This is a genomic window from Rhodococcus sp. ARC_M5 (genome assembly GCF_022810405.1).
Taxonomy (GTDB): Bacteria; Actinomycetota; Actinomycetes; order Mycobacteriales; family Mycobacteriaceae; genus Rhodococcoides; species Rhodococcoides navarretei.
Genome location: NZ_JALGQE010000004.1, coordinates 229088 through 286366 on the forward strand (window position 1 = coordinate 229088; position 57279 = coordinate 286366).

General features: G+C 64.7%; 58 protein-coding genes and 1 tRNA gene (2 of these 59 only partly in view). 33 read left to right on the forward strand and 26 right to left on the reverse strand.

The genetic code is table 11. The features are described from left to right. On the forward strand, window positions 1-806 hold the 3' portion of the coding sequence (locus MTX34_RS08590; RefSeq protein ID WP_243609102.1) for a 2-hydroxycarboxylate transporter family protein. It extends 541 nt beyond the left edge of the window; only the last 806 of its 1347 coding nucleotides appear in the window; the start codon falls outside the window, past its left edge; it ends in the stop codon at window positions 804-806. A gap of 102 nt (window positions 807-908) precedes the next feature. Here MTX34_RS08590 and MTX34_RS08595 read toward each other — a convergent pair whose 3' ends face one another. Next, window positions 909-1316 (reverse strand): hypothetical protein, encoded by a 408-nt coding sequence (locus MTX34_RS08595; RefSeq protein WP_243609103.1) that lies wholly within the window; start codon window positions 1314-1316, stop codon window positions 909-911. Between the two features lie 192 nt (window positions 1317-1508). On the opposite strand from MTX34_RS08595, the gene MTX34_RS08600 reads away from it, so the two are divergent. From MTX34_RS08600 to MTX34_RS08620, 5 genes are all read left to right on the forward strand, one after another. Next, window positions 1509-2480 carry a bile acid:sodium symporter family protein gene (locus tag MTX34_RS08600; RefSeq protein ID WP_243609104.1) on the forward strand — a complete coding sequence of 324 codons (972 nt, stop codon included), beginning with the start codon at window positions 1509-1511 and terminating at the stop codon, window positions 2478-2480. Between the two features lie 267 nt (window positions 2481-2747). Next, entirely contained in the window at window positions 2748-3800 is a 1053-nt protein-coding gene (locus MTX34_RS08605) for a YihY/virulence factor BrkB family protein (RefSeq protein WP_243609105.1), read from the forward strand. Between the two features lie 98 nt (window positions 3801-3898). Continuing rightward, window positions 3899-4333 carry a GNAT family N-acetyltransferase gene (locus MTX34_RS08610; protein WP_243609106.1) on the forward strand — a complete coding sequence of 145 codons (435 nt, stop codon included), beginning with the start codon at window positions 3899-3901 and terminating at the stop codon, window positions 4331-4333. A gap of 95 nt (window positions 4334-4428) precedes the next feature. Beyond that, complete coding sequence (locus MTX34_RS08615) at window positions 4429-4953, forward strand: hypothetical protein (protein WP_243609107.1); 525 nt, start codon at window positions 4429-4431, stop codon at window positions 4951-4953. Window positions 4954-5000: 47 nt separating this feature from the next. Continuing rightward, window positions 5001-5393, forward strand: a complete 393-nt coding sequence (locus MTX34_RS08620) for a hypothetical protein (protein ID WP_243609108.1) — start codon at window positions 5001-5003, stop codon at window positions 5391-5393. A 54-nt stretch (window positions 5394-5447) separates the two neighbouring features. On the opposite strand, the gene MTX34_RS08625 is transcribed toward MTX34_RS08620, so the two are convergent. The 10 genes from MTX34_RS08625 to MTX34_RS08670 all read right to left on the reverse strand — a co-directional run bounded on the left by MTX34_RS08625 (window position 5448) and on the right by MTX34_RS08670 (window position 14687). Beyond that, on the reverse strand, window positions 5448-6617 hold the full coding sequence (locus MTX34_RS08625) for an MFS transporter (protein WP_243609109.1): 1170 nt from the start codon (window positions 6615-6617) through the stop codon (window positions 5448-5450). Between the two features lie 9 nt (window positions 6618-6626). Then, on the reverse strand, window positions 6627-7370 hold the full coding sequence (locus MTX34_RS08630; protein ID WP_243609110.1) for an EAL domain-containing protein: 744 nt from the start codon (window positions 7368-7370) through the stop codon (window positions 6627-6629). 24 nt (window positions 7371-7394) lie between these two features. Then, complete coding sequence (locus tag MTX34_RS08635; protein WP_243609111.1) at window positions 7395-8687, reverse strand: lipase family protein; 1293 nt, start codon at window positions 8685-8687, stop codon at window positions 7395-7397. Window positions 8688-8709: 22 nt separating this feature from the next. Continuing rightward, a complete protein-coding gene (locus MTX34_RS08640; protein ID WP_243609112.1) occupies window positions 8710-10299 on the reverse strand; it encodes a GMC oxidoreductase in 1590 nt (529 codons plus the stop codon). Between the two features lie 103 nt (window positions 10300-10402). Next, complete coding sequence (locus MTX34_RS08645; protein ID WP_243609113.1) at window positions 10403-10954, reverse strand: TetR/AcrR family transcriptional regulator; 552 nt, start codon at window positions 10952-10954, stop codon at window positions 10403-10405. Window positions 10955-10989: 35 nt separating this feature from the next. Then, entirely contained in the window at window positions 10990-11748 is a 759-nt protein-coding gene (locus MTX34_RS08650; RefSeq protein ID WP_243609114.1) for a 1-acyl-sn-glycerol-3-phosphate acyltransferase, read from the reverse strand. Beyond that, window positions 11748-12140 carry a hypothetical protein gene (locus tag MTX34_RS08655; protein ID WP_243609115.1) on the reverse strand — a complete coding sequence of 131 codons (393 nt, stop codon included), beginning with the start codon at window positions 12138-12140 and terminating at the stop codon, window positions 11748-11750. Before MTX34_RS08655 ends, MTX34_RS08650 begins: the two co-directional genes overlap by 1 nt. Window positions 12141-12148: 8 nt before the next feature. Continuing rightward, window positions 12149-13321 carry an FAD-dependent oxidoreductase gene (locus MTX34_RS08660; protein ID WP_308198501.1) on the reverse strand — a complete coding sequence of 391 codons (1173 nt, stop codon included), beginning with the start codon at window positions 13319-13321 and terminating at the stop codon, window positions 12149-12151. Next, the gene (locus MTX34_RS08665; protein WP_057479686.1) at window positions 13288-13485 is read right to left on the reverse strand and encodes a ferredoxin; all 198 of its coding nucleotides are present in this window, start codon (window positions 13483-13485) and stop codon (window positions 13288-13290) included. Before MTX34_RS08665 ends, MTX34_RS08660 begins: the two co-directional genes overlap by 34 nt. Continuing rightward, a complete protein-coding gene (locus MTX34_RS08670) occupies window positions 13482-14687 on the reverse strand; it encodes a cytochrome P450 (protein WP_243609117.1) in 1206 nt (401 codons plus the stop codon). Before MTX34_RS08670 ends, MTX34_RS08665 begins: the two co-directional genes overlap by 4 nt. A gap of 164 nt (window positions 14688-14851) precedes the next feature. Between MTX34_RS08670 and MTX34_RS08675 the strand changes: the two genes are divergently transcribed. Next, complete coding sequence (locus MTX34_RS08675) at window positions 14852-15520, forward strand: TetR/AcrR family transcriptional regulator (protein WP_243595159.1); 669 nt, start codon at window positions 14852-14854, stop codon at window positions 15518-15520. 28 nt (window positions 15521-15548) lie between these two features. Here the strand turns inward: MTX34_RS08675 and MTX34_RS08680 are convergent, their stop codons facing one another. From MTX34_RS08680 to MTX34_RS08695, 4 genes are all read right to left on the reverse strand, one after another. After that, complete coding sequence (locus MTX34_RS08680) at window positions 15549-15761, reverse strand: hypothetical protein (RefSeq protein WP_243595160.1); 213 nt, start codon at window positions 15759-15761, stop codon at window positions 15549-15551. 238 nt (window positions 15762-15999) lie between these two features. Further along, window positions 16000-16848, reverse strand: coding sequence for a GAF and ANTAR domain-containing protein (locus tag MTX34_RS08685; RefSeq protein ID WP_243609118.1), 849 nt, complete (start codon window positions 16846-16848; stop codon window positions 16000-16002). Between the two features lie 127 nt (window positions 16849-16975). Next, entirely contained in the window at window positions 16976-19318 is a 2343-nt protein-coding gene (locus MTX34_RS08690; protein WP_243609119.1) for a pyruvate dehydrogenase, read from the reverse strand. A gap of 240 nt (window positions 19319-19558) precedes the next feature. Then, window positions 19559-20179 carry a TetR/AcrR family transcriptional regulator gene (locus MTX34_RS08695; RefSeq protein ID WP_243609120.1) on the reverse strand — a complete coding sequence of 207 codons (621 nt, stop codon included), beginning with the start codon at window positions 20177-20179 and terminating at the stop codon, window positions 19559-19561. A 119-nt stretch (window positions 20180-20298) separates the two neighbouring features. Here MTX34_RS08695 and MTX34_RS08700 point away from each other — a divergent pair, with 119 nt between their 5' ends. The 6 genes from MTX34_RS08700 to MTX34_RS08725 all read left to right on the forward strand — a co-directional run bounded on the left by MTX34_RS08700 (window position 20299) and on the right by MTX34_RS08725 (window position 26282). After that, window positions 20299-21279, forward strand: coding sequence for an SDR family oxidoreductase (locus MTX34_RS08700; RefSeq protein ID WP_243609121.1), 981 nt, complete (start codon window positions 20299-20301; stop codon window positions 21277-21279). Beyond that, complete coding sequence (locus MTX34_RS08705) at window positions 21276-22061, forward strand: SDR family oxidoreductase (protein WP_243609122.1); 786 nt, start codon at window positions 21276-21278, stop codon at window positions 22059-22061. The genes MTX34_RS08700 and MTX34_RS08705 overlap by 4 nt, the downstream gene beginning before the upstream one ends. 12 nt (window positions 22062-22073) lie before the next feature. After that, window positions 22074-22790 carry a TetR family transcriptional regulator gene (locus MTX34_RS08710; RefSeq protein WP_243609123.1) on the forward strand — a complete coding sequence of 239 codons (717 nt, stop codon included), beginning with the start codon at window positions 22074-22076 and terminating at the stop codon, window positions 22788-22790. A gap of 129 nt (window positions 22791-22919) precedes the next feature. Continuing rightward, window positions 22920-23555, forward strand: coding sequence for a VOC family protein (locus MTX34_RS08715; protein ID WP_243609124.1), 636 nt, complete (start codon window positions 22920-22922; stop codon window positions 23553-23555). Between the two features lie 28 nt (window positions 23556-23583). Next, window positions 23584-24510, forward strand: coding sequence for a fumarylacetoacetate hydrolase family protein (locus MTX34_RS08720; RefSeq protein WP_243609125.1), 927 nt, complete (start codon window positions 23584-23586; stop codon window positions 24508-24510). After that, window positions 24507-26282: an FAD-dependent monooxygenase gene (locus MTX34_RS08725; RefSeq protein ID WP_243609126.1), complete on the forward strand. Its 1776-nt coding sequence runs from the start codon at window positions 24507-24509 to the stop codon at window positions 26280-26282. The genes MTX34_RS08720 and MTX34_RS08725 overlap by 4 nt, the downstream gene beginning before the upstream one ends. Here MTX34_RS08725 and MTX34_RS08730 read toward each other — a convergent pair. After that, window positions 26264-27031, reverse strand: coding sequence for a tryptophan-rich sensory protein (locus MTX34_RS08730; RefSeq protein WP_243609127.1), 768 nt, complete (start codon window positions 27029-27031; stop codon window positions 26264-26266). The genes MTX34_RS08725 and MTX34_RS08730 overlap by 19 nt on opposite strands. A 111-nt stretch (window positions 27032-27142) precedes the next feature. Here MTX34_RS08730 and MTX34_RS08735 point away from each other — a divergent pair, with 111 nt between their 5' ends. Genes MTX34_RS08735 through MTX34_RS08745 form a run of 3 tightly spaced genes read left to right on the forward strand, consistent with a single transcriptional unit; the run spans window position 27143 to window position 29425 of the window. After that, window positions 27143-28351: a S9 family peptidase gene (locus tag MTX34_RS08735; RefSeq protein WP_243609128.1), complete on the forward strand. Its 1209-nt coding sequence runs from the start codon at window positions 27143-27145 to the stop codon at window positions 28349-28351. Beyond that, the gene (locus MTX34_RS08740) at window positions 28345-29235 is read left to right on the forward strand and encodes an alpha/beta fold hydrolase (RefSeq protein WP_243609129.1); all 891 of its coding nucleotides are present in this window, start codon (window positions 28345-28347) and stop codon (window positions 29233-29235) included. The genes MTX34_RS08735 and MTX34_RS08740 overlap by 7 nt, the downstream gene beginning before the upstream one ends. A 7-nt stretch (window positions 29236-29242) precedes the next feature. Further along, a complete protein-coding gene (locus MTX34_RS08745) occupies window positions 29243-29425 on the forward strand; it encodes a VOC family protein (RefSeq protein WP_243609130.1) in 183 nt (60 codons plus the stop codon). A gap of 218 nt (window positions 29426-29643) precedes the next feature. On the opposite strand, the gene MTX34_RS08750 is transcribed toward MTX34_RS08745, so the two are convergent. From MTX34_RS08750 to dcd, 7 genes are all read right to left on the reverse strand, one after another. Then, window positions 29644-30759, reverse strand: coding sequence for a fused (3R)-hydroxyacyl-ACP dehydratase subunits HadA/HadB (locus MTX34_RS08750; protein ID WP_243609131.1), 1116 nt, complete (start codon window positions 30757-30759; stop codon window positions 29644-29646). Between the two features lie 50 nt (window positions 30760-30809). Continuing rightward, entirely contained in the window at window positions 30810-31778 is a 969-nt protein-coding gene (locus MTX34_RS08755) for an Hsp70 family protein (protein WP_243609132.1), read from the reverse strand. 136 nt (window positions 31779-31914) lie between these two features. Beyond that, complete coding sequence (locus tag MTX34_RS08760; RefSeq protein ID WP_243609133.1) at window positions 31915-32202, reverse strand: ANTAR domain-containing protein; 288 nt, start codon at window positions 32200-32202, stop codon at window positions 31915-31917. 150 nt (window positions 32203-32352) lie between these two features. Continuing rightward, on the reverse strand, window positions 32353-33468 hold the full coding sequence (locus MTX34_RS08765; RefSeq protein ID WP_243609134.1) for a hypothetical protein: 1116 nt from the start codon (window positions 33466-33468) through the stop codon (window positions 32353-32355). An 81-nt stretch (window positions 33469-33549) separates the two neighbouring features. After that, window positions 33550-34992 carry a CYTH and CHAD domain-containing protein gene (locus tag MTX34_RS08770; RefSeq protein WP_243609135.1) on the reverse strand — a complete coding sequence of 481 codons (1443 nt, stop codon included), beginning with the start codon at window positions 34990-34992 and terminating at the stop codon, window positions 33550-33552. Between the two features lie 55 nt (window positions 34993-35047). Beyond that, window positions 35048-36598: an Hsp70 family protein gene (locus tag MTX34_RS08775; protein WP_243609136.1), complete on the reverse strand. Its 1551-nt coding sequence runs from the start codon at window positions 36596-36598 to the stop codon at window positions 35048-35050. A 154-nt stretch (window positions 36599-36752) separates the two neighbouring features. Continuing rightward, complete coding sequence (dcd, locus tag MTX34_RS08780; protein ID WP_243595178.1) at window positions 36753-37331, reverse strand: dCTP deaminase; 579 nt, start codon at window positions 37329-37331, stop codon at window positions 36753-36755. Between the two features lie 140 nt (window positions 37332-37471). Here dcd and MTX34_RS08785 point away from each other — a divergent pair, with 140 nt between their 5' ends. The 6 genes from MTX34_RS08785 (at window position 37472) to MTX34_RS08810 (ending at window position 44563) form a co-directional block, all read left to right on the forward strand. Then, window positions 37472-38185 carry a hypothetical protein gene (locus tag MTX34_RS08785; RefSeq protein WP_243609137.1) on the forward strand — a complete coding sequence of 238 codons (714 nt, stop codon included), beginning with the start codon at window positions 37472-37474 and terminating at the stop codon, window positions 38183-38185. Then, the gene (locus MTX34_RS08790; RefSeq protein WP_243609138.1) at window positions 38182-40296 is read left to right on the forward strand and encodes an Rv1355c family protein; all 2115 of its coding nucleotides are present in this window, start codon (window positions 38182-38184) and stop codon (window positions 40294-40296) included. Before MTX34_RS08785 ends, MTX34_RS08790 begins: the two co-directional genes overlap by 4 nt. 118 nt (window positions 40297-40414) lie before the next feature. Then, entirely contained in the window at window positions 40415-42196 is a 1782-nt protein-coding gene (locus MTX34_RS08795) for a bifunctional diguanylate cyclase/phosphodiesterase (RefSeq protein ID WP_243609139.1), read from the forward strand. A gap of 32 nt (window positions 42197-42228) precedes the next feature. Then, window positions 42229-42302, forward strand: a tRNA-Gly gene (locus MTX34_RS08800). Between the two features lie 284 nt (window positions 42303-42586). Then, complete coding sequence (locus MTX34_RS08805; RefSeq protein ID WP_243609140.1) at window positions 42587-43438, forward strand: glycoside hydrolase family 16 protein; 852 nt, start codon at window positions 42587-42589, stop codon at window positions 43436-43438. 168 nt (window positions 43439-43606) lie between these two features. Next, on the forward strand, window positions 43607-44563 hold the full coding sequence (locus tag MTX34_RS08810) for a triacylglycerol lipase (RefSeq protein WP_243609141.1): 957 nt from the start codon (window positions 43607-43609) through the stop codon (window positions 44561-44563). Window positions 44564-44568: 5 nt separating this feature from the next. Here the strand turns inward: MTX34_RS08810 and MTX34_RS08815 are convergent, their stop codons facing one another. Then, window positions 44569-45756, reverse strand: coding sequence for a CdaR family transcriptional regulator (locus MTX34_RS08815; RefSeq protein ID WP_243609142.1), 1188 nt, complete (start codon window positions 45754-45756; stop codon window positions 44569-44571). 189 nt (window positions 45757-45945) lie between these two features. Here MTX34_RS08815 and MTX34_RS08820 point away from each other — a divergent pair, with 189 nt between their 5' ends. The 5 genes from MTX34_RS08820 to MTX34_RS08840 all read left to right on the forward strand — a co-directional run bounded on the left by MTX34_RS08820 (window position 45946) and on the right by MTX34_RS08840 (window position 51372). Continuing rightward, window positions 45946-47670, forward strand: coding sequence for an aldehyde dehydrogenase family protein (locus MTX34_RS08820; protein ID WP_243609215.1), 1725 nt, complete (start codon window positions 45946-45948; stop codon window positions 47668-47670). 33 nt (window positions 47671-47703) lie between these two features. Next, window positions 47704-49290: a GMC family oxidoreductase gene (locus MTX34_RS08825; protein WP_243609143.1), complete on the forward strand. Its 1587-nt coding sequence runs from the start codon at window positions 47704-47706 to the stop codon at window positions 49288-49290. Between the two features lie 162 nt (window positions 49291-49452). Then, on the forward strand, window positions 49453-50148 hold the full coding sequence (locus tag MTX34_RS08830; protein ID WP_243609144.1) for a hypothetical protein: 696 nt from the start codon (window positions 49453-49455) through the stop codon (window positions 50146-50148). Window positions 50149-50239: 91 nt separating this feature from the next. Then, on the forward strand, window positions 50240-50710 hold the full coding sequence (locus tag MTX34_RS08835) for a hypothetical protein (protein WP_243595187.1): 471 nt from the start codon (window positions 50240-50242) through the stop codon (window positions 50708-50710). Then, window positions 50707-51372 carry a methyltransferase domain-containing protein gene (locus tag MTX34_RS08840; RefSeq protein WP_243595188.1) on the forward strand — a complete coding sequence of 222 codons (666 nt, stop codon included), beginning with the start codon at window positions 50707-50709 and terminating at the stop codon, window positions 51370-51372. Before MTX34_RS08835 ends, MTX34_RS08840 begins: the two co-directional genes overlap by 4 nt. On the opposite strand, the gene MTX34_RS08845 is transcribed toward MTX34_RS08840, so the two are convergent. Next, window positions 51359-52642: a hypothetical protein gene (locus MTX34_RS08845; protein ID WP_243595189.1), complete on the reverse strand. Its 1284-nt coding sequence runs from the start codon at window positions 52640-52642 to the stop codon at window positions 51359-51361. The genes MTX34_RS08840 and MTX34_RS08845 overlap by 14 nt on opposite strands. Window positions 52643-52754: 112 nt before the next feature. Between MTX34_RS08845 and MTX34_RS08850 the strand changes: the two genes are divergently transcribed. From MTX34_RS08850 to MTX34_RS08870, 5 genes are all read left to right on the forward strand, one after another. After that, window positions 52755-53552 carry an S-methyl-5'-thioadenosine phosphorylase gene (locus tag MTX34_RS08850; RefSeq protein ID WP_243595190.1) on the forward strand — a complete coding sequence of 266 codons (798 nt, stop codon included), beginning with the start codon at window positions 52755-52757 and terminating at the stop codon, window positions 53550-53552. Continuing rightward, entirely contained in the window at window positions 53549-54607 is a 1059-nt protein-coding gene (locus MTX34_RS08855) for an NAD(P)-dependent oxidoreductase (RefSeq protein ID WP_243595191.1), read from the forward strand. Before MTX34_RS08850 ends, MTX34_RS08855 begins: the two co-directional genes overlap by 4 nt. Beyond that, on the forward strand, window positions 54600-55253 hold the full coding sequence (locus tag MTX34_RS08860; protein WP_308198122.1) for a glycosyltransferase family 2 protein: 654 nt from the start codon (window positions 54600-54602) through the stop codon (window positions 55251-55253). Before MTX34_RS08855 ends, MTX34_RS08860 begins: the two co-directional genes overlap by 8 nt. Then, complete coding sequence (locus MTX34_RS08865; protein WP_243595192.1) at window positions 55250-55924, forward strand: DUF2064 domain-containing protein; 675 nt, start codon at window positions 55250-55252, stop codon at window positions 55922-55924. Before MTX34_RS08860 ends, MTX34_RS08865 begins: the two co-directional genes overlap by 4 nt. Before the next feature lie 170 nt (window positions 55925-56094). Continuing rightward, on the forward strand, window positions 56095-56256 hold the full coding sequence (locus MTX34_RS08870; RefSeq protein ID WP_243595193.1) for a hypothetical protein: 162 nt from the start codon (window positions 56095-56097) through the stop codon (window positions 56254-56256). Between the two features lie 6 nt (window positions 56257-56262). Here MTX34_RS08870 and MTX34_RS08875 read toward each other — a convergent pair whose 3' ends face one another. Further along, entirely contained in the window at window positions 56263-56697 is a 435-nt protein-coding gene (locus MTX34_RS08875; RefSeq protein ID WP_243595194.1) for a MarR family transcriptional regulator, read from the reverse strand. A gap of 163 nt (window positions 56698-56860) precedes the next feature. Between MTX34_RS08875 and MTX34_RS08880 the strand changes: the two genes are divergently transcribed. Then, window positions 56861-57279: the beginning of a DUF4185 domain-containing protein gene (locus MTX34_RS08880; RefSeq protein WP_279393072.1), read on the forward strand. Its footprint extends 667 nt past the window's final position; 419 of the gene's 1086 nt are visible here — the first part of the coding sequence; the start codon lies at window positions 56861-56863; the stop codon falls past the right edge of the window.

Consider the following 57279-nt stretch of genomic DNA (forward strand, 5'->3'; position numbering starts at 1 on the left):
CGGTTCTCGGCGGAGGTGTTGCAGCCGGAGCCATTCCGATCTCGGAGATTATCGCGCAGAACAGTGGCGGAGCATCGACCGATTACCTGTCGATGCTCGTCCCCGCAGTCGTGGTCGCCAATACCGTCTGCATCATCGTGGCGGGCGGACTCGCGTGGCTCGGTCGGCGCAAGCCGAACCTGTTCCCCCGCTTCAACGGCAACGGTGAACTCGCCGTCAACAAGTCCAGCTTGACCGTTCCGGTGGGCAAGGCCATCTCCTCGGCCGACGCCGTGCGCAGTTCGATCATCGGATTGTTCACCGCCGGAATGCTGTTCATGATCGCGGACGCGATGTCCTTCTACGTACCCTCGCTCCACACCTACGTCTTCTTGATCGTGCTGTGCGCAGTCGCCAAGATCTTCCTGCCCATACCCGACTTCCTCGTTCAGGGTGCAGACATCTGGTACAAACTCGTCGCCAACGCGTTCATCCCGGCCATCCTGGTGGCGGTGAGCATCGTCGCGATCGACTTCAAGCAGGTGTTGACCCTCCTCAACGATCCCGTCTACATGCTGTCCACCATCGCAGTGGTTTTCGTCGCTCTCTTCGCCGCCGGATTCGTGGGTTGGCTGGTGCACCTGCACTTCATCGAATCGGCGATCTCGGGCGGACTGGGCCTGGCCGACTTCGGCTCGAGTGGTGACCTGGCCGTACTCGGTGCCGCCAACCGACTCGAACTGCTTCCCTTCCTGTCGATCTCCTCGCGCATCGGCGGCGGACTGGTGGTCTTGGCTCTGTCGATTCTGGGGCCCATCGTGTTGTAAGGCGGGACTACGCGACGCGCACCTCACGGTTCACGATCGCACTCTGCACGCGGCATCCCGCGTCTTGGACTCGATACTGAACCCTCAGGTCCAGGCAGCGATCTATTGCCGGCGGCGATCGCGGGCACGCGCGCGGAGTTGGCCGACTGCAAGGAGGATCAGCGCGACTCCCAGAAGAGTGAGCGGAATTTGGGCGAGGGGGGCATCGATGTCGAGTACGAGAATTTGCCACACCACCCACCCGATGGTCACCAACCCGGCGCACGCGACGTACACCGCAGCCTCGGAGGCGTCGACGAGTACAGCAGCCACGCAGATCAACGGTCCGAGGCCGAGAAAGAACAGCACGAACAACCCGGAAATCCGGTAGTCCCAGGTATGCCACGAGGGGAGCATCCCGACATCCAAGCCCAGTGACCGCCCGCTGGGGTCGGAGGTCAAGGACACCCCGTTGAACGTCCCGGCTGCACCCAACAGGATCAGCAGCGCCACCGTCGAGAACTTGTTCACGGTGGCGTCATGTTCGTCGTCCTTCGGTTGTGACGGTGGTTCATCGCTGACGATACTGCCAGAATCAGTCCGATTGGTCTTGTTCTACTCGAATGTTCTGTCACGTGGGGACTTGCCTGTCGAGGCTGCGGCTAGGCTCGGTGGGTTGCGCGTCCGCCCTGGACGGCACCCCGACCACACAGGAGACTCCGCATGCCCGAGCTGAAATCCGTCAGCGAGTTCACCGGCAAGTGGTTCGCTCTGATCGTCGTGGCAGCGGGAGCGCTGGCGCTGATCACCCCCGACACGTTCAGCGGCGGCACGCCGGCCGTTCCGTGGTTGTTGTCGATCATCATGCTCGGCATGGGAATGACGTTGCGGCTCTCCGACTTCGCCGTCGTGGCGCGTCGCCCGTGGGCACTGCTGCTCGGCGTGGCGGCTCAGTTTCTCGCGATGCCGTTGCTCGGTCTGGGAATTGCCAACGCGCTCGGCCTCTCTGCCGCGCTCACTGCCGGAATGGTGTTGGTCGGCTCGGCCCCGGGCGGTACCGCATCCAACGTGATGGTCTACCTGGCCAAGGGCGACACCGCGCTGTCGGTCGCGATGACGTCGGTGTCGACTTTGCTCGCTCCGATTCTCACGCCGCTGTTGGTGCTGTGGCTCGCCGGTGAGTACCTACCGGTCGACGCAGGCGGACTGTTCGTCTCGATCCTCCAGATCGTGCTGGTTCCCGTCGTGCTGGGAGTTGTTCTGCGCTTGCTGTTCCCGGCGATCGTCGACCGCGTGCTCGATGCCCTGCCGTTGATCTCGGTTGCCGGAATCACCGCGGTCGTCGTCATCGTGGTGGCCGCCAGCGCGCCGACGCTGCTGTCCATCGGTGCCCTTATCGTCGTTGCCGTCGTGCTGCACAACTCACTCGGACTCGCGGTGGGCTATGGCATCGGCAAGGCGTGTGGCCTCGATGTCGCGAGCCGCCGCGCTGTCAGTATCGAAGTGGGAATGCAGAATTCGGGACTGGCTGCGGCACTGGCATCGGTGCATTTCAGCCCTGCCGCTGCCCTTCCCGCGGCCATCTTCTCTGTGTGGCACAACGTATCGGGATCACTTCTCGCCGGCTACTGGTCTCGGCGTTCGATCGAATCGCAGTCGGCCGAACGCGCGCAGGAGTCGACACCGACCGAATAGCTCTGCTCCAGCCACACTGCGATCAGAATCGGGTGCAGTTGACCGCGCTGAGCGCGGTCAGCTGCACCCGATTTGAAGCACCCGACGCGCATCAGAGCATCTTCACGGCCGCTTCGCGTGGGAGATGGAGCCTCGCCGCCCGAACGCTCGAGTTCGACCGCACCGCACCGCACCGCACCGCACCGCGTCGATCGAAACCCGCGCCGATTGCGCAGCCTCGGTGTCGATGCGCTGTTTCCAGCGAAAAACCCCGGGTATGCGACCGCCATGGCCGATTCAGCAACATCACCCGCACCCACCGAGGCAGATCCGGATGATCCACGCAAAGCGGATTCACCTGCCGATCTGACCAAGCCGTCGTGGATTTACGTGCTGAAGAAGACCCTCCGTGAGTTTTCCCGGGATCAGTGCACCGACCTCGCAGCCGCGTTGACCTACTACGCCGTGCTCTCGCTCTTCCCTGCAATTCTGGCCATCGTGTCGTTGCTGGGCGTGTTCGGCCAAGGACAGGCCACGGTCGACGGCGTACTGCAGGTCGTCGGCGATCTCGGCCCGCAATCCGCTGTCGACACGTTGCGTCCAACCATCGAACAACTCGTCCAAGCCCCCACTGCCGGATTCGCGTTGATCATCGGTATCGCCGGTGCACTGTGGTCTGCGTCGGGCTATGTCGGCGCCTTCGGCCGGGCGATGAACCGCATGTACGAGGTGGACGAGGGTCGGCCCATCTGGAAACTGCGTCCGGTGATGCTCCTGGTCACGCTCGTCGCTCTCGTACTCATCGCGCTCGCCGCCGTCATGCTGGCCATCAGCGGCCCCGTGGCCAAAGCCGTGGGCGACGCCGTCGGACTGGGCGACACCGCACTGACGATCTGGAACATCGCACGCTGGCCGCTGGTGCTGATCGTGGTGGTGCTCGCCGTCGCGATTCTGTACTACGCAACACCGAATGTGCAGCAGCCCAAGTTCAAATGGATCAGTTCCGGCGCTGCGGTCGGCATCATCGTATGGATTCTTGCCACCGTCGCATTCGGCTTCTACGTCGCCAACTTCTCCAGCTACAACAAGACCTACGGCTCTCTCGCCGGAGCCATCGTGTTCCTGCTGTGGCTGTGGATCACCAACTTGGCCTTGCTGTTCGGAGCCGAGCTGGACTCCGAACTCGAACGTGGTCGGCAACTCCAGGCCGGAATCGTCGCCGAAGAACGCCTGCAACTGCCGCCCCGAGACACCCGGGTATCGGACAAGAACGACGAAAAAGACGCACAGGCCGTCGAGCAGGGTCGACAATTGCGCGAGGAACACAATCCGCAAGACTGACACATGTTGCAGGAGCTCGCTCCAGCCGCAACAGGCCGACGGGAACCATTGTGCCCCTTGCAGTGTGAAGACCGATACCTTTCGACGAAACGGACCCGATGACCACCGTCCATCACGCACCGCTCTCGCGCGTCGACCAGAGCACCCTGTACCGCATCATGGCGCTTCGGGTCGAGGTATTCGTGCACGAACAGAAGATCGTCGACGAAGCCGAACTCGATGGTGCGGACCTACTTCCAACGACAGAACTGTTCTGGATCCAGGACGAGAACGGCGAGGTGTTGGCCACTCTCCGAGTGCTCGTCGACGATTCGGTCCACATCGGCCGCGTCGCGACTGCAGCTGCGGGGCGTGGGCGCGGTTATGCCGGACAGCTCGTCGAAGCCGCGCTGAAGGCGTACCCCGGGGTGGTCGAGATGTCCGCGCAAGCTCACCTCGAAAAATGGTACGGGCGCTTCGGATTCACTCGAGTGGGAGAGCAATACCTGGAAGCGGGAATCCCGCACGTCAAGATGTCCACCCATCCCAGTTGAGTCGCCCCCACGTCACCTCATCTCCGTTGGGCCGAGGCCCGTGCCGTTGTCCCGAACCGTGTTCCAGCCCCTGCCCGACCGCGATCGTCGCATCGATGCGCGTCGTGCAAACAGATGCGCGAGCGAAGAATCAGCGCTTACTTCAAGCGCTTGGCCGTACTGTGCTGAGCATGGGCGACGTAATAGACGTGACAGTCGATTTGATGGCCGGCGCGTTGATCCTGGATTCTGTCAACAACAGGGAAGGTGTTCCTACCGAACGCTTTCCGACACCGCCCAATTTCGTGAAGGGCGGCCCGGGCCTGGTAGTGATCGATGCGGGCGGACGCGGAAAGGTTCACGCCAGAGTGAGGATCGAACCTTCCGCGCCCTCGATGTCCGATGCCGAGATGGCGACCTGGGAGGAAACGCAGGAGGCCACCTTCTCCTGCGAAGACACCGAGATGTTCCTGGATGGATCGACCGGTGAGGTGGTCGCACCGTTCTCGCTGGCGATAGGCATGTACCGCATCCGAGTACACGTCCGCGGGCGCGATCGATGGTTCGATAGCTATACGGCCCCGGACGGGGAACCCCGGATCGCTCTCGAGCTCCACATCTGGCCCGATCCCGAAATGTGAGCATGAGCCGTCGAACCGTGACAGCAGAGAATCCGTACGCTCGTTCGATGACGACAGGCAGACAGAAGGCGGCGCATACGCTCCTGGCAATCGGAATAGCTGCGACTGCTGGCTGTGGAACCCCAGAGGAGTTCGCGATTGCCCGTGAAGGCCCGTTGACCGCGGCTCCTACTCCACTCACGGTGACCGGAGACGGCGTTCACGTCGTGGGCCCCAGGGTGCCCGTGGGTAGGTATGAGGTCTCGTTCCCGATGGTCTGGGATTCCACAGGGTTGATATCCCGATGTGACTGGGCTCGTTTGTCGAGCACGGAGAATACGCCTGAAAACCTCATCGCCGACGGATCCTTCGAGACCACGTTCCAGTATCTGGAGGTCGAAGAAGGAGACGCTGCGCTGTACACGTCGGGATGCGGGACCCTGACTCTGGTGTCTGGGTAATCGGACTTCGCATGGAATCCCCGCAGCGTTGCCGTCGAGTGGAGCGTCAAGTGCTCAGCCCCGACTCCGCGGGTGCGAGGCCGCGGCGATCGATCCCCCGAGCACCAGTGCATTACCGAGCAGGATGCCCGCGACCCCGAAGGGCCCAGCGAGTGCGCCGACCGTCAGCGGGATGAGAATCTGCGCAGTTCTGTTGGCCGACATCCGCAATCCCAACGCCTCTCCCTGCGCGGATTTCGGCACGATCGACACCACCCACGACATGGTCAGTGGCTGCGGAATGCCGAGCGCGATTCCGAGTGCGATCATGACTCCGATAGCCCCCACGGCCTGGACGAACGGCAATACGGCCAATGCCAGCGCCCCCGCGGCCAGCGAAACATTCAGCAGCACAGTGCGACCGAACTTCGCGTCGAGTCTGCCCAGCCCGATCCGGCTGACCACCGATACCCCGGCACGCAGCGCCAGCAACCACCCCACCGTCGTCACCGATACCCCGCGCTCGACGGCCCACGCCGGCACGAACGCATAGAGCAGATCGACGGTCACCAGCACTGCACCGCTGACCGTCAACGACTGCCACATGCCCGGCAGCTTCAGCAACCGCAGTCCCGACGCCTCGCCCTCCGCGGGCTTCTGCGCACGGATGTGGTTGCGGCCGAACATCAAGAACAGTGCGGTCGGGAGCGCGACCACGGTGAAGGCACCGGCGGTGAGGATGCCGGCCGTCGTGTTGGGGCTCTCCACGCTCGCACCGCCGAACCTCGACGCGACGGCCGTCACGGCGAGCGGCCCGACCAGTTGCCCCATGGAGGCGGCGGCAGTGAGTGCGCCGAAGGCACCTTCGTTCTTACCGTCGACGTGGACATGTGCGACGAACGCCTGCTGCCCGATCATGATGAGCAGATTCCCCAGACCGAACGCAGCGGTGCACGCGAGTAACGCCCACATCGCCGAGAAGCTGACCAGGACAGCAGTCGCCATCGAGCACAACACAATTCCCGATGCGATCACCACCGGCCCTCCGAACCGATCCGCGATGCGCCCGATCGGCAATGCTGTCACCACCGCGGGCGCAGCGAACAGCGCCGCGATCACCGCCAATGTTCGTGTGTCGGCACCCTCGGCGATCGCCCGATAACCGATCATCAGCCGGACCCCGACCCAACCGGCCTGCGCGGCCGTCGCCTGCACTGTCAGAGCAACGGAATCACGAGAGGCCACAGGCGCAAGCTACACCGCTGTGGGGCGACCGATTCGATAGCCCTGCAACAGGTCGGCCCCCATCGACGTAGCCGCCTCGAGATCCTCGTCGGTCTCGATGCCCTCGAACACACACCTCGCGTCCGTCTTTCGCGCGAACTCGAGTACCAGTTCGGCCAACGCCCGCTTCGCTCGGCTGTTCTTCATGTCGTGAACGACGAACGCGTCGAGCTTGATGACCTCCGGTTCGAGCACGACGAGCTGCCGCATCCCCGCGTAGCCCGAACCCACATCGTCGACCGCTACGGCTACCCCACCGTCTCGAAGTTCGGCCGAGACAGCCACCACCGCGTCCTCGTCGTCGAGGACGGCATGCTCGGTGAGCTCGACAACCAGTGGCCGTCGCCCGCCGTACTCGCGCAGCATGTCCACCAGAGCAGCATCGGCCAATAGTGTTGCTGCGCTGAGATTGACCGCAACGAAGGGCCCGTCCGGCAGACGAGTCGACTCCTCCAGGGCCTTGACGACCGCCGATCTGTCCAGCGCCGGACCGAGGCCGCACTGCGCTGCATCGGCGAACCACGCCTCGGTGTCACCCCCGCCCGCCGGGAAGCGAGACAGGGCCTCGTATCCCTCGATCACCCCATCGCGTGCACGGACGATCGGTTGAAAGACGATGTCCGGGCCACCGCCGGCAATCACAGCCTCCACCCGACGCCGCGACCGCAACAGGGTCGAGCGCAGCGGTGTCGAGGCGGCCCTAGCCGACGGCACGGATGGATACCCGAACCACTGGGCTCAGTCGACGGAGCATGATGCCATGGGTACGTCGGCGAACCGGTCCATCAGGAACGCTGCGGCGGCACCGCCGTACCCGTCGATCAGCTGCGGCCCGAAGTGGTTGGGCAACACCGCACCCTGCAGGATCGGCGGCAACGGAGTGGTACGGAACTCGACAGTGGCACCTCGGCCACACCAATCCTGGGCCAACTGCCGGGCCTGACCGTACGGCACCGTGTCGTCGTTGAGTCCGCTGGTGATCATCACCGGCGCGTTCGGGGTACTACGACCGATCCGCTGAGCCTCGAGGATACGGCCCGCCTGTGGAATGGTGCCCAGATTCGCGAGCATCGACTTGCCGTCCGCGGTCAACGATTCGGTTCGCAGGAACGGGTACTTCAGGATGGTGTCGCCGATGCACTGCGTCGACAGATCACTCAACACTGCCTTGCCGTGATCGGTGAGTCTTTCTTCTACGAGGGGCAGCAAACTCGGGTCGCGCTCGACGAAACCGTTGAGCGCATAACCGATCACGCCTCCGATCAGCGTTCCGTCGACGGTCTTCAGTACCTCGAGCAGATCCGCGGTGGGCGCTCCGGCCCACGTGCCCTTCAGATCGACCTCCGGCGCGTATTCCGCGGCGAGTTCGGCCGCCGCGGCCGCCGCTCCACCACCCTGGGAGTAGCCCCAGATACCAACAGGCGCATCGGCATCACCGAGCAGCTCGTTCGCCGCGCGGGCGCCGTCGAGAACCGCATGAGCCTGCTCGACCCGGTTGACGTAGGTGTGCACGCCGGGCGTTCCCAACCCGATGTAGTCGGTGACGAAGACGTTCGCACCCATCGACCCCCACAGCGTGGAGGACAACAGTTCCTGATTGAACGAGATCGACAGTGGTTGCGTCACAGCATTGACCGTCGTCGGAAACGCACGGGAAGGAGCGCACTGATCGGCCTGACCCACCGTGCCGGGCGCGACGACGATGGTCGGCCGAGGACCGGCCCCACGCCACGGCACCTCGGTCTCGATGAACGTCCCCGATACCACCACCGGCGAATCATTCTGCGTCCGTGACGTATAGAGCACCCGCTCGGCCTGAACGGGATAGGCACCGTCCGCACCGGGCAGCGCCGCGAACAACGACATAGGCTGCGTCCGCAATACAGCACCGGGCTCGTCGACGACCTGGGCAGGCGGCACGTAGAAGTCGTCCACGGGATCCGCCTGCGCTGCAGCGGTTCCGAGCACGGTCGCCGAGGACGCAAGCAGGGCAGTGACAGCGACGCCGATCATGGTGCGGTACGGATGCATCGGTCTCTTTCTGAGGAGGGGGTCAAACAACGGAGCCGACATCGCCGGCGACGATGTTGTTCAACGCACGTTCGGCCAATGCTGCGATGGTCATGGACGGGTTGCACGCTGCGGTGGTGCCGGGCATGAGCGCCCCGTCGAGCACGTACAGTCCCCGCTGGCCGTGCACGCGTCCGTCGAGATCGCACACCGGGCCCATGTTGGCTCCACCCAACGGATGCCAGGTGGACGGGAACACCGCGTTGGTATCGGTGAGAATGCTGCCCGATCCGGCGATGCGACGCACCGTCGGATCGATCGACCCGTTCTGAATGACGTTGTCGCCATTGGCAGGCCAGTGCAATCGCACCTGGTCTGCGCCGGAGTCGTAGCCGAAATGCCCACGGCCGCTGCTGACTCCGTAGCCGACGAGCATGGTGCTGTGGGCATCGAACGACAACGGCGGTATGGATGCCTGGATGACGGTGTGCGCAGTGTTCGGGTCGTCCCAGTTCAGGCTGCCGAACACCACCGGACCGCCCTGCGGGGTACCGAACTGCTGCTCGATGCTGGACCACACGTAGATACGATCGGCGTTGGTGCCCCAGCCCTGGCCGAGTTGGTCCGGCAGATCGGGAATGGCACCGGTGGCACCCGCGCGAACCAACAGCTTGGTGGTGTTGAGGCTACCGGCGGCCATGATCAGCGTGCCGGTGGTGAGGATCTTGTTCTCGAGAACCGTTCCGTCGGAGTCGATTCGGTCCACATGGATCGTCCAGCGGCCATCGGCGGCACGTTCTATCCGGGAGACATCGTGCTGGGTGGCCACGGTGGCCAGCCCGGTCGCCTCGGCGGCGGCGATGTAGGTGACGTCCACGGAGTGCTTGCCGCCGTTGTTGACTCCGAACGCACCGGAGCCATCGGTGTACGACGGCTTCATCACGCCACGCGTCTCGTCGAGCGCGAAGTTCCAATCGATCGGCATCGGGATCTTCGACACCGGCAGGCCCGCTCGACGAGCACTGGCTGCAAACACCCGCGCCGCCTGATAATTGGGCGTATCGATCAATTCGTCGGGAGCCTGCTCGAGCTGCAACATCCGCGCCACGCGTGGGTAGTGCACCCGATTCAGAGTCGACCAATCCAGTCCGGCCGGAAAGTACTTCTCGAACACCGACTGCGTGGGCTGCAGTGTCATTCCCTGGTAGATCAGGGATCCGCCTCCGACACCGGCCGCGCACAGCGCCGTCATGTTGTCTCCGGGTACCGCCTCCAGCAGGCCGACGTACGGATCGAACGGAACCGGCCTACCGAACAGGTTGGGACTCGAACCGTGCCACAGCATGCGCTTGTCCGGTGCCGTCGCGTTGGGGAACGTGTCGCCATTCGGTCCTGTGTTCCAACGCCTTCCGCGCTCGAGCACCAGAACCGGCACCCCGGCCTCGGCCAGGCGCAATGCGGCGACGCCACCGCCGAACCCCGATCCGATGATCACCACACGGTGGTCCTCGCGGGTCAGTGGGATCTGGACGCGTCGGCCGCCTGCCGCTCGCGCCACCCCCGCGCCCGACACTGCGGCCAACCCCGCAACCGCAGTTGCGCCGAGAAACGACCGGCGGTTCAAATTCGACACGTACCCCCCAATGGTGTGCAGCAGCGCGCATCGAGACCTGTGTCACGTGCCCGTGCGAAGCAAAACTAGACAGAAGTGGGCAATAGTGTCAAGTTCCACCGGGTCAGCTGAAGGTAAGAAGCGGCACCAACCAGCGTCGGAGGTATGCCCGTAAGCCGTCGTCGTCGTGAATTGTCGGATCGTCGAACAGAATGACCGACAGTGCGTTGCGCGTGAACACCGCCTCGACCCCGTCGAACTGCGTCGGATCGAATTCGGGATGTCGCTCGATGTAGCCGTCGAGGAACTGACGCACCACCGGCTCGGCTCGATCCATCACGTCCGGATCGAACAGCGGATTCGCAGTGCCCGAACGGAGCAACGTATTCAGAACCGGTTGTCGGCGAAGGAGATCTCGCGCGGCCACAATGGTTTCGACGACGAAGTCCGATGCCGTTTCGGCCCGATCGGCCTTCTCCCCTATCTCGCCCATGAAGCCGACAACGAGGCCGACCATCGCCTCGGAGATCATGTCCTCGCGCGTGCTGAAGATCGAATACACCGTCTGCCTCGTCACGCCCGCAGCGCGCGCCGCCGCGGCAATGGTGACGTCCTCGAACCCACCCTCGGCAATGAGCCCGAGGGTGGCGTCGAGAATCTTCTGCTTCGAGCGCATGGCTCCGAGTATGACTGCATCCCCCGCTCGGCGAGTCATCCGATGACGGGACGCCGGTCTTTCGTCAGTTCGTCGAGTTCGGCTTGCATCGTCGAATGCACCCGCCCCGCGAATTCCCCCGCCGTCTCGTCTATATCGGGTCGCATGGGAGCGAGCACCGACGTGTCGAGCTTGGTGGGCAGCGGCAGGTACGGAAGGAGGCCGACCACACCGAGATTGACGCCCCAGGGAATGGACACCGACAGCGGTAGCGTTTTGAGCCGCAACGCCTTGTCCAACCGCAGCGCCTTCGCCACACGCTTGCCGCTCCCGAGTACGAGCAGCGACTCCCCGGCACCGGCCGTCACCACGGGGACAATCGGCACCCCCGCCTCCATCGCCAACCGGGCGTATCCGGTGCGCCCGTCGAACAGGATCTCGTTCCGGTGTTTCCAGGTCTTGAGCGCATCCACATCACCGCCCGGGAACACCAGGACGTTGTTGCCGTCCGCGAAAGCGTCCAGGGCCGTCTGCCGACCGGCGGGCCTGGCACCGAACGGCTCGATCAGCCTCTCCGCGTGCAGCGTCCAGGCGATCTGGTGCGTCAGCGTGATCAGTTCACGGTCGACACCCAGTTCGTCGTAGGCGGCCGCGAACGCGAACACGTTGAGATCGATGATTCCGCCGAACCCGTGGTTGGCGACGAACAGCACAGGAGTGTCCGGAACTGGCTGCGCCACTGTCACTTCGAGTCGGTTGTAGAAGCGCACGGCTTCGATGCTCGCGGCTCGCAGAGTGCGCGCGATGTTGTCCACTACCGGTCCAGCTGCAGATCGGCGAGCGCGCCGGCGATCACGAAGCCCCCTGCGATGGCGCAGCCGGCTGTTCTCGTTCGTTGTGGCAGGTGAGCGGTGAGCGCGAACGCCGCGGTGTCCCAGACGTCGACGGCCACGCCTGCACGCAGCAGTGTGCGCACCGCGTTCGGTGCGTACCGCGTTGCCGCGTACAGGCCGCCGCCGATGTAGATCTCCCGAATACCGAAGGTACGAGCGGCAGCTCGTGTGGTCGCTACCGCAGCGTCGGGGCCGGCGAGGAGTTCGTTGGCACGAGTGGGCGCAATCATGTGGGCGACACCGATCGCCGCACGGGCCAGCCCGACTGCCTCGGGAAGACGACGAACCAGACCGGACGCAGAGCCGAGAGCCATGAAATTCCTTACGTAGTGGGAACAACGTTGTTGCGGGCGAGTTTTCGGAGCAATCCGACGGCCTTCTTCATGCCGTAGGCAACGATGGTCGTACGACCATCGTCGTGGTTCCACTGCAGGAGTGCGGATCCGTCGTCGACCGAACCTTCGAGGACGGTCGGTTCTCCCTGCAGTGGGAGCGGACCGACGACTTTGATGGACAGCCCCAGAATCTCGGTCCAGAAGTAGTCGTCGGCAGGGGCGCACGTCGGTTCGAGACCGAGCGCGGATGCAGCGGCAACTTTGCCCTGTGCGACGGCATTGGACCAGAACGGCGCTCGACGGGACGCGGCACGCGCGTAGGCGACGTCCCCGGCAGCAAATACTCCGGGAACCGCTGTAGCGCAGAGATAGTCGATTCCGACCCCGATACGGTCCGCGATCCCGGCACCGTCCAGCCAATCCGTCTGCGGCACATCACCGGCGCAGGTGACGACGACATCGGCCGTCAGCTGAGTGTCTGCGAACTCGATACCCGTGACGGGCTCACCGACCAACGAGACGGGAGCATTCGTCCGAACGAACTGCACCGACGAGGCCTCGGCTCGCGCCACTATCGCGTCGGACAGGAAAGAACCCAGGAGCCGTTGCAGCGGAGGATCCACATCGACGACGGTGACTGCAATGCCGCGTGCGACGCAGGCACTGGCGACCTCCATGCCGAGGAATCCCGCACCGACCACGATGGCTGTGCTGGCAGCGTCCAGCTTCGGACGGAGAGCACAGACGTCGGCGAAGGTCCGCAGCACCGTCTCGCCCTCCTGCCCCGGACCGGCGATGCGGCGGGCCACCGCTCCCGTGGCCACGATGAGCGCGTCGTAGGGAACGTCGATTCCGGCTGTCGTAGTGACCATTCGACGTGCGGTGTTCAACGACGCCGCGGGATCGACGATCGCCGTGATGTCCAGATCCGACAGGTCCCAGGTTTCGGCCGCAGCGGCCTCACCTTTGAGCACGTGCTTCGACAACGGTGGTTTCGCATAGCAGCCGTCATCGTCCGCACCGATCATGACGATCGAACCTTCGTGTCCGCGGGCCCGTAACTCACGAGCAGCAGTGCAGCCGGCGATCGAGTCTCCGACAATGACAATTCTGGGGCCCGAGGAGCTCACGCCTGTTCTCGCAGTGCCGCGACCGGGCACACGCCGATTGCCGATCGAGCCGAGGCCGCCAGGTCGTCGGGAATGTCGTTGTCGTCGAACGCATAATGCAATTCGCCCTCGTCATCGAGGCTGAACACCTTGGGTGCCTGCTCGGCGCAGATGCCATGGCCCTCGCACCGATCCCAGTCGACGTCGATTCTCATTGCTGTGTCCCTTCTGCTGCCACCAATTCCAGTGGCAACTGTTCGTATCGATGAATGACGTTGTTGACGGCCCGTTTCGGCGCTCCGGTGGCCACGATTCGATCGACTCGCCGCGCGAGTACTCGCAGCATGGTCTGGGCTTCCAGTCGCGCAAGCCCCTGACCGGCGCACCCGTGCACCCCGGAACCGAAGCCGAGTTGGCGCGCGGCGTCGCGGGTGATGTCGAACTCGTCGGGACGGTCCCATTCGCGCTCATCGCGATTGGCCGACGCGTAGACCACCAGCACGCGAGCACCTTTCGGGATGCGTGATCCGTCGATCTCGACGTCACGCACGGCTCGACGCGAGAACGCTCTGATCGGCGACTCGTATCGAACGACCTCGTTGATCGCATTGGGGATGAGGTCAGGGTCCTGCCGAATTGCCTGCCATTGCTCGGGATGCCGCGCGAACAGATCGAGGGCACCGGAAATAGCTCCGATGGTGGTGTCGAGCGAGGGACCGAGGTAGTCGATCATCAGGGCCGGACATGCCGACTTCCGAATCTTGTTGTCGTCGGCGGCCTTCAGAACGTCGTCGCCCATGCTCCCGGGAAGCACCGATCGTTCACGCACCACGCGCCGCGAGAACGCGAGCATTTCCGCGGCACCCTTCGCAGCTGTGATCGAGTGCCGATTGACGGGTCCGAGGGAGTCGAATGTTGCTCCCGCCCATCGCAGCAGCTCGTCGCGTCCGTCCTCCGGCCACCCGACCAGATCAGGGACGATCGACATCGGTAGCGCCGTGGCAAGGTCATCGACGCCGTCGACCGATCGCTTCTTCAGGGCCGCGTCGACGATGCTTTCGGCCTTCTCCTCCACCGCCGCCTTCATCTTGCGTACGGCCTTCGGGGTGAGCCGGTGAGCCAGCACCGAGCGCTTGGTTGCATGCTCGTCGCCGTCGGTGTTGAGCGTCGTCCCGCGGCCCAGCCGGTTCGCAACGGGATTGAGCGCGACACCGTCCCCGGAAACGAAGGTCTCGTCGTCGAGCAGCACTGCCTTGCACCCTGCATAGCGCGAGACGGCGAACACCTGCTGGCGTGGCAGCCACACCACCGGGCCGAGCTCACGCAACCTCGCGTAGTGCGGGTACGGATCGAGGATCGCCTCGGTGGAATAGATATCGGTGCGGTACTGCGGGATCGTCGCGTTGGTGGTCGTCATGAGGTCCTTCGATGCCGCCGGAAGAGTCGATGCACCCCGCATTCACAGGGTATTGACGATATCGTCACCCATGGCACTGCCGTCCGTCAAGGCTTTTTGACGAATTCGTCATCATTGAGACGCGATAGGCTGCCCTCACTCACACCGCAGAGCAGGAGCAGACCGTGACCGAAGGCAACCGCGTCGAACGCCGCAAGGCGCGCACCAGAGCTGCCCTCGTCAAGGCCGCGCAGGGATTCCTGGCGAGCGGCAACACCAACGCACCCGTTCTCGAGATCACGCAGGCCGCCGACGTCAGCAACGGATCGTTCTACAACTACTTCGAGACCAAAGAAGAACTGTGGCAGGCAGCCATCGACTCGGCCCTCGAATCTGCCGGCGACTACCTCGACTCTCTCACCGTGGGCCTGGACGACCCGGTCGAGAAATTCACCCAGTCGTTTCGCCTGTCCGGACGCCTCTTCCGCCTCGAGCCGCAACTGAGCCGCGTCCTGCTCAACTCCGAGGCCTCGGCCTTCGCCGCAGCGGGGGGCCTGGCACCACGTTCACGCCGCGATATCGAATCGGCAGCCGCGCGAGGAAGATTCGATGTGGACGATCCGGATGTGGCCCTCGCCCTGGTGGCAGGCACCCTGCTGTCCATGGGCCGGCTGCTGCTGGCGCAGCCCGATCGCGACGAGGCGGCGACGGTCGACGGCACCACCGAGCGGGTCCTGCGCGCTCTGGGCATCTCCCCGGACGAAGCCCGAACGCTGTGCCGCAGCGAACTACCGGCGTCCTACGGCGTCGACGTGCACGCCGTCGTCGACCCCACGGCAGGCCCCCGCCGCTGACGACCGTGACCGGGTACTGAGCCGAGCCTCAGTCGTCATCGGCGCGCAGCGCCGCACTGAGCGCCTCTTGCGCTGACACGTCGGCCTCGACTGCACCACGCAGTTCGGCGTCATCGGAGGCAACGACCAGCGGAACATCGCCGTCCGTCTGACCACGCTCCCCGGCCAATCCCTGCTCGCGCTCCTTGGCCCGGCGGTAGTCGGCGAGAGCGACGTCTTGCTTCTCTCGTGCTGTGGCCACGCCGTCACGCCCTCTGGTGCCGGGCCGGCGCGTGCGTGGGCACCGGGGCCGGGGCCGGTCGGCCGACGGGCTCGTTCTTCCGATTCCCCCCACCGGTGTCGATATCGAGAAAATGCTGAAGTTCGTCGTGAATCGGAGTGTCCGTCATGGGCCTTGACCTTCTCGACCTTCGATAACGCAGATCGTTCGGCTTCGCTGAACCATTTGGTGATGCTGGGTGGACTGTGCACCCCCGACCTTACGGGCCTTCGGCGTCCTGGCGTCCGACGACCGAGTCGACTACCCTCGCCGCCAGCACGGCAACGCGCGCGTTCTCTCGCTGCGACTGCTGCACCAACGCGGCGAAGGCGGCGTCGGGGCCGATCCGTCGAGCCGCCATGATGATCCCTTTGGCCTGTTCGATGGTTGCCCTGGTAGCCATCGCCTCACGAAGCCCGACGACTTCCTGTTTGGCCTCCGCCGCGTGTCTGGAATTCCATACTGCCGCTTCCACCGAGGTGACGAACATCTTCACCACGACTTCGTCGATATCGTTGAATCCGCCTGCCCCGAAACCGTAGATGTTGAGCGAGCCGGCGTGCTCGGAGTCGACCGCCAACGGTGCCGACAAATAGCTCTGCACACCGATGTCCGACGCAGCGGCCGCGAATGTGGGCCACCGAGTGGCGACTTCGTCGACTCGAAGGCACACCATCCGGTCGTGACGTGCAGCTTCCAGGCACGGTCCCTCGTCTGCCCGGTACTGGTCGGCGTCGATATCCACCACCCGCGCATCGGAACATGCAGCGGTAGCGGGGTTCTCCGAATCATGATGCAGCAGAGTCACTCCCGCCATATCCGCGCCCGGAATCGCCACCACGGCCTGCTCACACAGCCCTTGCAGTAGCGTTTCGAACCTGCTGTGCTCGAGCAATATTCCGCGGAAGATGTCGAGTGCCTCGAAAGTGTCTTCTGCGAAATACGTTCCCTCACCCGGCACACGGGCCCGCCTCGGGAGAGCCGCCGCGATCTGCTCGTCGAAAGCGGTTGCGGCCGCCCTCTCGGCAGCGGAATTGTCCGGCGGTCCCCCGGATGCTCGATCGGTCACGTGCGCCCCCATACGGTGCGGTCATGACACCCTTCGACGTGAACGAGGCCTCCAGCGGCGTTGACCCTCGCCGAATGACTCAACCGTACGCTCGCTGTCAATGGGTGGACGACGAACACCCGCGGAGCTACTGGCCGGTGACGTCCAAAGCGGCACCGACGATCGAATCGGTATCGATGTGGTGGTGCTTGTACACCTCGTCCAGAGACCCGACCTGACCGAAGTTGCTGACACCCAACGACGTCGATGCCACGCGGTTCACGTTCGCGAGGAAGGCCAGGGTGTGCGGATGGCCGTCGAGCACGGTCACCATCGGTGTCGCTCGATCGGCCGGCAGCAGCTGATCGAGAATCCACGATTCGGCATCTCCGTGCCCCTGCCGCGCCTGCACGGCACGGTAGAGCTGGCCGGGGCTGGTGATGCACAGGACGTCCGCGAGAATACCGATCTGCTCCAAACGTGCTGCGGCATCGAGAGCTTCGGGCATGAGCGCACCCATCGCCGCGATCGTGACGGTGGCACCGTCACGTCGAACGAGGGGATAACCGCCGGCCACCACCTGCTTGCGCCTGCGTTCGCGGGCCGCCGGATCGCTCGGCACGTCGGCCAGCGTCTGATCGACCGGACGGGTCGACAGGCGCAGATACGCCGAGGTGCCGTCGGGACGACCCAACTTGGCGATACTGGCGAGCAACGTCCACTCCACGTCGATGGCGAACGCCGGCTCGTACGAGATGCAGCCGGGCTGTTCGAGACCGATCGACGGAGTCTTGATCGACTGGTGCGCACCACCTTCCGCAGCCAGAGTGACACCCGACGGAGTGCCGACCAGAATCGACTGGCCGCCCGCGTAGATGCCGTACGACCACGGCTCGAGGGCGCGCTCGACGAACGGGTCGTACATCACTCCGATCGGGAACAGGGGCTCTCCCCACCGACTCCACGTTGCACCCAGCTCGCCCATCAATCCGACCAGATTGGTCTCTGCGATTCCGAGTTCCATGTGTTGACCGGTGGGACCCTCACGCCAGTGCATGATGGTTTCGGCATCGTCGCCGAACCAGTCGTGCCGCTCCGAGGACGACCAGACTCCGACCTTGTTGACCCAACCGCCGAGATTGGTGGTGGAGCTGACATCGGGACTGACGGTGACGACGCGTCGAGCCGCATCGGGTGCCTCACGGGTGAGGTCGATCAGGGTGCGGCCGAGTGCGGCCTGTGTTGTGGCAGTGCCTTTCGGCGTACGTCCGATGTCGGTGGGCACGCTCGGTGGTTCCGCATACGAGAACTGTTCGCGCTGTAGACGTTCGGCGACGTCGGAGCACAACCGGCCGGCCGCGCTGTCGTCGTCGAATCGGTCCCAGGGCGAGCCGGCGTCCGTGCCGAGAGTCTTTGCGAGAGCTGCATACTCGTCGACCGTCAGCAGCGACGAGTGATTCTGCGGGTGCCCCTGAGTGGGCAGCCCGAAACCCTTGACGGTGTAGGCGATGATCACTGTGGGACGGGTGTCGTCGATCTGCGCGTACGCCTCACGGAGCGCGTCCAGATCGTGTCCGCCGAGGTTGCGAATCGACTCGGTGAGCATCAGGTCGTCGAGATCTGCGATCAGCTCGGCGATCGCGGCCGCGTCGGAACCCTTGCCGGGCAGCCGATCACGCAGATCCAACGCCGAGCAACGCAGCAGCCGCTGATACTCGGGATTGGGCATGTCGAGAATGCGTCGACGAAGAGCGTCACCGCCGACACGGGCGAACAGATTCTCGAGCAACCGCCCGAAGCGGACCGTGATGACCTGCCAGCCTGCGGCGTCGAACATCTTCTCGAGACGCCCCGCGGCGATGTTCGGCACTACCCGGTCGAGCGACTGACGGTTGAGGTCGACGATCCAGACGATCTCGCCCAACTCTCCGATGCCGGGGTCGATGACGGCCTCCCACACGGCACCTTCGTCCAGCTCGGCGTCTCCGACGAGCGAATACTGCCGACCCCGAAACGGGACCGCCGCATCTGCCGAGAATGCCGAGTCGACGAATCGGCGAGACATCGCGCCCCAGATAGGCGCTGTCGCACCGATTCCGACAGAGCCGGTGGAGTAGTCGACGGTGTCGGGATCCTTCGCGCGTGACGGGTAGGACTGCAGGCCACCGTACGAGCGAAGGGTCGTCAGATACTTCTCGTCCAAGTCACCGAGAAGGTAGTTGATGGCGTGCAACACCGGCGAGGCATGTGGCTTGACCGACACCCGGTCTGCTGCGGTCAACTGCTCGAACCACAGTGACGTCATGATCGTGACCATCGACGCGCAGGAAGCCTGGTGCCCGCCGACCTTGAGTCCCGTCGGATTGGGCCGGATTCGGTTGGCGTGGTGGATCATCGATGTCGAGAGCCACAGCACGCGTTCGGAGATGTCGTGCAGAGTTTCGCGCCCACCGGTGGCCGAATCGTCTGTGGTCGAGCTGAGGCTGGTCATGGCCGGAGACTCCTGAAGTTGGCGACGAAAGAGTGCATCGAGTGGAAGAGACGGGACCGGATGGGGCCCCGTCTTTCCCTGAGGCAAGCGTTCGGATTACGAAGCGCCGAGTCAGTCGCGTCGGTGATGCAACCGGCGTCAGTCGACCAGAGGTTCACCGGCTGCGCAATAGCGGAGCGCTCGATTGTGCAATCTGCGCAATTTTACGGGTGGTTGGGTGGCCGTTTCTTGTCGTCCTGATCATTCGCTTCGACGCGTCGCGGATTCGACGACGGCCTCGAAGGCGTCGACGATCAACGCGACCAAGGCGTCCAGTTCGATGTCCGGGGTGTCGAAGAAGGCCTCCGCGGTCCGGTCGAGAAAACCCGTCCACCCGGAGATCGCGGCCACGACGAGCGGCGACAGCGGATCCGGAAGTTCGGCCAGGGCCGCAACCTGCCGCTCGCCCTCGGCGCGAGCCTGCCGAAGCGCGCTCTCGACCCCGGCCTCGCCGAATTCTTCCTCGCGGACGACGCGCAAGTACAAGGCGCGATGATCCCGCAAGAATTCGATGTGCCGTCGGACGAAGCCCTCCAACCGAGTCCGGACGGCGTGTTCCTCGGGCTGCGGCCCTTGCGCATCGGCCAATCTGCCGAGAACGTCGGCCAGCGCAGCCTCGACCAGGCCCTGCTTGTCGGTGAAGTAGTAGAAGAGCAACCCATGTGCCACACCGGCTCTGCGCGAGATCGCAGCCGCACTGATGTCTGCACTGGCACCTTCGGAGATGAGCTCGATCGCGGCGTCGATCAGCGCCTGACGGCGATCGCGGCGTGGGCGAGCGCGCCGTGACTGCTCTGCATCGTCGACGTCGTTCGAGGGCACGGCCCGAGACTAATGCAGATCGCGCCACGCCCGTGCGTCACCCTCTTGCGTTATTTGCACGCCTTATGCAATATTCGCAAAAGGCCGGAGTTCGCCGGCCCACCCGTCAAGGAGGTCCGATGATCACGGTTACCAGCGCTGCAGGCGGAGTCGGACGACTACTCGTCCGACGACTGGCCACACGGAATGTGCCCATTCGCGCGGTCGTGAAGAACGAGAGTCAGGCTGCGACCACCCGCCGGGACGGAGCGACCGAGGTCGTCGTGGGCGATCTACGGTCGGTCGAGACGCTCGACAACGCACTGGCCGGGACCGACGTCATCTACCACGCGGCACCGACCCAGGTCATCGACGAAAGACCGATCATCGAGCACCTGATCGCCTCGGCACCGGCACAGGGGTTGCAGCACATCGTTTTTCACTCCGTGATCCATCCGGACCTGCATCAGCTGACGCATCATCACCAGAAAGACATCGCCGAGGGACTGTTGCGTGAGAGCGGAATCCCCACCACTGTGCTCAGACCCTCGCACTACATGCAGAACTACCTGGAAGTGTGGGAGTTCCTGCAGGCCGGGGTCATGCCGTATCCGGTGTCACCGAACAGCGTCATGGGCGTCGTCGACCTCGCCGACGTTGCCGAGGCCGCAGCGAACATTCTGATCGAACCGTCGCCGCACACCGGTCACACGTACGACCTGTCCACCGTCGAACTCACCCGCCACGAAATGGCCGAGATCTGGTCTCGAGTACTGGGCCACCGGGTCACCGCCGTTCGGATCCCACCGTCGTCGCTGACGAACTCGCTGAACGTACTGCCGTCACTGGCTTCGGTCGTCGGACACGCACTGCAGTCGACGAAACTGAACTCCATCGGTCACCTCGTTCGCGGTGCGCAGGCCGCATCGAACCCTCGCGACATGAAGAACTGGCCGGCAGACGCACGTGAGGCGTACCGCACGATGATGGCCCACTACGACCAGCACGGTCTCGCGGCGGGAGACCTGACGGTTCTGCCGACACTCCTCGGACACGAACCCACGTCCTACGAGGAGTTCGCGCGGCGCTCCAGCACAGAGTTCGGACGCTCGGACCGATGAGCCGCAGAGCTTTTCGATACAGTCCGGGCCGCTCGTTGGTGACCGGCGCAAGCTCGGGAATCGGAGCCGAATTCGCGCGCGCCCTGGCCGCCCGCGGCTCCGACCTGGTACTCGTCGCGCGGCGAGGGGACCGGCTGACAGCATTGGCGGAGAAGCTCGAATCGACCTACGACGTGCGCTGCCGAACCGTGCCCTGGGACCTGTCCGAGTCCGCGAGTGGCCGCCGGCTACGCGAGATCGTGCCGGAGCGCATCGATCTCGTCGTCAACAACGCGGGATTCGCCGTGCAGGGACCGTTCGCCGACGGCGACGCCGACGACTTCGAGCGCCTCGTCGCCGTCGACATCCGTGCTGTGGTGGACATCTGCTCGGCCTTCCTCCCCGACATGATCGCCCGAGGAGAGGGCACCATCGTCAATGTCGCCAGTACGACTGCGTTCCAACCCGTCCCGACTCTCGCGGTGTATGCGGCCGCAAAAGCGTTCGTGCTGAGCTTCAGCCAGTCCCTCTGGTTCGAGTCGGCACAGCACGGCGTCAGAGTGTTCGCACTCAACCCCGGCCCCACCCACACCGAATTCTTCGACGTCATCGGTGACTCGGCCACCGCCACCGGCACCTACCAGACACCGGCCGACGTGGTCGCCACCGCCATGATGGCGCTCGACTCCAAACGATCTCGGCCGCATGTTGTTTCGGGACGTCGCAATTCACTACAAGCGGCGATGGTGGGTATCGTCCCCGCACGAGTTCTGCTACCCGCCCTCGCGCGCATGCTCCACTAGACTGTCACGATCATGGCCAGGGTCTCCAGATTCACACTCGACGATCGCAAGGAAGCGGTGGCGCGCGCATTCGGTGGCTCCGAGAGCCCAGCGGCCGTCGCGTCGTCCCTGGGCATTCACACCACCACGCTGTACCGCTGGGCCGGGTCGTCCGCCACGGAGGAACCCGGGCCCGCACCGGCACGACTGATCGAGGCCACCCAAGAACTACTGCGGCACGCCGACTACGCGGACATCACGATCGAAAGTGTCGCTGCCCGATGCGGTCTCGCGCCGAGAACGGCCTTCCACCACTTTCCCAGCAAACGCGAACTGTTCCAGGCTGCAGTCGACGACGCCGCCACCGTGCTGATCGAGCGCATCGGTGAACGGTCTGCGGATGCCGGCTGGCCGGACACCCCACTCGAGCAGTTGCAGACATTTCTGCGAATAGCTGCCGAAAGCATCTACGAGACGCCGCGCACGCACGTGCTGTTCCGCAATCTCGGAGTCCCGAAATCCGAGGGCACAGCGGAGCGTTGGCACGACAGCTTCGTCGATGCCATCACCGAACTACTCCGCGCCGCAGCCGAGGCGGGGCAGATCGACCGCAACACCGACCTGCCCGTAGCAGCGCGCCTCCTCACCGGGGCCATGCGCGGCATACACACGGCAGTGTTCGACGGTGCCGATACCGACACCGCCCTGACGCTCGTCGGGCGTGTTCACCTGCTGATCCCACCCGCCTGATCCCCACGCGCCTCAACTGGGGCCCCGGTCGACGCGAAAATTCGACTGACTGTCAGTCAAATTATTGACTGGTAGTCAAAGTAGACATAATCTGGATCACACTTCGCGATCACGACGAAAGGTCGATTCATGAGCGCACAGCAGGATGCACCGGCAACCACGACGCCCCGGGTCGCGCCCGACTACATCGCGCACTGGGTCGTCAAGTCGGCTCGCACCGAGGAGATGGTGCGCTGGTACGGCACGGTGTTCGGTGCCGAGATCGCGTACCAGGACGACGAGATCACGTTCTTGACCTGGGACGACGAGTCACACCGACTGGCGATCATCGCCGTACCGAAGCCCGTCAAGTTCGTGTTCCCCTTCGCCAAGCTGCGACGCAAGGCCTACGGCATCGACCACATCGCCCTGACGTTCGTCTCGCTCGAACGACTGCTGGAGAACTACGTGCGGCTCAAGCGCCTGGGCATTCTTCCGGTGTGGTCCATCAACCACGGACCCACGATCTCGCTGTACTACGAGGACCCCGACGGCATTCGGCTCGAGTTCCAGGTGGAGAACTTCGACCCGGACAACACCGCGGCCTTCTTCTTCACCGAGGAATTCGCGCGCAATCCCATCGGCGTCAACATCGACCCCGACTACCTCCTGAGCAGGCTGCGCAACGGAGCCACTCACGAGGAGCTGCGGCAGCGTGAGGCGGGCACGAGGCCCGGCCGGCCGGTGGTCGCCAACAAAAAGACCATCACTCCGAAAACTTTGTGACCGAACTTCTGGGGGGAGATCGAACATCATGCCTATCAACATCATTCGGACCGAAGACAGCTGGTGGCGACTCGACGGCGATCAGGCCGTTCGGATCGACACCGATGCCCGGACCACACGTGAGCTTCTGGCCGACCGCGCGGCCATCGATGCCGCTTCGGGAGCCGGCACGAACGTCGCCGAGCTCGAACTCGTCTCGCCCATCACCGCACCGTGCCGAGTGGTGGCGCAGTTGCTCAACTACCGTTCGCACGCGATCGACGCCGGATCGGACCCGAAGACGCTGCAGCCGACATTCTTTCGCAAGTCGTCCGCGTCGATCAGTGGCCCGAACGATCCCATTCGACAGCCACCGGAGGTCGCGCTGCTCGACTACGAGATCGAGCTGGGCGTGGTGGTCGGTGCCGATATCCCCATCGGGACGACGGTCACCGACGACAACCTCGGTTCCTATGTCGCCGGCTTCGTCGTCGCCAACGACGTCTCGGCTCGGGAGATACAGCTGACGAAAGTGCAGGTGTACGAAAGCAAGTCGTATCCCACCTTCACCCCACTCGGTCCCCGATTGGTTCTGCTCGACAACGACGAGTTGCGTCGACTGCCCGAGCTACGCATGACGTTGGCCGTCAACGGCGAAACCCGACAGGACCAGACGATCGGCAACGATCTCATCACTCCTCCCGCCGACGCCTTCACCCGACTGGCCCGTTTTCAGAACATGACCGCAGGCGACGTTCTGCTGACCGGAACGCCGATCGGCACCGCGATCTCGGCCCCACCGAAAGTGATTCAGAAGATCGGCGAGCTCATTCCGCCGGCACTGAAGTGGAAGTTCTTCTTCGCGCGCCAGGCCAAGAACCCGAAGTATCTCTCGGTGGACGAGGTCGTCACAGCCACCATCCGCACCCCGGACGGCTCGATCGATCTGGGTACCCAGGAAACCATCGTCCGATGAGCAGCCCTGTCGTCATCATCGGTGCGGGGCCTGCGGGTACCACCGCAGCGCTTCTGCTGGCACGCAGAGGTATTCGCACCGTACTGCTCGAGCGTCGAAGGAGTCCGCTGTTCCATCCGGCGGCCCACGTCATCAATGCTCGAACGCTGGAGATCTGGAACGAGTACAGCCCCGAACTGGCCAAGTCGATAGCGGCGATGTCGCCTCCGCACGACCAGGTGAACTTGATCAGCTGGTACGGCGACTTGGCCGGTGACGCCATCGGGTCCATCGATCTGCTGTCCGATCCCGAACGCAAAGCCGTCGTGGAAAGCCAGAGCCCCTACATGGTTTCGCACATCGGCCAGCACATCCTGATGCCGGCGCTGTGGGACGCAGTCGACGCAGAACCGCTGATCGAATTTCGACGCGGAGTCACCGTGGACTCGGTCGAATCGACTCCCGGTGACGCCCGTGTCGCCTTCCGAACGGCGATGGGCCACAACACCGAGGTGCGTGCCCCGTACGTGCTGGCCTGCGACGGTGCCAACAGCGTCACCCGGGATGCCGCGAGGATCTCGCTGACCGGGCCGGTACTGGCCAACATGGGCAGTGCCTTCTTCACCTCCACCACACTGTTTCCCGACGACGCGCGTCCGTTGTTGAGTTGGATCTACACCCCGGACCTGTGTGGGGTGCTCATCTCGCATGCGGATCATCGCTACATCCTGATGACGGCCTACCTCCATCCCGATCAGGAGATCGCGAGAGACGGCCGTCGTTTCTGGGAGACGACACTTCCGAAGGTGTTGGGATCCAACGACTTCGAGCTGGAGTCGACCGGAACCTGGGTGATGACCTCGCAGACGGCGGACAGCTTTCGACGCGAACGTCTGCTGTTGCTCGGCGATGCTGCCCATCGCTTTCCGCACACCGGCGGCTTCGGTCTCAATTCGGGTGTGCAGGATGCACACAACCTCGCGTGGAAGCTCGACGCCGTGCTCTCGGGCGCGGCTGCTCCGGAGCTGCTGGACACCTACGACACGGAGCGCCGCCCCGTGGTGGAGAAATTCGCCGAACAGAGCGTCGCCAACCACTTCCGGATGGACGACATCGGCAAGCGGGTGGGCATCACCAACGCCATGCTGGCCAAAGCAACTCAGGCCATGGGGCGGGCTCCACTGAACAAGATCCCGGGCCGACTGATCGCGCCCCTCGCGGCCGCAGCAACACGCAAGCAGATGAGCCGATCGCGAAGCCTGCGCCCGGATGCCCCCGGATCCGCGAAACTCCGCGCCGAGATCGCGGCGGCAATTCCCCTGCAGTTGGAGCACTTCGTCTCCACCGGACTGCAATTCGGCTACCTCTACGCCAGTCCGCTCGTCGCGCAGGACGCGTCGGCGAAACCCACCGAGGACGTGGTCGATTACGTGCCCACCACGTACCCGGGCGCACGGATCCCGCACGCCCTTGTGTCGGTCGACGGTCAGCTCGTGTCACCGCACGACGTACTGGACCCGAACATGCTGACGCTGTTCACCTTCGACGGTTCCGCGTGGGCACCAGCGGTGCAGGAACTCGGTGACATACGGCCAGGCATCGCACTCGTCGTCATGGACGTACCCGTCGGCGTCGATCGAGAGGAGCTGATATCGCTGTACGAGGTAGGCGAGACCGGAGCCGTCCTCGTCAGACCCGACGGTCATGTCGCCTGGCGTGCAACCAATTCCTCGGCTCTGCTGTCCGACTTCCTGAGCACGCGTTGGGGAAGCTACTACGCCGCGACGCTCTGACGGCCGGTAGCCCGCTGTGATCGAAGTCTGATCCCCACGGTCGCCAACGCGACGACAGAGGCGGCGAGCACTGCAGTCCGTCCGACCGTCGTGTTCGTCACCTCTCCCGCCAGACGACCCTGTGCCAGCCACGCCAGGCCCCACACGATGGCAAGCATCGGCGCGATCGCCCCGCCTGAATACCGGGCCAGCAGTACCCCGACGGCAGCTGCGACGACGAGCACGGCAATCGCCCAGATCGTGGCGGCACCGGTTACACCGAGACTCACCAGCCATGCGGAGATGTTGGCGATTGTCGCCACGCACACCCACCCGAGGTAGAGGCCCATGGTGCCGTCGGTGATCACCGCGTCGGCGACTCCCTCCGCTCGATGCTGCTGCATCAGCACGAACACGCGGACGAGCACCGCCAGCAAGGCGACGATGACCACGACGCTCAGCCATACCTGGCCGAACTGAATCGCGAGAATCCACGCCGGATTGAGCAACATCGACGCGATGATCGGTGCTCGCAGGGCGTCGTGACGTGCAGTGCGCCCGGGAAGGAACTGCCAGACGGCGTACACGATCAGTCCGGTGTAGATCACCGACCAGATGGAGAACGCAGGCCCAGCGGGTGCCACCAGCGTCGACGTGGCACTGAGCGCTCCGCCGGCCGCCTCGGCGATGGGCGTACCGATCCATGCGCCGGAGCCGAGAAACGACACCACAACCGCTACGACCGCACTGACGACGACACCGATCTTCATGGCTGGGATAGTCCCCCGAAAGCGGAAGAGGCAAACACGGCTGCTGGGCGGGGGTTGCTGCGCAACTCCAGCGGTCGGCCACCTGTGAGCTCGTTCTGGTAGACACGCGTTGTGCTTTCCTACTCCCGATCGATGTCCGCTGCCGCCTGCTGCCTTGCAGTGGCCGTGACCGTGGGATGCAGTTCGACGCCCTCGCAGCCCGTCGCCTCGTCGACCACTGCCTCGACCACCTCACCGGCCCCCGAATACGACCTGACGGGTGTGCCGGGCACCGTTCTCGATTCCGAGGACTTCGGTGAGCGATCCGCCGAACTCTCCAACACGGGTGCCACGATGTACCGATTCGTGTACGAGTCGACGTCGGGCGTCGACAACTCCCCCACAGCGGTCTCCGGGGTGGCAGCCGTTCCCGCAGGAACCCCGCCCGAGGGCGGGTGGCCGATCGTCGTCTACGGACACGGCACCACCGGCGTGGAGGCCGATTGCGGACCCACCCTATATCCGGATCTGCTCGGATATCAGTTCGTGGTGCAGGATTTCACCGCACTCGGGTACGTCACCGTGCTCCCCGACTACCAGGGCCTGGGCACCGGCGGCGGCACCCATCCGTACCTGGAACCGCGAACCGCCGGAAACAACATGATCGACGCGGCTCGCGCAGCGCACACCGCATTGCCCGACGTGTCCACTCGCTGGGCCGCGGTCGGTCTGTCGCAGGGTGGCCAAGCAGCCTGGGCTGCAAACGAACTCGCCGCATCCTACGGTCAGGGCCTGGACCTGGTGGGGTCGGTGTCACTGTCGCCGCCGACCGACCTGACGCCCCTGGTTCGGTCCGCTGAGGACGGAACCTTGACCAGGCCGCAGAAGGAACTGATGCCGTACTTGCTCTACGGCGCGCAGCACGTGGACCCCGCGATCGACCCGAAGGACTACAGCGGCAGCGTCGCCGAGGCCAACAGCGAGCTGCTGCTCACCTGCCAGGGCGGAGACATCGAGGGCAAGGAACGAGCAGTCCAGGCAATGGCACCCGACGAGTTCGCAGCCGACACACCGGAATTGGAGCAACGACTGCTCGACGTGGTGGGCCGCTACACCCTCCCGCAAGTGCGGACCGAGGTGCCGATGTTCGTGGCGTACGGCGCGAAGGACGACGTCGTGCTGCCGCAGTGGACTGCCGACGGCGTCGAAAAGGCATGTGCCTTGGGTGATTCGGTCGTCGCGCAGGAACAGCCCGAACAAGGTCACGACGTCAGTGACGAAGCGGCCATGCAGTTCCTCGCCGCCGTGTTCGCCGGCCAGTCGGTGCCCAGCACATGCTGACGAGCGGCTCCGAAACGGAGCGAATCACCGAGTACACCCACGACGGCCTGGTGTTCGATGTCCTCGACCAGGGACCGATGGACGGCCCGGTCGTGTTGCTGCTGCACGGATTCCCCGAGCGGGCATCGTCGTGGTCCGCAGTGATGGCGATACTCAACGACGCAGGCATGCGAACGATTGCACCGGATCAGCGCGGATACTCGCCTCGCGCCCGGCCGCGGCGGCGTCGGGACTATCGCGTCGGTGCACTGGTGGGTGATGTGATCGCCTTGATCGACCGCATCGGACGGCCGGTTCACGTGGTCGGACACGACTGGGGCGCGAACATCGCGTGGGTCACCGCGGGCCGCCGACCCGACCTGGCGTTGTCGCTGACGGCATTCTCGGTTCCCCACCCCGGCGCGTTCATGACCGGCCTGCTCAGCTCGAAGCAAATACTGCACTCCTGGTACTTCGCGTTCTTCCAACTGCCGATACTGCCCGAGAAGTGGATGGCGCGCCCAGGCCAGAGGGCCGAAAAGTGGTACGAGAGAAGCGGTATGACTGCCGACGACCTGAAGCGTACGCGCACGGAGATCGTCGAGTACGGCGCGCTTCCCTTCGCTGTCACCTGGTATCGCGGACTGCCGTTCTCGAACCCGGGCATCGGTCGCCTGCGCATCACCGTCCCGACCTCGATGGTGTGGAGTGACGGCGACACCTTCATCACCCGTTCCGCCATCGAGAATGCCCAGCGATACGTCGATGCGGCGTACACACTGACAGTCCTGCCCGGCATCTCGCACTGGATTCCAACGCAGGCATCGAGAGCGGCCGCAGCCGCAATCCTGACCAACGCCGAACTCGCAGTTATGCAGGACTTCAGGCCCGATTCGTCTGCATAACTGCGAGTTGGATGCGCTGTTGCACCTGGACTTTCGCGTCGACACTGTCGAACAACTCGACGAAGAGCACTCGCGCGCACTCGAATTGGGGGCGCGGCTGTTGCGGGATCTGCGAGACGATCCAGAAGAGCCGATCCGAATCTATGCCGACCCGGCCGGCCACCCCTTCTGCATCTTCGTGGGGGGATGAACCCAGCGCACATCCACGCCCCTCGCATGAATTCACGCCCGCTACACGGGGCGTGGATTACGACGAAGGGCGTCTATGCCGCTACACCCTGCCGATCAGCTCCCCACACTCGGAAACCCGACGCCACACATCTACGCCCCTTATCGGAATCCGCACCCCCTGCACGCGGTGCGGATTCCTGACCGGGGCGTAAATCCCCACACCACGGCCGCAGGCACTCAGCCCAGTTGCACTGTCGCGGTAGCGCGGTGACCGAAGATTCGCTTGCCCTCGAAGGTCGCGCCCAGAGAGATGACCGCTGTACGCGTCGCCTCGTCCTTGGACTTGATCTTGCCGGTGAAGACGATCTCGGCGGCCTTGTGGGTGTCCACGGGAATGGGGGTGGTGAAGCGAACGGTGTAGTCCTTCACAGCGCCCGGATCGCCGAGCCACTCGCTGATGTAACCGCCGCCGACGCCCATCGTGAGCATTCCGTGCGCCAGCACGTTCTCGAGATCGATCATCTTGGCGAACTTCTCGCTCCAGTGAATCGGGTTCGCGTCGCCGGCAACGCCCGCGTAGTTGACCAGGTCGCCACGAGTGAGACTCACTGTGCGCGAGGGAATCTCGTCGCCAACGTTCACCTCGTCGAACTTCTGCTTCGGCTGTCCCCGGTACTCCTCGACGATCAGCGGCTCGTGCTCCTGCGGAGTGGACAGAGTGTCGTGCTCACTCGAATCGGCACTGCTGGTATCGGTCGTCGCACCGAACATCACGATATTGCGAGCTGCCTCGGCGATAGCCGGATCGATCTCACCGGACCGGCCGACGAGCAAGGTGGTGTACGTGGTCTGCACCAGTTCGTTCTTCTGGTTGGACACGACGTTCTTGGTGACCATCATGTCGCGACCCATGACCGTCTTGAACGAGTCGAGCGAAACATCGCACGTCAGTTGGTCGCCGGCGAGGATCGGCTTCTGGAACACCAGCACCTGATCGGTCTGCAGGATCTGGCTCAGGTCGTAACCCTCCGCGATGGACTGGAGAAGCTTCTTCTGTGCAAGAGTGCCGACGAGCGACATGAATGTCAGAGGTGCAACGAGAGCACTGTGACCCAGCGCGGCCGCGGCGTCGCCGTCCCAGTGCGCGGGGTGGAAGTCCTGGACGGCCCGGGCGTATTCACGAACCTTCTCCCGACCCACCTCGTAGTAGTCCTCGGTGCGGTAGTGATAGCCGACCATGCTCCGAGCATGTTCCGCCGGATCGAATGCTTCCGCGCCGGGTGCTGCCGTACCGGACTCCGCTACCTGCTCTGCCACTGTTGTCCCACCGTCTCGTCCCCTGCTGTTCATCATTACCCGAGAAACCTACCCAACAACGGCGTTCGTTGGCCAGGCCGGCGGGTTCAAGCAGAACGGTGTCGCGGAGCGTCGTGGTATCCCACCATTCCCACCATCGTGGCCTGTGGGTACGGCACTGCGTCGGCGATCGTGGCTCCGCGCGGGCGGTGCCGACGCGAGGCGACGGCGTCGACCGCCATCAGAGCGGCGCCGTGCGCGGTGAGGGACTCGGGATTCGCGGGTGCAACGACCGGCAGCATGAGATCGCGGCGGAACAGGCGTCGAAGCGACGGGATGTTGGCGCAGCCGCCGACCATCACCAGAGCGTTCACGGCACAGGGCGCGTCGACGATGACGCTGGCGACCCAGTCCTCCAACGACCCGATGCTGCGCTCGAGCACATCGTCGAAAGTATTGCGCCACAACCTCACCGGACCACCGATGAACGGCCCGGCGACCTCCGCCACGCGCAGTCGGGAGAGCTGTTCGCGTGCCGTACGGGTGGAGACCATCAACTGCGCTCGGGCGTGCTCGGACGCCAGCTCGTCCGCACCGTACGTCGAGAGCAAGTAGCGCGAGATCTGCTCGTCGCAGCTGTTGCCACCGAACAGGGTGGTGCGCACCGAAGTGAAGACCGTTCCGGTTGCCGGGTCCGCGACGGACATCGTGGTCCCGGATGCGCCGACGTCACAGATCGCCACGGTACGAGCGCCCTCGAGCTGGCCGGTGCCGCGCAGATACCGCAACTGAGCACCGAGTTCCGATGCGACCAGCAGGCGGTCGGCCTCGTAGGTGGAGTAGGCGGACGTGCGCGCGCGAGCACCGGGATCGTCGGGCACAGCCAACACGATGTCGGTTCTCTCGACCATCTGATCGCGCGACATGGAGTCCAACAGATCGAGGGCGACCTGCAGGTGGTCGTCGGGATCGAAGGAGTGGACGATATGGGCCGACCGTACCGACTCGTCGACCGCATCGACGGCGACCCCTCGGGCAGTGGCGGAACCCACCGAAACACCAAGGACTGTTCTCATGTTCCCTCGCCTCGACTGGCTACTCCGACCTGCCGATACTAACCGCCGAACCGTCTTCTGGACAGCATTTATGGCATCTTGGTGAACTTATGGTTTGTTTTGGGAGAGGTAACAAGAAAGAGCAGCGACTTCTGCGTCAGGCGACGTGATCGAAGGGGTCGCGACGGACGGCAAGCAGCGAACCCCACTCCTCCTGCGCCGACGTCATCGCAGCACAGGCGACACCGTTGGCCGAGTCCATTCCACGCGCCGCCGCGACGATCGAACGAGCCGACTGCACCAGCGACACATCGAAACGAAAGCTGTGGGCCGCCAATTCGGCGAACGCTTCGTCCGGACTACAGCCACGCAGCGCGATGAGAACACCCACCGCCCTGTCGATGGTCGTGCGGGTCACCGGTTCTGCTGCGGGATTGTCGGTCATCGGATACTCACCGTCTACTGGTCGATCACTCGATGGTAGCGACGCGTGAGCAGAAGTTCAGGTGTGCGAGTCGAATTCACATACCCGTCACGAGAAGGACTTGTCGAAGTATCAAAACCACTCGCTCACAATGGAATCAGCGAATCGATGTCACTCGACCGAATCCTCCGACGGGCCTGCGTCGGCGGTGGGATCGGTGATGGTGGGCTCGGTGGTGGGGGGATCGGTGGTGGTGGGCTCGGTGGTGGGGGGATCGGTGGTGACGGGATCGGTGGTCACCGGAACTTCGGTGGTCGGCTCGGACGGGTCCGTCGACGGAACCTCGGGGTCGGGGTCTGGCTCGGGCTCGACGGTCGGCGATTCTTCACCGCTCGAATCGCCGCCATCGGTGTCACCGCCGGTACCCCCTTCCGGTCTTCCGCCGGCCGGATCTCCCTTCCCCGAATTGCCGCCGCTACCCGAATCACCGCCGCTCGACGGCACCTCGCTGCCCGGAGTGACGACCGGACCCGTCGGCAGTACTTCGCTCCAGGTACCGACCGGGAGCGGCCCGTACACGGGTGACTCGAAGAGCGCCGTCTCGGCCGGTGGACTCGACACTGCACCGACAGAATCGGCGACCACCACCAGCGGCGGAGACCCGGTTGCATTGCTTCTGCTCGACGGCCGCTCGGCGACATCGTTGACGTCAGCGGTGTCGACCACGCTGTTCTGCGTTTGACCGACAGCCGTCAAGGCCCAGACCGTGGCTCCGCTCAGCGCGGCGAGAACCGCGACGCCCAGAGCGATCATCGTCAGTCGCGCGCTGCGTGGGGTGTCGGACGCGTCTGCCTCGGCACGACTTCCGTCACCATCGCCCGGCGCGGGGCCGTCGGATACCGTGTCGCCCCTCCAGACGGCGGGGCCGGTCGCGATACCGATCAGCGCCGCTGCGATTCCCAACGGAACCTCGTCGTTCAACCGCGGATCTCCGGCGTCCACCACCCCGACATCGCCGACCTGGTGGGCAGCCAAGGCGGCGCGAACTATCCCGCAGAGCGCGATGCTGTCGCAGACCACCGCAGATCCGGCGATGAGCAGGTCGTTCTGGGCCGCCTGCACCCTCATGATTCCGAGCATCGTGGTGACGGCGTCACCGACACCGCCGGGAGCCGCGGCGACGGACACAGTGCGAGCGGAGATGGGCCCTAGTTCGGGCAGGTCGGCCTCGACCAGAACAGCCGACACTTCTTCGACACCGACGTGTACGCCGAGCGCTATGGACATGGTCGTCGACTCCCCCGAATTCGATTCGGGCTCAGAGTACACTTCGAGCCCCTAATCGGGGAAACATACTGTTTTTGTCGGTCAGAACTCCATCGCGCTCGCCTCGCTTCGGGCCGCCTCTGCAGCGCGACGCTCGCGCTCGAACAGCAGCCCGAACGTGAATCCGTTCTCTCCCGTGGTCGTCCCCGCCCTCGCACCGAGTGTTCGCAGAATGTCCGCAGCGATCACCGCGTCCTGATGCTCGCCGAGTACTTCCTGAATCGTTTTGAACCGCTTGATGTTCGTCTTCGAGGTTTTCTTGTCCATCACCGGCGCGACCAACTCGGCCGCATATCGAGCTCGCTTCGACGCCTTCCGTGCGCGATGCAACGCCTCGTCGTCGGTGCCGCGCACAGCGGTCCTGGTGCGATCGACGGCCTTCTTCCCGGCCTTGCGCGCGAGTTTGACCAGCAGGCGGTCGCTGACCTCGCCGTCTATCGGCAACCTCCGCGACCACGCCGACACCGTCGTGAGCAGTTCGCGGTAGCGTTCGCCGTCGAGTTCGGTCATCGCCGTCTCGCGATACCTGATCTGCTCGGCCAACAGGTCGTTCTCGATGCGCGACGCCACCGGGCCCAACACGAGTTCGGGCGGCAGTTCACGCAGCGCCGCCGCGAACCGAGCGCGCTGCACCTGCCGATCTCGCACCTCACCGAGAATGCTTGCATACCAAGCCAGTTCGGCATCCAGGTGCGCTGCGGGCTCGTCCTCGAACACGCTCCCGAACACCCGGAGGGTACTGCGGTACCGCCGAATCGCCACCCTCGTGGAGTGGATCGGATCCAACCCTCGGCGCAGGTACACATCTCCCGCGACGATTGCCTGTGCCTGATCGTCGAGGTAGTTCATCAACAGCTCTATCCCGGGTTCGGCCGGTGCCTGACGCACCACCGACAACGCCCGATCCAGCTTCGACGGGTGTGCCGACGGCCGCGCTCCGGCAGCGCGGAGCGTCTTGCCTGCCTTCTTCAGGAAGGACTCCGAGCCGGCGGGCCCGAGCTCCACCTCGACCTCCCGCCAGCGCGGACCGGTCGCGCCGCCGATGAGAACCACGGACACCTCGTCGTCGGCGATCTCCGCGACCACGGCTCCGTCGGCGTCGGACACCGTGTGGATGGTGCGATGGGTGGTCAGTGTCGCGACCGCGGACAACTCCCCACCCATCACCGCGCCCCGAAGCACGTCGCTCAGCTCGTCCGGGATTGCATCGTGCGCGCCGCTGCCGAGCGGGAGCCGAATCTCCGTCCGCGCCTTCTCTGCCGGGACCTTCGCATGCCAGCCGTTGTCGGAATCACCGGTGCGACGCCGCACGGTGATTCCGCGGCGCAACAGATCGTGTCCGACGGTATCGAAGTACTCGCTGCTCAGATCGGTCTCACTCGGAATCAGTGCGCCTCCGTCCGGCACCAGTGAAGCGAGAGTGGGCAACTGGAAATCTGCGTCGACGTCGAACTTGTCTTCGCGCTCGGTCTGAATCGACTCCATATCGCCCATCCTGCCTCGAGTGCCGGGGCCGGTGTCGTCGGAAACTACAGACCGGTCAGCGCCGCGGTATGCCGAAGTCCGGGAACGGAAGATCGAACGGCCGAGTCGATCGCGTCGTGGTCGTCGCACGCGTGGTCGTCGCACGGGTGGTCGTCGCACGCGTCGTGGTCGGCTGCGCGGTGGTGGGACGAGTGGTCGTTGCGGGAGGCACCGCCGTCGTCGGGCCAACTGTCGCCTGGTCGCGGGTGGGCCGCTCGGGGGCCGTCGACTCCTGGGCCACGGAGGGGGCACCGGTCGTGGCCACCGCTCGCCGGGCCGTTGTGCTGGTCACCGGATCCGTCGTGGTCGGCACCTCGGACGACGACGTTGCCGACGCACCGATCGGCGCGGAAGGCGTCGCCGTCGTGGTCGCGAGCGGCAGCGAGGATGCAGTGGACGCGGCGGGCGAACCGTCGGCCGCCGGAACCACCGACTGCGAGCGAGCGATCTGCGAGGAGTCCTGCGAGGAATCGACGGACGGCACCGGATCGTCACCGCTGGTTCGCGCCGCCGCAGCGACCATGGTTCCGGCTACGGACACCGCGACCAGCGCCGCGAGCGCTCCACCGAGATGCCGAGACTTGTTGGCCCTGGTGGTTCGCCTGGACGAGGTGTCGCTGTGCCTGGGGCGTTTCGAGACCACCGCGCCGGGGGCAACAGCGGCGACTTCGAACTCGTCGGAGCCACGCTCGACGGCGGGGAACCGATCGGTGAGTGCGTCGCGCGGCGTCGGCGCAGGCCGCAGTCCCGCGGTTCGGGCGATTCCAGCGGCACCGTGCGCCGCCAACAGTTCCGGCTGCTCGGGGACGTAGACCGGCATCGACACCGCGTCGAACAGGACCTGCTGGACGATCTGCATGTTGGCTCCGCCACCGACCGCGACGACCGCGTCGATGTGAATGCCCTGCGCGCCGACGGCGTCGAGCACGTCGACGGCCATCGAGACGGCTCGGTGTACGGAATCTCGGACGAGCTCGTCGAGATTGCCACGCCACAGCGATACACGTCCGCCGACGAACGGTCCCAGGATCGACACGCTGCGGAGTAGGGAGAGTTCGTGTTTTCCGTTGCGAACATCGTGCACGAGTTGTCTGCGAGCCTCGACCGTCAACGCCTCGGCTGCCCCGAACGTCGAGATGAGCTGCTCGCACAGCACACGATCGCAGTCGTCGCCGCTCAATTCGTCCGTTCGACGCGCTGCGAGAACCCGCCCGCTGTCGATGTCCACGACGGACACCGAGGTACCGGACGCGCCGACGTCGAACAGAGCGACACAACGCTCACCTGCCAGTACACCCGTCTCGCGCAGCGCGCCCAGCTGGGCACCGAGTTCCGACACGAGCATGACGCCGTCGGAGAAGTCCTGGTCGTACGCCGTTCTGGGGTCGCTCTCGCGCAGCGCGAGCACCGGAAAGTGGTGGCCGGACGCGTACTCGGTCGCCAGATCGTGCACCGAGGTGATGACGGTGTCCCAGGGATCGGGGGCGAGGCCGTTGGGTGCGGGTTGCGACGCGACCGGCTCGTGCACTTCCAGCACGACACCGGGGTGGCCGTCATCAGTGATCACACTGCGGAGACCACTCGACCCCAACGAAGCACCGGTAACCGCGGACACTCGAAACCTCGCTCTGGTAGGCCCCAACCCACGTGAGGTCTCCAGAGTAGCGTCACAACCGTACGTTCACCACGTTTCGGTGCGGCGAAACAAACTACACGATCGTCTAGTCGACGCTCGACCGAACGAAATTCAGGTATGCCTTCGATGGCGTCGGCCCGCGCTGACCCTGATACTTCGACCCCACGGCGGCACTGCCGTACGGATTTTCGGACGGCGACGACAGCCGGAACAGACACAGCTGCCCGATCTTCATGCCCGGCCACAGCGTGATCGGCAGATTGGCGACGTTGGACAATTCCAACGTGATGTGGCCGCTGAAGCCCGGATCGATGAAGCCTGCGGTCGAATGCGTCAGTAGACCCAGCCGCCCGAGCGAGCTCTTTCCTTCGAGCCGGCCTGCCAGGTAGTCCGGCAGCGTCGTCAGTTCCAGCGTCGAGCCGAGTACGAACTCACCCGGGTGGAGAACGAACGGCTCGCCGGCCGCGGGCTCGACCAACGTCGTCAGCTCGTCCTGCTGCAGCGACGGATCGATATGGGTATAGCGAGTGTTGTTGAACACCCGAAAGAGCTTGTCCAGCCGCACATCGACACTCGACGGCTGAACCATCGACGGGTCGAAGGGTTCGATCGCCAAGTTGCCCAGGGTCACTTCGGCACGGATGTCACGGTCGGAGAGCAGCACCTCTGCAGGCTACTGGTCCCCGACGGTCTCCCGCGACACACCCGAGCCCCGATCTCGACGTGTAGCTCGGCAAAAGAAAAGCCGGACAATCTGAAGGCGCAACCTTTCGCATTCTGGCAACTCCTATCAGGAAGACTGACATGACAATTCCATTCGACGTCCCCTCGTACTGGGATCACCGATCCCAATGCCTCGTTCTGGCCACCACTCCTGCTGAGAATCCAGCTTTGTGGGCACAATTCCTGGACGGCGCAGAAGAAAGCTACATGCGACACGGTGTTACCACTGCACTCGAAATGTCGACCATTCGTGACGGCGGCACCACTGCACTGTTCTTCGCCGCACTCGACCGAACCGGACACATAGTCGGCGGGGTACGGGTGCAAGGGCCGTATTCCTCGGTCGACCAATCGCACGCACTGATCGAATTCGCCGAATACCCCGAAGGCCGTCGCCACGTGCACACCATGCTCGACGAACGCATCGGCTACGGAGTCGTCGAACTCAAGTCTGCGTGGGTCGCTCAGGACGCACCCCGTGGCCGTGCCGTCACGGCAATGATCGCGGAGTCCCCCGCCTACAGCGCGGCGCTGCTCGGCGCGCGCTACGCCCTGGCTACCGCGGCCTCCCACGTCCGAACCGCATGGCTCGGCACCGGAGCGGTCATCGCCACCCAGATCGCGCCGATCCCCTACCCGGACGATCGCTACCGAACCGAGGTGTTCTGGTGGGACAGAACAACAATCGCCTTCAATGCCGACCTGGCCACCTGGCGCCGGATGCGGCGCAACACGGTCACCCTGCTCGCACACCGCCGCGCAGCCGTCGCACTCCCGGAAGCAGTCGCATCATGAACAATCGAACCACATCCGGCCACAGTTGGAAGCCTGTGATATTCGACGAGACGGACGCCACACAGCGCGCCGCCCTCGACGAACTCAGACGCGACCCGACCCTCACATTCCTCGATGAGCGACCGACGCAGAGAATGGGGTTGCAGTCACTTCTACCCAGCCCTGAGCAGAGCCTTCTCGACGAAAGTGACAGGTGGGTCTTCTTTCCGTGGCGCAGAACGGTGGTTTCGGTTCTCGGACCGAACTCGTTTCGACACCTCAGACTCGACAGAAACAGGAACAAGATAACCCTGGCCGAACAGAATTCCTTGGGAGATCTCACGATAGGAATCATCGGCCTCAGCGTCGGACACTCCATTGCCCACACCCTCGCACTCGAAGGGATATGCGGGACGCTTCGCCTCGCCGATTTCGACGAGATCGAACTGTCCAACCTCAACAGAATTCCGGCCTCCATCCTCGATCTCGGTATCAACAAAGCAGTCGTCGCTGCCCGACGCATTGCCGAAATCGACCCGTATCTACGCGTCGACATCGCCCAGGACGGAATCACCGACGACACCATCGACGAGTTCTTCGACGGACTGGACGTGCTCGTCGAGGAATGCGACTCCCTCGACGTCAAGGTCCGCGCCCGCGAAGCAGCCAGGTCACGGGGCATCCCGGTGCTGATGGAGACCTCCGACCGCGGACTGCTCGACGTCGAACGGTTCGACCTCGAACCCGACCGCCCGGTGTTCCACGGCGTCCTCGGCGAGATCGACTCGACCAGCCTGCAGGGGCTGAGCACCCGCGACAAGATCCCGATCGTGCTCGATCAGCTCGACGCCTCCCTGCTCTCCGCCCGGATGGCCGCCTCGATGGTGGAAGTGGGTGAAACGATCGAGACCTGGCCACAATTGGGCGGCGACGTACAACTCGGCGGTGCGACCATCGCCGCCGCTGTTCGACGCCTCGGCACCGGAGCACCACTGCCGTCCGGGCGCATCCGCATCGATCTGGACACCCATCTCGACGCCCTCGCGCCACCGACACCGACGCGTCCAGCGCGGTCGACGATCGACACTCACCACACCTCCGTCGATGCCGACGCACTGATACTCGACGCGGCCGGCCGGGCACCGTCCGGTGGGAACAGTCAGCCGTGGACGTTCACGCGCGACGGACACACCGTGCGGATCGGCGTGGACAGAACGCGAACCTCGACCCTCGACATCGACTTCCGCGGCAGCTGCGTGGCAGTGGGTGCCGCGGCCTTCAATGCGCGGGTGGTGGCCACCGCACAGGGCAGGCTCGCCGGTACGGACATCACCGAGTACGGAGTCGCGATCGCGCTGCGCGAGGGCGACCCACACCCCGTCACCGATCGACGCCTGCTCGACGGGGTTCTGACGCGGTGCACCAATCGGAACATGGGCACCGGCGCACCCCTGGACGCGGATATCGCCGACGACATCGCCGCTGCGGCGGAAGCAGAAGGCGGACGGGCCGTACTGCTGACGGCACCCGAATCCATCGCCGCGGCCGCGGATATTCTCGCCGCTGCCGACCGAATCCGGTATCTCACACCGCACCTGCACCGAGACATGTTCTCCGAGTTGCGCTGGCCTGGAGATCTCGATCCCGATCGGGGAATCGAGGTCTCCACGCTGGGAATCGACGACGCGGACCTGTCCAAGCTCGAGATCGTCAAGCGACCGGACGTGATGGAGCTCGTGCATGCCTGGGGCGCAGGCGCGGCTCTGGAGAGCGACATACGTGATCGAGTGCTGTCGAGTTCGGCACTGGCAGTCGTCGTCGTGCCCGGATCGACGGCCGAGCATTACATCAGAGGAGGATGTGCAATGGAGAACGTATGGGTAACTGCACATTTGCGCGGACTTGCGGTGCAACCCGTTTCCCCCGCGTTCCTCTACGCGCACACCGCGGCCGAGCATCGGCAACTGTCGCCGCATCACGCAGAAGCGTTGCAGCAGTTGAATTCTAGGTTCCGGATGCTCTTCGACCTCGCCAGCGCCGACTCCATGGCACTGGTGTTGCGGCTGAGTTGCGCCCCGAAATCCACGATTCACAGCCGCAGACTTCCTGTTTCGGCGTCCGTCTCGGGGTAGAGTCCGCCCGAAGACCAGGGGGAACAGTCCTGCACTGCGTCTACTCAGAGGCGGGAGTGGAGTCCTGGAGAGCACACAGACGCTCGAGGTCCTCGTCACCGGCGTCGCAACCGAACTCATGGGAGTCGATGCGGCGACGGTGCGCGAGGCCTACGACTCCGTTCTGCGGCAACTCGTGGACTACCTCGGTATCGACTTCAGCTTCCTTCGGCACAACGATTTCGAGGCCAGAGCCACCAGGCTCACTTCGGAGTGGCCACCACGATTGAGCGTGCCCGATCCCGATCCGTTGGCAGTGGTCTACTTCGACGACGCCGACTCGGTGTTCCGACTGGCCGAAACACTGACCGAACCAGCAGTGTTTCGGCCGGATCCGGGGCAGGAGGACTACCGCCGACGCGTCGAGCAAGGGTCAGGATTCTCCGCGACGTCGATGGCCGTGGTCCCGCTGCTGCACTCCGGCCGCACCACCGGCATCCTCGGCTTCATCAAGATCGGCGATCGAAGTTGGTCCGAGGCGGAACTCAACGCGCTCAAAGCAATTGCTGCACTGCTCTCCCAACTGCAGGCGCGAGTGAGCGCCGAGGAGCAACTTCGATTCTCGGCGTTACACGACGACCTGACGAAACTGCCGAACCGCACGGCCTTCGCACAGCATCTCCGAGAGCGACTCGACCCGTCCATGCCGGGCCCCGTCGCAGTGATGCACATCGATCTCGATCGGCTGAAGGCATTGAACGACTTTCTCGGGCACCTTGCCGGAGACCACTACCTCGTGACCATCGCCCAGCGACTACAGAGTTTCGTCGGTGGAACGGCAGGCCTCGCCGCGCGGCTGGGCGGAGACGAATTCGTCGTCGCGCTCGCCGGGCCGTGTTCGGCGCGCGTCGCGACACACCACGCCGAGGTGATCGCCGATGCCATGAACGCACCCGTCACCCTCGGAGTCGAACGGATCAGCAGAAGCGCGAGCATCGGAATCGCCTTCGGGATCCCGGGCAAGCACACTGCGGAGTCACTTCTGCGGCAAGCAGATCAGGCCGCACTGGTGGCCAAACGCGCAGGCGGCCACGACATCGCCCTGTTCACCGAGGAGATGCGCGCCGAGTCCGAGCTTCGCAACGACGTCGAGATCCACCTGCGCGACGCCATCGCGGGCGACTCGTTGACCCTGCACTTCCAGCCCGAGGTGGACCTCGTCACCGGCCGCATCACCGCTTTCGAGGCACTGGTTCGATGGCAGCACCCGACGCGCGGGCTGCTCCCTCCGTCCGCCTTCATCCCGGTCGCAGAGGAGACCAACCTCGCCGGTGAACTCGGTCGCTGGGTCCTCGACCGCGCCTGCCGCACCCTCGCCGACTGGCGCCGCGAGATCCCCGACCTCGATATCGCGATGCGCGTGAACATATCCCCCGTCCAACTGGTCACCAACGGCTTCGTCGGTACCGTCGCACGAGCCCTCAACGAGTTCTCCATAGCCGGGCCCGATCTCTGCCTCGAGATCACCGAAGTGGCAGTGGTGCAGGACCTTTCCCGCACCCGCGTGACACTGCGCGAACTCCGTGAACTCGGCGTGCAAGTGGCCATCGACGACTTCGGCACCGGCTACAGCTCGCTGTCTCACCTCAAGGAACTCCCCGTCGATGCACTCAAGATCGACCGCGCCTTCGTCACGGACCTCGGCGACGACGACAGCGGCGACCTCGCGATCGTCCGGTCCATCCTCGGGCTCGCCCGGGCATTCGGACTGAGCATCATCGCCGAAGGCGTCGAAACGGAGAGCGCAAGGAAGACCTTGGTCGAACTGGGATGCACCCGCGCGCAGGGCTACCTGTTCTCCGAGCCGGTAGCAGCCGACGACGCCCTCGCCCTGCTGCACTGCGTGCGCATCGACATCTGAGCGCCCTGCTAACCTGGACACCCGCACCACACGCCGGTGTAGTTCATTGGTAGAACGCGACCTTCCCAAGGTTGAGAGGCGGGTTCGATTCCCGTCACCGGCTCCACCGATCGCCCCGCCCGGGGCCGTCTCCGCAGACTCCGCTCCTGTCTGCTCACCCAGCACGACTCACCGACTGCATCGAGTCACTGCCACCACTCCTGAAACAAACCGACCACCGCTGAATATCGGTCACTACCTCGTTTTCGACCGTTAGCGCGGCGAATTCAATCATTGTATTCGCAAGAATTCCTGCATTTCAGAAGAGACTTCTACCGCCCGCTTTGTCGTGCTAGAAATCGAATGTCGACATTTGTTCACCGACATATGACCTGACAGGAATCCCCCCTCATGAAATCACTATCGACAATTGTTGCGGTCGCGCTGACCACGATGGCCGTGGTCGTCTCGGCGGCGACCGCCGCCCCCGCCCTCGCCGCACCCGCGAGAACCCAAGGCGGAGCAGGAACCCTGCTGTGGGAAGATCAGTTCAACGGATACGGCGGACCCGACCCCGCCAAGTGGGGCTTTCAAACCGGCCGCTGGGGCGCGAGTTCCGGTGAGCAGCAGTACTATACAGATTCTTGGAACAACGCCAACCAGTTCAACGGTTCACTGAACATCACCGCACGGCGGGAGAATCCGCCCGACCGCAAGCAAGCACCGTACAACTTCACCAGCGCCCGCGTGGTCAGCATGTACAAGCAATCGGCGACGCCGCCGGTGCGCATCGAAGCATCGATCAAGATGCCGAGCGCCCAAGGCTTGTTGCCCGCATTCTGGACTCTCGGAATGCAACCCGGTGGCGAATATTCATGGCCGAGCCAAGGGGAAGTCGATATCGTCGAAATTCCCGGGATGTACGGGCCTTCATTCAATTTGCACGGCCCGGCCCGATCGAACCCCAATCAGGACGTGAAAGCCGGCGGCAGCATGAATCCCGTCGACAGTGGATTCCATACATACCGAATCGACTGGCTACCGACAAGCATTACCTGGTTCGTCGACGGAATCGCGCGATACTCCCTGAATCAAGCCCAGTACGAGGCGAAAGGCGGCAATTGGACCGCATTCTCGGGTACTTGGCCGCATTACATCCTGCTCAACGTCGCCGTGGGCAACAACTGGACCGGCAAGACACTGAACAGCACGCCGTACCCGCAGACGATGAGTGTCGATTGGCTACGCGTGAGTCGGCTCTGACCTGCACAGCAGCCTGTTTCACCCGCACGGGGCTCAGCCACCACGGCTGAGCTCCGTTCGGTGTGCGCATTCGACTCGGTTTCGGCGCCAGAACAATTCTTGTGACTTTTCTCAGCAATGACGTTTACTCGTAGGGACATTCCACAGTTCGAGGAATATCGTCATGCCATGCGTGGACCGCGACGAAGTCTGATAGCCCTCGTCATCGTCGCTGCCGCGACTCTGCTCCCGCCGGCCGCACAGGCATCGCCCCTGATGCCCATCGCCGCTGCGCCCGAGCAACCCGATCACGCCGATGCCATCCGCTATGCAGGAGCCAATCGCGACGCAGCACCTCCCGGAGCCAACGGCATGGACTGCAAGCCCACGGCAGCCCATCCGAATCCCGTTGTTCTCGTGCACGGAACCGACTCCACCGCGTACTCCGATTGGGCCGGTTTCGCGCCGATCCTGAAGGCAGCCGGCTTCTGCGTCTTCGCCATCAACTACGGCACGTCGCCGGACGGAGAGTCCAACGGCTACGGTGTCATCGAAGACAGTGCAGCACAGCTGAAGTCGATGACGGTCTCGATTCTTCGAGCGACCGGTGCCGCCGCGGTGGACCTGGTCGGCTACTCACAGGGTGCCGCAGTTGCCCGGTACTTCGTCAACAGGCTCGGCGGTGCCTACGCCGTCGACCGCTGGGTGGGAATAGCGAGCCCGACGTACGGCGGCACCATGTACGGAGTCGCGCCCGTCGTGCAGGCGGTGCCCGGTGCAACCACGGTGGTGGCCGGCGAATTCGGGCCGGGCCTGGCGCAGTTGATGGCAGGGTCCGACTTCCTCGACCGCCTCAATGCGGGCGGCGACACCGTCCCGGGAGTGGAATACACGTCCATCGCCACCCGAGTCGACGAGGTGATTCAGCCGTACACCAATGCGCTGCTTCGTGATCCGGGGGCGCACAACATCGTGGTGCAGGACGTGTGTCCCGACACCGAGGTCGCGCACTTCACGTTCACCTATGACCCCACCGCACTACGCTTGGCACTCAACGCCCTCGATCCGGCGAACGCCAGCCCTCCGAACTGCGTTCCCGTTCCACTCGGGGCAGGGATCCTCGACGTCGTCCTCGCCAGCCATTGATCCTGTCAGGACAGCAGCTGATGGGCTCTGAGTCCGACGTACAGTTCCGCAGCCTGCGCGGGGTCACGAAAGTCGCGGCCGGTGAGTTCGGCGATTCGACGCAGCCGATACAACACCGTGTTGCGGTGATAGTGCAGCGATTCGGCGGCATCGCGCGTGGAACCGCCGCACGAGAACCAGGCGTCCAGTGTCGCCAGCAAACTCTGCCGTTCCGCCCGCGGCAACCCCAGCAGATCACCGAGTATCTGACGCGAGGCAATGCGGCCCGAATTGGGATCACGCACCAGCAGTAGCGGCACCGGCACGGAGTCGTAGCGCACCGGAGCCGAAGGCGCGATCTCGGCCGAGGTACACGACCGTGCCAACCGCGCCTGTCCCACGGCGTCACCGATGCCCGACGGCGACCGAAAGACAGAGCTGACCCCCACCCGTCCGGGACACAGCTCGCTCAGCGCAACCAGCGCGGCATCGATCGCTGATTCCGTTGCGGCACAGATCAGTCCGACGCTGCCGTCCACCTCCGCGTCCCACACCGATTCGGCTCCGGCGGTGCGCAGGCGGGCGATCAGCCCGTCGACCCCGACCGCCGCGGTCAACGGCTCCTGGGAGATCACCGCGAAGTAGCCGTGGTCGGGAATTCGGAACGTCCGCAAGGCATCCGCCGCCGCGGTGGGATTGGCCGAATGATCGGCGAACAGTACGCGGATGAGACGTCCACGGGCTTCGGCACTTTCGCGCGCACGCATGTCGGCACTCTCCCGATAGGCCTCCGCAGCCTCGTCGGAATACACGTCGACCAGCGCCCAGACCTCAGCGGCCATGTCGAGCAGAGCGTGACTTGCCCGGCCGTCCGAACGCTCCATCAACTCGTCCCAGACCAACCTGCCGCCGAGCCGAAACGCGTGCAGCAGAGCTGCCAACGGCACCCCCTGCTCGGCCTTGAGTCGGCCCGCGTCCCGCGCCGCCTCGAGCCGCATGGGTGCCCGACCGGACAGCTTGCCCAACATCGACGCCAGATTGTTCCGCGCCGCGTCGTGAAGCTGCTCGGTGGTGAGCAGCGTCGACTCGAGGTAGGCGTGCTCGGCCCCCAGGATCCGTCGTACCAATTCGTTCGCGAGATCGTCGACGCCGTCGAGCATCGTCGCGGCCAGATCGGTCGGTGACGGATGCAGGTCGAACTCGGTCGCGGACATGACCGAACTCTAGACCCACCTGTGTAAGCCACGCCACAACAGAACTGTGCGACGGCACAAACCGTCGTGCCCGATTGAGGCCCGTGGCCCATAGCGCCCCGAGCCGAGGTGAGACCACAATCACAATGGAACCCGTGTATCCGAACGACGAGTGGAGCCGAGAAGTTGACCAGCGACGTGACCCCACACCTGCAGCCCGTACCGACGAGCGGACCGAGCCCACTCGAGGCAGTCGACGCCGCACTCGCCGATCTCTCTCGAGGCGAGGAGACCTGGGGAGGCCTCACACTGGCCGAACGGCGGGCGCTCCTCGAACGCGTGCACGCGCTGACCTCGACTCACGCGCAGGAGTGGGTCACGGCGGCAACGTCGATCAAGAAGCTCGACGCCTCCTCCAGCCTCGTCGGAGAGGAATGGCTGTCCGGTCCCTACTCGTTCCTGAACGGGCTCGGCACCGTCGCGCACACGCTCACAGCGCTGGAGGCAGGCAACAGTCCACTGGCGGACGCGAAGTTCGGGACCGCACCCGGCGGGCGCACGACGGTATCGGTGCTCCCGCTCAACATCTTCGAGCGACTGCTGCTCAACGGATTCACCGCCGAGGTGTGGATGAAGCCCGGAATCGACCGTGCAACCGCACAGCGCTCCGCAGGCCTCGGTCAACTCGACCCCACCCGCACCGCAGGCATCGGAGTGGTGCTCGGCGCAGGCAACATCACCTCGATCGCACCGCTGGATGCGCTGTACGAGCTGATGGCGTTCAACCGGGTGGTCGCACTCAAGCTCAACCCCATCATGGATCCGCTGCTACCGGTGTTCGAGAAGGTGCTCGCACCGCTCGTCGAGATCGGCGCACTGCGCCTGCTGACCGGCGGAGCCGACGTCGGCACGTACTTGGTACAGCACGACCGAGTCGACCACGTCCACATGACCGGCAGTTCCATCACGCACGACGCCATCGTCTTCGGACCCGGCCCGGACGGCGCAGCCCGCAAGGCAGCCAACGAACCGATCCTCACCAAGGACATCTCCAGTGAACTCGGCGGTGTCTCGCCCACCATCGTGCTACCCGGTGAGTGGAGCCGTGCCGACATCGAATTCCAAGCCGAGCACATCGCCACCCAGCGCCTGCACAACAGTGGATACAATTGTGTCGCTTCGCAGGTCGTCGTGCTGTCCTCGGAATGGAAGCAGCGCGACGAGTTCGTCGCCGCCCTGCGCGCCGCCCTCGACCGTGCCCCGGCACGAGCGCCCTACTACCCGGGCAGCGACAAGCGGGTGTCCGACGCCACCGCCACCTACCCGTCGGCCGAACGCCTGGGCGACCATGGTGGCCGCGTTCTCATCACCGATCTGAACCCCGGCGAATACGCACCGCTGCTGCAGACCGAGTACTTCGCACCGGTCATGGGTGTGATCGAATTGCCCTACAGCGGAGCAGCATTCGCGGCCAAGGCGGCACAGGCGGCAAACGAGGAGTTCACCGGCACGCTCGGCATCAACATCATCGGAACCCCCAGCACCATCAAGGAACTCGGCGTGAAGTTCGACGCCATGCTCGCCGACCTGCACTACGGCACCATCGCCGTCAACGCCTGGACGGCCATCGGATTCCTCACCGCAGCCGCCACCTGGGGTGCATTCCCCGGCCACACCATCGACGACGTGCAGAGCGGAATCGGCATCGTGCACAACGCCCTCCTGATAGATGGGGCGGAGCGAACAGTGGTGCGCGGGCCCTTCCGGCCACTACCGCGATCGCTGGTCAACGGTGAACTGTCCATCTCGCCGAAGCCGCCGTGGTTCGTCACCAACAAGACCGCAGCATCGACCGGCAAGCTGCTCACCGCATTTGCCGGTGCACCGTCCTGGTCCAAGCTGCCGGCGATCTTCGCCTCCGCCCTGCGCGGCTGACCCCTCTGCGACCACACCGACCGAAGGACAATGATGAGCTCTCAGCGCAAGACTGCCGACTACATCGTGGTGGGCGCAGGTTCGGCAGGCGCAGTGGTGGCCAACCGCCTCAGTGCAGACCCCCGCAACGAAGTGATCCTCCTCGAGGCCGGCCCCGAGGACAAGAACAAGTTCGCTCACATCCCCGCTGCTTTCTCGAAACTCTTTCGCAGCGAGGTCGATTGGGACTACCTCACCGAACCGCAGCCGGAATTGCGTGATCGCAGCATCTACTGGCCACGCGGCAAGATGCTCGGTGGTTCGTCGTCGATGAACGCCATGATGTGGGTACGCGGCTTCGCCGCCGATTACGACGATTGGGCGGCTGTGTCCGACGACTCGTGGGCGTTCCGAAACCTCGTCGGATACTTCCGCAAGATCGAGAACATCGAGGGCACAACAGCACTCGACGCCGGAACCGACGGCCCACTCATCGTCTCTCACCAGCGCAGCCCCCGCGACCTGACGTCCTCGTTCCTCGACGGCGTCGAAGAAGCAGGCTATCCGCTGGAGACCGCCAACCTGCCCGAGCCCAAGGGCTTCACCCGCACGATGGTCAACCAGAAGCGCGGAGCACGGTGGAGCACGGCCGATGCGTACCTACGACCGGCGAAGAAGCGCAAGAACCTCACCGTCCTCACCGAGGCACATGCCACTCGCGTTCTCTTCGAGGGCACTGCCGCAGTCGGCGTCGAATACACCTCCGGTTGCGAGGTACTCACCGTGCGCGCGCACAAGGAAGTGATCCTCTCCGGCGGTGCCATCAACACCCCTCAGCTGCTCATGCTCTCGGGCATCGGCGACCAGGAACAGCTGAAGTCGCACGGCATCACCGTGCAGCACCACTCACCGGGTGTCGGGCAGAACCTGCTCGACCACCTGGCCGCCCTCATCGGCTGGAAAACCGAGAGGGACTCCCTCTTCCACGCCGAGAAGATCCCCGAGTTGGTCAACTACCTCACGCGCCGTCGCGGCATGCTCACCTCGAACGTCGCCGAGGCGTACGGATTCATCAAGAGCCGAGAAGACCTCGCCCTGCCCGACGTGGAACTCATCTTCGGACCGGCACCGTTCTTCGACGAGGGACTCGTCGGCCAGGATTCGCACGCCGCCGTCATCGGCGCGGTACTCGTCAAACCCGAGAGCCGAGGCGAGATCACCCTCCGCTCGGCCGACCCCCTGGCCAAGCCCATCGTCGAACCCCGCTACCTCAGCGACCCCGGCGGACTCGACCGCCGCGCCATGATCGAAGGGCTACGGGCCTGCGTTGCAATCTCCGAAACCCCATCGATGAAGGGCGAGCTGGGCGACATCGTCCGCCCCAGGGTGGCGTCGAACATCTCCCCGGCGGACCTGCTCACCGAGGCCCTCGAACAGAATGCCCACACTCTCTATCACCCCGTGGGCACTGCCCGGATGGGCAACGACGCCCACAGTGTGGTCGACTCCGAACTACGGGTGCGGGGCGTCGACCGCCTTCGCGTCGCCGACGCATCGATCATGCCGAGCATCATCCGCGGGCACACTCACGCACCGTCGGTAGTGATCGGCGAACGGGCGGCGGACTTGATCCTTCGTTGACCTCGAGTGAACCTTCGGAAAATTTCCGGTTTGGTAGTCCGGTTTGTCGGGTAACAGGTGGACACGCTCCCTTGCAGGGGATCGAGATGAAACCCATCCGCTCGGCAAGCAGCGCCGAATGACCCACAACGCTCGAGAGACGAGCACGGAAGGTTGACCGACATGTTCACAGTTCGTAAAGCTTTGGCCGCCACCGCAATCGGTGCACTGACAATCGTCCCGCTTGCCGCATGCTCCAGCGACGAAGCGTCCGAGACCACCGACGCAGCCACCTCCTCGGCGTCGTCGGCCATGGAGACCACCGAGAGCATGCCCGAGCCCGCAGCCGAGGTCCCCGACCTCAGCAACGGTGTCGACACCGCAGTTGCTCTCGATCCCGGCTTCACCGGCGCACTGACCACCCTGGGCCTCACGCCCGGCGTTGTCGGAACCGCGACTCTCGCAGACGGATCCATCCGCTTCCCGATCACCGGCGGAGACGTCAAGTACTGGGAGCCCGGCACCGTCGACCCCTACGTCCAGGGCGAGATCATGCACGAAGGCAGCGGCTTGTCGCTGACCGCAGGCGAGACCGTCGTCGAGCTCATCAACTTCGACATCGACCCCGGCACTTCGGTTCTCACCGGTGACGTCATGGTCAACGGCGAAGAGGCAGCAGCCGACGCAGTCCTGTTCGATCTCGACGGCCGCACCCTGCAGCCGCTCGCTACCGGACCCGACAACACCGCAATCCTGCAGGGCACCGAGGTGAAGATCTCGGAGACCGCTGCCGGACTGCTCAACAGCACCTTCAACACCGATGCTGTGACCCCGGGACTGCTCGTGGGCGTTGCGACCATCACGGTCAGCACTGCCTAATCACTTCCTGAACGCCCGTGCGCGAGTCGCCGCCGTCGAAGACGGTGGCCCTCGCGCACGGGTGTTTGCGTCGCACGGTCAGGAGCTTCGGATGAGAGCGTTCACGAAGATCTACGGCGGGCACCCGCTGCACGCGGTCGGTCTGCTGCTGTCGTTCGCGCTGGTGGGCTACGTCGTCACTCTCGCGGGGCCGCAGAGTCTGTGGAACAGCGACATCTGGTGGAAGTCCATACTCGTGTGGTTCTTCGGATCGGTACTGCTGCACGACGCCGTACTCTTCCCGCTCTACTCGCTGGCCGATCGCGTGATCACCGGTATCCCACGCCGAACCCTGGCCGTGTCACCGGTGAATTTCGTTCGGGTCCCCGCCCTCGGAACCGCACTGACGTTTCTGATGTTCTTCCCCGGGATACTCTCGCAGGGTGCGGAGTCCTACCGCGCCGCAACCGGTTCGACGCAGGAGCCATTCCTCGGACGTTGGCTCGCGTTGACCGCTGCGTTGTTCATCGTGAGCGCAATCGCTTACTTCATTCGATTGATCCTCGTACGGAGCCGAGCATGAGCGTCACCGCAGACACACTCTTTCACCGCGCAGCAGCCGGACTACCCTGCTGGATAGGCGATTCCGACGGCAGCAGGCAGAAGCTCCCCACCGCCCGCTGGATGGGTGGCAGCGCCTCGTCCGCGGAGGATCGCCGCGCCGATCACGCCATGCTCAGCCGATGCACCGGCTCCACCATCGATCTCGGCTGCGGGCCCGGGCGCCTCACCGAAGCGCTTGCCCGACGCGGTGTTTCGGCACTCGGCGTCGACACCTCCAAAGCCGCTGTCGACCTGACCATCGGCCGCGGCGGCAATGCCGTGCTCCGCGACCTCTTCGAGCCGCTGCCCGACACCGGCAACTGGTCATGTGTCCTGCTTGCGGACGGCAACATCGGCATCGGCGGCGACCCGGTGCGACTGCTCCGCCGCGCGGCGGACCTGCTGGCACCGCACGGAGCGGTCATCGCCGAGGTGGATGCGCCGAGCGACACCGGAATCCGTCATCGCACCGTTCGCTGGGAAACCGACACCATGGTCGGCGACTGGTTCGCCTGGTCGAGCGTCAGCGCCGACGCCACCGCGGATCTCGCCAATGCCGCAGGCCTTCGCGTGGTGGACGTGGCACCGATCGACGGGCGCTGGTTCGCTCAGATGACGCTGGCTCCGCTCACCAGTTCGTGAACAGCAGATGATTGATCGCCAATGCGCCGATCACCTGCAGTGCCAACCAGAACCGATGCGTCCGGATCGGCAACACAGCAGGCGCGATCAGCATCCACATGGCGAAGGGCAACCAGATTCGTTCGGTCTCCGCTTTGCTCAGCTGGCTCAGGTCCGCCATCACCACCGCCGCGATAGCGCCGATCACCAGCAGGTTGATCGGCTCCACCCTGGTGAGGATCCGCGGAAACGCAGCGGGCACAGCAACACCCAACGCACAGAACAGAGCTGCGAAGTTCGCCCAACCCCAGTACTCGAAGGGGCGATCGGTTGCGATGCCCTGGTAGTAGCGCTCCTGCACCAGCAAGTAGCCGTCGTACCACCAGAATCCGTACGCGGTGAAGATGGCGGCGACGATCAGGGCTCCGATCAGCGCACCGACGAACGGCAGAATCTTCCGCCCGGCGATCAGCACTGCGACGGCAGGCAGGCCCATCAACACCAGCCCGTAGTTGAGATAGACGCCGAACCCGAGCAGCACTCCCGCGCCGATCGAGGCGGGCCACTGGTACCGCTTCGTGGAGATCGCCAACAACGCGATACCCCACGCGGCGACGCCGGCATAGAACGCATCGGCCGAGACGGCGATCCAAATCGCCGCGGGAGCGATCGCCACGAACGGCGCTGCCCGCCGGGCCATGGTCTCGTCGCCGAGCACGCGGAGCGTGAGGACCACCGCCACTGCGGCACTCGTACCGACCAGCACGCACAGCGTCGCCGCCCAAGCTCCGCCACCGAGCCCCAGACGGTCGAGCCAGACGAACGTCAGCAACGCGCCGGGCGGATGTCCCGACACGTGTGTGGTCCACGAATCCGCCTGGTAGTCCAGGATTCGCTCGGAGAACCCGCGCAGTGTTGCCGGAATGTCGGTGATGCCGGGCACTTCGTGCAAGTACTCGTCCGTCGACGCCAGCCGGTCCACGAAGCCGCGCTTCCAGCCGTCCACCATCGCCAGCGCCATCGTCCAGGCCGCCGACGCAGCCCACACGACGACGAGCAACCGTGTCCACGACAGGCGTCGTGCCAGCGTCGGCCCCCACAGCACTGTGGCCACCGCGATGAGGACGGCGAACGGCGTTCCCCATCCCACATGAATCTCGCGGAAGCCGAACAGCGGTGCCGCATCGGCGAAGTCGCGCACCTGCTGCGGGGTTCGGTTGATGATGGGGGTGACGAGTTCGTTCCCCAGATACGGAACGATGAACGCGACCACGACCAGCGCGACGGCCAACGTGCCTGCGACGGCTTCTCTCCAGTAGCGGATAGTCTTTTCTCCCTGCGGACTTGAACGAAAACACGATCTCGGACCAGCATATCGACCGACGGTGATGGAGGATGAGCAGATGAACAACGACGCGACGGGGCGGGCCGAGATAGCCGTCATCGGCGGCAGCGGCTTCTATTCGTTCTTTGCCGACGACGCCGAGGAGATAGTGCTCGAGACCCCCTACGGTGCGCCGAGCGCTCCGATCACGTTGGGCGAGGTCGAAGGTCGCCGCGTGGCGTTTCTGCCCAGACACGGCCGACAGCACGAGTACTCCCCACACACGTTGCCCTATCGCGCCAACATGTGGGCGCTGCGGATGCTCGGAGTCGGCCGGGTGTTCGCACCGTGCGCGGTCGGATCTTTGGTACCGGAGTACGGCCCGGGCACCGTCGTGATTCCCGATCAACTCGTCGACCGAACCTCCGGGCGCGCACAGACCTACTTCGACCAGGGCGGCGTTCACGTCGAATTCGCCGACCCGTACTGCCCGACGCTCCGGAAGTCCGCGGTCCAGGACACCGCTGTCGACGGCGGCGTCATGGTCGTCGTCGAAGGCCCCCGGTTCTCCACCCGCGCCGAAAGCCAGTGGTTCGCCCGCCAGGGTTGGACACTGGTGAACATGACCGGCCATCCCGAAGCCGTCCTGGCTCGCGAACTCGAACTCTGCTACGCACCGATCGCGTTGGTGACCGACCTCGACGCCGGCATCGAATCCGGCCAGGGCGTCAAGGCGGTGGACGTGTTCGCCGAATTCCAGAAGAACATCGAGCCGCTCAAGGCGTTGGTGCGCGCGGCCATCTCCGACGCTCCCACCGACGACTGTCCCACGTGCCGCGTGCACACCGGGATCGACCTACCGATCGAACTGCCATGACGCGGGTACTGCTCACCGGCGCAGCCGGATTCATCGGCGGCCACATTCTCGACGCGGCAGCCGGCTCCGGACACGAGTTGGTCGCCGTCGACGCCATGCTGGAATCTGCGCACGGTCCGGGAGCGCGAGCCGACGGGATCACCGATCTCGATGTGCGCGACAAGGATGCACTGGTCGAGATACTGCGCGGGATCGACGTCGTGTGCCATCAGGCAGCCGTCGTCGGAGCAGGCGTCGACGCCGCAGATGCTCCGGCCTACGCCAGCCACAACGACTACGGGACGGCAGTGCTGCTCGCGGCGATGTACGAGGCAGGCTGTTCCCGACTGGTTCTCGCGTCCTCAATGGTGGTCTACGGCGAGGGGCGGTACCTCAATTCCTCGGGCGAGACCGTGGTTCCGCCGCCCCGCACCCGCGCCGATCTCGACGCCGGCCTGTTCGACAATCGCGATCCGAAATCCGGTGAGCCCCTCGATTGGCTTCTGGTGGAGGAAGATTCGCTACTCGAACCCAGGAGCATCTACGCGGCGAGCAAACTGGCACAGGAGAACTACGCCTCCGCGTGGGCGATCGCCACGGGTGGATCGGTGGTCGCACTGCGCTACCACAATGTGTACGGGCCACACATGCCGCGCAATACTCCGTATTCCGGTGTGGCGGCAATGTTTCGCTCGTCATTGGAACGCGGCCAGGCACCGACGGTGTACGAGGACGGCAAGCAGGCCCGCGATTTCGTCCACGTGCACGACGTGGCAGCCGCCAACATCGCGTCGATCGAGGCCGAGCTCGACGGCTTCACCGCCCTCAATGTCTGCTCGGGACAACCGATCACCATCGGCGAGGTGGCGACCGTCCTCGCCGACGCGCGCGGCGGGCCGACGCCCGAGATCACCGGGCAGTACCGAGCGGGCGACGTTCGGCACATCGTCGCCAGTTCCCGCCGGGCCGAAGAGACCCTGGGATTCCGCGCGAAGATCATGCCGATCGACGGACTCACCGCATTCGCCGACGCACCTCTGCGCGACGCCGAGGGAACCGGGCCGCCCCGTGTCTGACTCACCATCGGTCACCGTGATCGTGCCGTGCATGAACGAGGCCGAATCACTTCCGGCAGTACTCGATTCGGTGCCGCCGGGCTATTCGATCATCGTGGTGGACAACAACTCCACCGACGCCACCGCCGCCGTGGCCGCTGCTCACGGGGCCACCGTGGTCTCCGAATCCGTGCCCGGATACGGGGCAGCCGTACACGCAGGCGTCCTCGCAGCCCGTACCGACATCGTCTGTGTCCTCGACGGTGACGGCTCGATGGATCCGCGTGATCTGCCGACGCTCGTGGCGGCCCTGGAGCATGCGGACCTCGCGGTCGGCCGTCGCCGACCCGTGAAGGGAAGCTCGCCGCTGCACGCCAAGATCGGCAATGCCGTTCTGTCACTGCGACTTCGGACCAAATACAAGTTGCCCGTACACGACCTCGGAGCCATCCGGGCAGTCCGACGTCAAGCACTGCTCGACCTGGATGTGACCGATCGACGCTCGGGCTATCCGCTGCAGCTACTGGTCCTGGCAGCCGGTGCTGGATGGACGGTCGTCGAACACGACGTGGTCTACCGTCCACGGACCGCCGGCACATCGAAGGTCTCGGGCTCGATCAAGGGGACGATCGTCGCCGTTCGCGATTTCTGGAAGGTGCTCTCGTGATCGTCACTGCGCTCGTCGTGGCCAAAGCGCCCGTTCCCGGGCTCGCCAAGACGCGCCTCGCCGCCACGATCGGTGACGCCGCCGCGGCCGAACTGGCCGCGGCCTCGCTGCTGGACACCCTCGATGCCGTCCGGGCCGCCGAGGTCGATCACCGCGTCGTGGCCCTCACCGGAAATCTCGCCGACGCGGCCCGTGCCGACGAACTGACCCGCGCTCTGGCGTCGTTCACGGTGATCGCGCAGCGCGGCGACGGTTTGGGAGAACGGCTGGCCAACGCACACGCCGACGCGGCGACCACCGGAGCCGTACTTCAGATCGGCATGGACACCCCACAGGTCACGGCGCAACTGCTGACCGATGCGGCCGCGCAACTCGAGAGCACCGACGTGCTGGGTTCGGCCGAGGACGGCGGCTGGTGGGCGCTGGGTCTACGCGACCCTGCCCTGGCGCGGGCCCTGATCGACGTACCCATGTCCGCTCCGTCCACGGGTACCGCCACACTCGACGCCTTGTCCACCGCCGGTGCGTCGATCACGATGCTCCGCGAATTGCGTGACGTCGATTTCGAGGCCGATCTCGACCCCGTGTGCCGCGTATGCCCACCCGCCGGTCGATTTCGCATTGCTGTGGAAAGAATGCGATCGAAACGGGATTCCGAGTCCGTTCTTTGAGGTCTGTTTCCGGAGAAATCGGCTCAGCGACCGAACCTCCACAACCGTTGTGGAACAGCACCTTCGACCCGCCTGAATTGTCGGACCGAAAACGACCATTATCGAATCGCAACAAAGCCGAATTACCGTTTCACGGCTATTTCACAGACACAGGTGCTAGAAAGTGTGACATGACCGGGTTGCTGATAGGCGTAGCCGTGTGGATGGTTTGCGCGGCAGTCGTCGCCACAACCCTCGGCCGCGTCGCGCGCCGAGGCGATTCCGAGGAGCTGGGATCGACCCTCGACTGGGATGTCGACGCCCTCGATCAGGCAGTCCACCACGAGAACTGACGGTGTTCAGTCGACCTTTTCGACGATCTCGGTCAGGATCCGTGCCGCCGCGGCCAGTGTTTCCCGCTGCTGCGGACTCAAGTCGTCCAGCTGCGCCGCGAGCGCGATCTCGCGGGCGGCAACCTCTTCCTTGGCGGCCGCCGCCCCCGCATCGGTCAGTTGCAGGACCACCTGCCTGCCGTCCGTCGGATGTGCGAGCCTGTCCAGCAGACCCGACTCGACCAGAGCGTGCGTGGACCTCGAGACCGACGGCGGCTTGATTCGCTCCCGGGCGGCCAACTCGCCCGTCGTCATCGGTCCCTCGCGCAGCAGTGTCGTCAGAATCGACAGGTGAGCGACGGGCAGCCTGTCGCTGGAATGTCGCAGACGAAGCCTCCGATTCAGCCGCATCGCACTGACGGACAGATCCCTCGCCAGCCGGGAATCGGGTAGATCACTCACGCTGTCCAGATTACGACACCGAGGTGCATTTGCCCGATTCCGCAAAACAGCCGATGCGCCGATTCAAGCCCGCTCGAACAAACCGCTGGTATGGTTCCATCGGTTACCGGGGAGTGGAATCGAAATCGGGGAGAACGTCGTGAGTCGCGTGGGTTCCAGAGTATTGACCGTTGCCACCGTGGCCGTTGCAGCATCCTTGCTGGTCACAGCGCCCAACGCGCTCGCCAATCCCAATGCGGTCAATCCCATCGCCGGGCTGAACGGCACGTTCGGGCTGCCGCAGCTGCACGGTCGAGCCCAGGCCGTCGCGCAGGTAACCGGGATGTCGAGTCCCAACAACACGCAGAACGTCAACATGATCGGCACCGATCTCGGCATCATGTGGGACAACGGCCGCGGCGAAGTGTTGACGGCATTCGGCGACACCGCCGGACTCGGCGTACCCAACCTGCTGCAGGGCAGCCTCTGGTCGTGGCGAAGCAACGCCATCGTGCGCAGCAACGACCGCAACCTCGCCGACGGCATGAACTTCGACAGCGTCGTCCTCGACCCTCTCGGCCAGACCAAAGAGGTCGTCCCCAG

Bases quoted from the DNA above. Each gene is read 5' to 3' on its own strand.
- MTX34_RS08725 (WP_243609126.1), top strand. From the start codon at position 24,507: ATGAGCAGCCCTGTCGTCATCATCGGTGCGGGGCCTGCGGGTACCACC.
- MTX34_RS08620 (WP_243609108.1), top strand. From the start codon at position 5,001: ATGACGACAGGCAGACAGAAGGCGGCGCATACGCTCCTGGCAATCGGA.
- MTX34_RS08815 (WP_243609142.1), bottom strand. From the start codon at position 45,756: ATGTCCGCGACCGAGTTCGACCTGCATCCGTCACCGACCGATCTGGCC.
- MTX34_RS08770 (WP_243609135.1), bottom strand. From the start codon at position 34,992: ATGGAGTCGATTCAGACCGAGCGCGAAGACAAGTTCGACGTCGACGCA.
- MTX34_RS08795 (WP_243609139.1), top strand. From the start codon at position 40,415: ATGGGAGTCGATGCGGCGACGGTGCGCGAGGCCTACGACTCCGTTCTG.
- MTX34_RS08765 (WP_243609134.1), bottom strand. From the start codon at position 33,468: ATGTCCATAGCGCTCGGCGTACACGTCGGTGTCGAAGAAGTGTCGGCT.
- MTX34_RS08665 (WP_057479686.1), bottom strand. From the start codon at position 13,485: ATGAGAATCGACGTCGACTGGGATCGGTGCGAGGGCCATGGCATCTGC.
- MTX34_RS08790 (WP_243609138.1), top strand. From the start codon at position 38,182: ATGAACAATCGAACCACATCCGGCCACAGTTGGAAGCCTGTGATATTC.
- MTX34_RS08710 (WP_243609123.1), top strand. From the start codon at position 22,074: ATGGCCAGGGTCTCCAGATTCACACTCGACGATCGCAAGGAAGCGGTG.
- MTX34_RS08705 (WP_243609122.1), top strand. From the start codon at position 21,276: ATGAGCCGCAGAGCTTTTCGATACAGTCCGGGCCGCTCGTTGGTGACC.
- MTX34_RS08785 (WP_243609137.1), top strand. From the start codon at position 37,472: ATGACAATTCCATTCGACGTCCCCTCGTACTGGGATCACCGATCCCAA.
- MTX34_RS08830 (WP_243609144.1), top strand. From the start codon at position 49,453: ATGTTCACAGTTCGTAAAGCTTTGGCCGCCACCGCAATCGGTGCACTG.
- MTX34_RS08655 (WP_243609115.1), bottom strand. From the start codon at position 12,140: ATGGCTCTCGGCTCTGCGTCCGGTCTGGTTCGTCGTCTTCCCGAGGCA.
- MTX34_RS08755 (WP_243609132.1), bottom strand. From the start codon at position 31,778: ATGAGAACAGTCCTTGGTGTTTCGGTGGGTTCCGCCACTGCCCGAGGG.
- MTX34_RS08700 (WP_243609121.1), top strand. From the start codon at position 20,299: ATGATCACGGTTACCAGCGCTGCAGGCGGAGTCGGACGACTACTCGTC.
- MTX34_RS08825 (WP_243609143.1), top strand. From the start codon at position 47,704: ATGAGCTCTCAGCGCAAGACTGCCGACTACATCGTGGTGGGCGCAGGT.
- MTX34_RS08720 (WP_243609125.1), top strand. From the start codon at position 23,584: ATGCCTATCAACATCATTCGGACCGAAGACAGCTGGTGGCGACTCGAC.
- MTX34_RS08615 (WP_243609107.1), top strand. From the start codon at position 4,429: ATGCGCGTCGTGCAAACAGATGCGCGAGCGAAGAATCAGCGCTTACTT.
- MTX34_RS08635 (WP_243609111.1), bottom strand. From the start codon at position 8,687: ATGCATCCGTACCGCACCATGATCGGCGTCGCTGTCACTGCCCTGCTT.
- MTX34_RS08600 (WP_243609104.1), top strand. From the start codon at position 1,509: ATGCCCGAGCTGAAATCCGTCAGCGAGTTCACCGGCAAGTGGTTCGCT.
- MTX34_RS08715 (WP_243609124.1), top strand. From the start codon at position 22,920: ATGAGCGCACAGCAGGATGCACCGGCAACCACGACGCCCCGGGTCGCG.
- MTX34_RS08605 (WP_243609105.1), top strand. From the start codon at position 2,748: ATGGCCGATTCAGCAACATCACCCGCACCCACCGAGGCAGATCCGGAT.
- MTX34_RS08610 (WP_243609106.1), top strand. From the start codon at position 3,899: ATGACCACCGTCCATCACGCACCGCTCTCGCGCGTCGACCAGAGCACC.
- MTX34_RS08740 (WP_243609129.1), top strand. From the start codon at position 28,345: ATGCTGACGAGCGGCTCCGAAACGGAGCGAATCACCGAGTACACCCAC.
- MTX34_RS08870 (WP_243595193.1), top strand. From the start codon at position 56,095: ATGACCGGGTTGCTGATAGGCGTAGCCGTGTGGATGGTTTGCGCGGCA.
- MTX34_RS08750 (WP_243609131.1), bottom strand. From the start codon at position 30,759: ATGATGAACAGCAGGGGACGAGACGGTGGGACAACAGTGGCAGAGCAG.
- MTX34_RS08840 (WP_243595188.1), top strand. From the start codon at position 50,707: ATGAGCGTCACCGCAGACACACTCTTTCACCGCGCAGCAGCCGGACTA.
- MTX34_RS08855 (WP_243595191.1), top strand. From the start codon at position 53,549: ATGACGCGGGTACTGCTCACCGGCGCAGCCGGATTCATCGGCGGCCAC.
- MTX34_RS08805 (WP_243609140.1), top strand. From the start codon at position 42,587: ATGAAATCACTATCGACAATTGTTGCGGTCGCGCTGACCACGATGGCC.
- MTX34_RS08760 (WP_243609133.1), bottom strand. From the start codon at position 32,202: ATGACCGACAATCCCGCAGCAGAACCGGTGACCCGCACGACCATCGAC.
- MTX34_RS08730 (WP_243609127.1), bottom strand. From the start codon at position 27,031: ATGAAGATCGGTGTCGTCGTCAGTGCGGTCGTAGCGGTTGTGGTGTCG.
- MTX34_RS08645 (WP_243609113.1), bottom strand. From the start codon at position 10,954: ATGCGCTCGAAGCAGAAGATTCTCGACGCCACCCTCGGGCTCATTGCC.
- MTX34_RS08850 (WP_243595190.1), top strand. From the start codon at position 52,755: ATGAACAACGACGCGACGGGGCGGGCCGAGATAGCCGTCATCGGCGGC.
- MTX34_RS08670 (WP_243609117.1), bottom strand. From the start codon at position 14,687: ATGACGACCACCAACGCGACGATCCCGCAGTACCGCACCGATATCTAT.
- MTX34_RS08690 (WP_243609119.1), bottom strand. From the start codon at position 19,318: ATGACCAGCCTCAGCTCGACCACAGACGATTCGGCCACCGGTGGGCGC.
- MTX34_RS08835 (WP_243595187.1), top strand. From the start codon at position 50,240: ATGAGAGCGTTCACGAAGATCTACGGCGGGCACCCGCTGCACGCGGTC.
- MTX34_RS08810 (WP_243609141.1), top strand. From the start codon at position 43,607: ATGCGTGGACCGCGACGAAGTCTGATAGCCCTCGTCATCGTCGCTGCC.